At 51.1% G+C, this 55,637-nt stretch carries 57 protein-coding genes and 5 pseudogenes (1 of these 62 cut by a window edge); 26 read left to right on the top strand and 36 right to left on the bottom strand.

The annotated features are described in order from the left end of the window. The 4 genes in view from QZ280_RS14655 to QZ280_RS14640 are tightly spaced (each overlapping or abutting the next) and all read right to left on the bottom strand, a layout consistent with a single transcriptional unit that may run on beyond the window. Positions 1-62: the start of a CoA transferase gene (locus tag QZ280_RS14655; RefSeq protein ID WP_293445519.1), read on the bottom strand. The gene continues 1,285 nt to the left of window position 1, outside the view; the window shows 62 of its 1,347 coding nt (coding positions 1-62); its start codon is at positions 60-62; its stop codon lies beyond the left edge, outside the window. Beyond that, complete coding sequence (locus tag QZ280_RS14650; protein ID WP_293445517.1) at positions 55-822, bottom strand: 5-oxoprolinase subunit PxpA; 768 nt, start codon at positions 820-822, stop codon at positions 55-57. The genes QZ280_RS14655 and QZ280_RS14650 overlap by 8 nt, the downstream gene beginning before the upstream one ends. Beyond that, the gene (locus QZ280_RS14645; RefSeq protein ID WP_293445515.1) at positions 819-1,823 is read right to left on the bottom strand and encodes a biotin-dependent carboxyltransferase family protein; all 1,005 of its coding nucleotides are present in this window, start codon (positions 1,821-1,823) and stop codon (positions 819-821) included. Before QZ280_RS14645 ends, QZ280_RS14650 begins: the two co-directional genes overlap by 4 nt. Then, positions 1,820-2,548 (bottom strand): carboxyltransferase domain-containing protein, encoded by a 729-nt coding sequence (locus QZ280_RS14640; RefSeq protein ID WP_293445513.1) that lies wholly within the window; start codon positions 2,546-2,548, stop codon positions 1,820-1,822. The genes QZ280_RS14645 and QZ280_RS14640 overlap by 4 nt, the downstream gene beginning before the upstream one ends. 397 nt (positions 2,549-2,945) lie before the next feature. Between QZ280_RS14640 and QZ280_RS14635 the strand changes: the two genes are divergently transcribed. The 3 genes from QZ280_RS14635 (at position 2,946) to QZ280_RS14625 (ending at position 4,638) form a co-directional block, all read left to right on the top strand. After that, the gene (locus QZ280_RS14635; RefSeq protein WP_293445511.1) at positions 2,946-3,215 is read left to right on the top strand and encodes a hypothetical protein; all 270 of its coding nucleotides are present in this window, start codon (positions 2,946-2,948) and stop codon (positions 3,213-3,215) included. A gap of 45 nt (positions 3,216-3,260) precedes the next feature. Then, complete coding sequence (locus QZ280_RS14630) at positions 3,261-3,569, top strand: hypothetical protein (RefSeq protein WP_293445509.1); 309 nt, start codon at positions 3,261-3,263, stop codon at positions 3,567-3,569. Positions 3,570-3,687: 118 nt separating this feature from the next. After that, positions 3,688-4,638 carry an aldose epimerase family protein gene (locus QZ280_RS14625; protein ID WP_293445507.1) on the top strand — a complete coding sequence of 317 codons (951 nt, stop codon included), beginning with the start codon at positions 3,688-3,690 and terminating at the stop codon, positions 4,636-4,638. On the opposite strand, the gene QZ280_RS14620 is transcribed toward QZ280_RS14625, so the two are convergent. Then, positions 4,618-4,944, bottom strand: a complete 327-nt coding sequence (locus QZ280_RS14620; RefSeq protein ID WP_293445605.1) for a hypothetical protein — start codon at positions 4,942-4,944, stop codon at positions 4,618-4,620. The two genes, QZ280_RS14625 and QZ280_RS14620, sit on opposite strands and share 21 nt — an antisense overlap. Before the next feature lie 21 nt (positions 4,945-4,965). Between QZ280_RS14620 and QZ280_RS14615 the strand changes: the two are divergent. Next, positions 4,966-5,061, top strand: a pseudogene (locus tag QZ280_RS14615) (flagellar biosynthesis protein FlgI); the annotation flags it as partial. Between the two features lie 15 nt (positions 5,062-5,076). Here QZ280_RS14615 and QZ280_RS14610 read toward each other — a convergent pair. Then, positions 5,077-5,976 carry a rhodanese-related sulfurtransferase gene (locus tag QZ280_RS14610; RefSeq protein WP_293445506.1) on the bottom strand — a complete coding sequence of 300 codons (900 nt, stop codon included), beginning with the start codon at positions 5,974-5,976 and terminating at the stop codon, positions 5,077-5,079. A gap of 76 nt (positions 5,977-6,052) precedes the next feature. Between QZ280_RS14610 and pncA the strand changes: the two genes are divergently transcribed. From pncA to pncB, 5 genes and pseudogenes are all read left to right on the top strand, one after another. After that, the gene (pncA, locus tag QZ280_RS14605; protein ID WP_293445504.1) at positions 6,053-6,655 is read left to right on the top strand and encodes a bifunctional nicotinamidase/pyrazinamidase; all 603 of its coding nucleotides are present in this window, start codon (positions 6,053-6,055) and stop codon (positions 6,653-6,655) included. 844 nt (positions 6,656-7,499) lie between these two features. After that, positions 7,500-7,619: a PAS domain S-box protein gene (locus tag QZ280_RS14600; protein ID WP_293445502.1), complete on the top strand. Its 120-nt coding sequence runs from the start codon at positions 7,500-7,502 to the stop codon at positions 7,617-7,619. A gap of 671 nt (positions 7,620-8,290) precedes the next feature. Further along, positions 8,291-8,602: pseudogene (locus QZ280_RS16490) on the top strand (ATP-binding protein); the annotation flags it as partial. A gap of 18 nt (positions 8,603-8,620) precedes the next feature. Next, a pseudogene (locus tag QZ280_RS16485) lies at positions 8,621-8,710 on the top strand (response regulator); the annotation flags it as partial. A 216-nt stretch (positions 8,711-8,926) separates the two neighbouring features. Further along, entirely contained in the window at positions 8,927-10,219 is a 1,293-nt protein-coding gene (gene pncB / locus QZ280_RS14595; RefSeq protein WP_293445602.1) for a nicotinate phosphoribosyltransferase, read from the top strand. Here the strand turns inward: pncB and arfB are convergent. The 7 genes from arfB to QZ280_RS14560 form a co-directional block, all read right to left on the bottom strand. Next, positions 10,216-10,638: an alternative ribosome rescue aminoacyl-tRNA hydrolase ArfB gene (arfB, locus tag QZ280_RS14590; RefSeq protein WP_293445500.1), complete on the bottom strand. Its 423-nt coding sequence runs from the start codon at positions 10,636-10,638 to the stop codon at positions 10,216-10,218. The genes pncB and arfB overlap by 4 nt on opposite strands. A 261-nt stretch (positions 10,639-10,899) precedes the next feature. Then, positions 10,900-11,532: a queuosine precursor transporter gene (locus QZ280_RS14585; RefSeq protein ID WP_293445498.1), complete on the bottom strand. Its 633-nt coding sequence runs from the start codon at positions 11,530-11,532 to the stop codon at positions 10,900-10,902. A 90-nt stretch (positions 11,533-11,622) separates the two neighbouring features. After that, complete coding sequence (locus tag QZ280_RS16480) at positions 11,623-11,937, bottom strand: esterase-like activity of phytase family protein (protein WP_365734825.1); 315 nt, start codon at positions 11,935-11,937, stop codon at positions 11,623-11,625. A 214-nt stretch (positions 11,938-12,151) separates the two neighbouring features. Continuing rightward, complete coding sequence (locus QZ280_RS14575; protein WP_293445494.1) at positions 12,152-12,511, bottom strand: hypothetical protein; 360 nt, start codon at positions 12,509-12,511, stop codon at positions 12,152-12,154. Further along, positions 12,484-13,353, bottom strand: coding sequence for a penicillin-insensitive murein endopeptidase (mepA, locus tag QZ280_RS14570; RefSeq protein ID WP_293445599.1), 870 nt, complete (start codon positions 13,351-13,353; stop codon positions 12,484-12,486). Before mepA ends, QZ280_RS14575 begins: the two co-directional genes overlap by 28 nt. Beyond that, positions 13,353-14,726 (bottom strand): MFS transporter, encoded by a 1,374-nt coding sequence (locus QZ280_RS14565; protein ID WP_293445492.1) that lies wholly within the window; start codon positions 14,724-14,726, stop codon positions 13,353-13,355. The genes mepA and QZ280_RS14565 overlap by 1 nt, the downstream gene beginning before the upstream one ends. A gap of 58 nt (positions 14,727-14,784) precedes the next feature. After that, complete coding sequence (locus tag QZ280_RS14560) at positions 14,785-15,321, bottom strand: acyl-CoA thioesterase (RefSeq protein ID WP_293445490.1); 537 nt, start codon at positions 15,319-15,321, stop codon at positions 14,785-14,787. Positions 15,322-15,450: 129 nt separating this feature from the next. Between QZ280_RS14560 and QZ280_RS14555 the strand changes: the two genes are divergently transcribed. From QZ280_RS14555 to QZ280_RS14540, 4 genes are all read left to right on the top strand, one after another. Then, entirely contained in the window at positions 15,451-15,738 is a 288-nt protein-coding gene (locus QZ280_RS14555) for a YggT family protein (RefSeq protein ID WP_293445488.1), read from the top strand. Between the two features lie 76 nt (positions 15,739-15,814). Continuing rightward, positions 15,815-17,860, top strand: a complete 2,046-nt coding sequence (gene recQ, locus QZ280_RS14550) for a DNA helicase RecQ (protein ID WP_293445486.1) — start codon at positions 15,815-15,817, stop codon at positions 17,858-17,860. Between the two features lie 29 nt (positions 17,861-17,889). Next, positions 17,890-18,660, top strand: coding sequence for a peroxide stress protein YaaA (gene yaaA, locus QZ280_RS14545; protein ID WP_293445484.1), 771 nt, complete (start codon positions 17,890-17,892; stop codon positions 18,658-18,660). An 833-nt stretch (positions 18,661-19,493) separates the two neighbouring features. Next, the gene (locus QZ280_RS14540; RefSeq protein ID WP_293445482.1) at positions 19,494-19,838 is read left to right on the top strand and encodes a VanZ family protein; all 345 of its coding nucleotides are present in this window, start codon (positions 19,494-19,496) and stop codon (positions 19,836-19,838) included. Positions 19,839-19,865: 27 nt separating this feature from the next. On the opposite strand, the gene QZ280_RS14535 is transcribed toward QZ280_RS14540, so the two are convergent. The 10 genes from QZ280_RS14535 to QZ280_RS14490 form a co-directional block, all read right to left on the bottom strand. Then, entirely contained in the window at positions 19,866-20,447 is a 582-nt protein-coding gene (locus QZ280_RS14535) for a hypothetical protein (RefSeq protein WP_293445480.1), read from the bottom strand. 255 nt (positions 20,448-20,702) lie between these two features. Then, positions 20,703-21,764, bottom strand: coding sequence for a hypothetical protein (locus tag QZ280_RS14530; RefSeq protein ID WP_293445478.1), 1,062 nt, complete (start codon positions 21,762-21,764; stop codon positions 20,703-20,705). Position 21,765: 1 nt separating this feature from the next. Beyond that, entirely contained in the window at positions 21,766-22,776 is a 1,011-nt protein-coding gene (locus QZ280_RS14525) for a hypothetical protein (RefSeq protein ID WP_293445476.1), read from the bottom strand. Beyond that, positions 22,769-24,337 (bottom strand): ATP-binding cassette domain-containing protein, encoded by a 1,569-nt coding sequence (locus QZ280_RS14520; protein ID WP_293445474.1) that lies wholly within the window; start codon positions 24,335-24,337, stop codon positions 22,769-22,771. Before QZ280_RS14520 ends, QZ280_RS14525 begins: the two co-directional genes overlap by 8 nt. An 8-nt stretch (positions 24,338-24,345) precedes the next feature. Continuing rightward, entirely contained in the window at positions 24,346-25,173 is an 828-nt protein-coding gene (kdsA, locus tag QZ280_RS14515) for a 3-deoxy-8-phosphooctulonate synthase (protein WP_293445472.1), read from the bottom strand. Continuing rightward, positions 25,170-25,961: a manno-octulosonate cytidylyltransferase gene (locus QZ280_RS14510; protein ID WP_293445470.1), complete on the bottom strand. Its 792-nt coding sequence runs from the start codon at positions 25,959-25,961 to the stop codon at positions 25,170-25,172. Before QZ280_RS14510 ends, kdsA begins: the two co-directional genes overlap by 4 nt. Beyond that, on the bottom strand, positions 25,958-26,914 hold the full coding sequence (locus QZ280_RS14505; RefSeq protein ID WP_293445468.1) for a KpsF/GutQ family sugar-phosphate isomerase: 957 nt from the start codon (positions 26,912-26,914) through the stop codon (positions 25,958-25,960). The genes QZ280_RS14510 and QZ280_RS14505 overlap by 4 nt, the downstream gene beginning before the upstream one ends. A gap of 8 nt (positions 26,915-26,922) precedes the next feature. Next, positions 26,923-27,912: an NAD-dependent epimerase/dehydratase family protein gene (locus QZ280_RS14500; RefSeq protein WP_293445466.1), complete on the bottom strand. Its 990-nt coding sequence runs from the start codon at positions 27,910-27,912 to the stop codon at positions 26,923-26,925. Between the two features lie 77 nt (positions 27,913-27,989). Further along, positions 27,990-29,369 (bottom strand): phosphomannomutase, encoded by a 1,380-nt coding sequence (locus QZ280_RS14495; protein ID WP_293445464.1) that lies wholly within the window; start codon positions 29,367-29,369, stop codon positions 27,990-27,992. Next, positions 29,366-29,743, bottom strand: a complete 378-nt coding sequence (locus QZ280_RS14490) for a MarR family EPS-associated transcriptional regulator (protein ID WP_293445462.1) — start codon at positions 29,741-29,743, stop codon at positions 29,366-29,368. Before QZ280_RS14490 ends, QZ280_RS14495 begins: the two co-directional genes overlap by 4 nt. 339 nt (positions 29,744-30,082) lie before the next feature. Here QZ280_RS14490 and QZ280_RS14485 point away from each other — a divergent pair, with 339 nt between their 5' ends. Beyond that, the gene (locus QZ280_RS14485) at positions 30,083-30,580 is read left to right on the top strand and encodes a transcriptional activator RfaH (protein WP_293445460.1); all 498 of its coding nucleotides are present in this window, start codon (positions 30,083-30,085) and stop codon (positions 30,578-30,580) included. Positions 30,581-31,146: 566 nt separating this feature from the next. On the opposite strand, the gene QZ280_RS14480 is transcribed toward QZ280_RS14485, so the two are convergent. The 3 genes and pseudogenes from QZ280_RS14480 to QZ280_RS14470 all read right to left on the bottom strand — a co-directional run bounded on the left by QZ280_RS14480 (position 31,147) and on the right by QZ280_RS14470 (position 34,230). Then, on the bottom strand, positions 31,147-32,250 hold the full coding sequence (locus tag QZ280_RS14480) for a glycosyltransferase (protein WP_293445458.1): 1,104 nt from the start codon (positions 32,248-32,250) through the stop codon (positions 31,147-31,149). Between the two features lie 137 nt (positions 32,251-32,387). Then, positions 32,388-32,634 (bottom strand): annotated as a pseudogene (locus QZ280_RS14475) (hypothetical protein); the annotation flags it as partial. Between the two features lie 273 nt (positions 32,635-32,907). Continuing rightward, positions 32,908-34,230, bottom strand: a complete 1,323-nt coding sequence (locus QZ280_RS14470; RefSeq protein ID WP_293445456.1) for a UDP-glucose/GDP-mannose dehydrogenase family protein — start codon at positions 34,228-34,230, stop codon at positions 32,908-32,910. A 255-nt stretch (positions 34,231-34,485) separates the two neighbouring features. On the opposite strand from QZ280_RS14470, the gene QZ280_RS14465 reads away from it, so the two are divergent. From QZ280_RS14465 to QZ280_RS14455, 3 genes are all read left to right on the top strand, one after another. After that, a complete protein-coding gene (locus QZ280_RS14465) occupies positions 34,486-34,617 on the top strand; it encodes a hypothetical protein (RefSeq protein ID WP_293445454.1) in 132 nt (43 codons plus the stop codon). A gap of 118 nt (positions 34,618-34,735) precedes the next feature. Beyond that, the gene (locus QZ280_RS14460; RefSeq protein WP_293445452.1) at positions 34,736-35,914 is read left to right on the top strand and encodes a Wzz/FepE/Etk N-terminal domain-containing protein; all 1,179 of its coding nucleotides are present in this window, start codon (positions 34,736-34,738) and stop codon (positions 35,912-35,914) included. Positions 35,915-35,966: 52 nt separating this feature from the next. Continuing rightward, positions 35,967-36,491 (top strand): acyloxyacyl hydrolase, encoded by a 525-nt coding sequence (locus QZ280_RS14455; RefSeq protein ID WP_293445450.1) that lies wholly within the window; start codon positions 35,967-35,969, stop codon positions 36,489-36,491. Positions 36,492-36,675: 184 nt separating this feature from the next. Here QZ280_RS14455 and QZ280_RS14450 read toward each other — a convergent pair whose 3' ends face one another. From QZ280_RS14450 to deoC, 3 genes are all read right to left on the bottom strand, one after another. Beyond that, the gene (locus QZ280_RS14450) at positions 36,676-37,854 is read right to left on the bottom strand and encodes an acetyl-CoA C-acyltransferase family protein (protein ID WP_293445448.1); all 1,179 of its coding nucleotides are present in this window, start codon (positions 37,852-37,854) and stop codon (positions 36,676-36,678) included. 166 nt (positions 37,855-38,020) lie between these two features. Next, a complete protein-coding gene (locus QZ280_RS14445; RefSeq protein WP_293445446.1) occupies positions 38,021-40,345 on the bottom strand; it encodes an aldehyde dehydrogenase family protein in 2,325 nt (774 codons plus the stop codon). Positions 40,346-40,356: 11 nt separating this feature from the next. Beyond that, on the bottom strand, positions 40,357-41,346 hold the full coding sequence (gene deoC, locus QZ280_RS14440) for a deoxyribose-phosphate aldolase (RefSeq protein ID WP_293445444.1): 990 nt from the start codon (positions 41,344-41,346) through the stop codon (positions 40,357-40,359). A gap of 197 nt (positions 41,347-41,543) precedes the next feature. Here deoC and QZ280_RS14435 point away from each other — a divergent pair, with 197 nt between their 5' ends. The 4 genes from QZ280_RS14435 to QZ280_RS14420 are packed head-to-tail and all read left to right on the top strand — an operon-like array spanning position 41,544 to position 45,445. Continuing rightward, the gene (locus tag QZ280_RS14435; protein WP_293445442.1) at positions 41,544-42,503 is read left to right on the top strand and encodes a zinc ABC transporter substrate-binding protein; all 960 of its coding nucleotides are present in this window, start codon (positions 41,544-41,546) and stop codon (positions 42,501-42,503) included. Positions 42,504-42,545: 42 nt separating this feature from the next. Continuing rightward, complete coding sequence (locus QZ280_RS14430) at positions 42,546-43,310, top strand: metal ABC transporter ATP-binding protein (protein WP_293445596.1); 765 nt, start codon at positions 42,546-42,548, stop codon at positions 43,308-43,310. 3 nt (positions 43,311-43,313) lie between these two features. Continuing rightward, the gene (locus tag QZ280_RS14425) at positions 43,314-44,519 is read left to right on the top strand and encodes a metal ABC transporter permease (protein WP_293445440.1); all 1,206 of its coding nucleotides are present in this window, start codon (positions 43,314-43,316) and stop codon (positions 44,517-44,519) included. Beyond that, a complete protein-coding gene (locus QZ280_RS14420) occupies positions 44,516-45,445 on the top strand; it encodes a metal ABC transporter permease (RefSeq protein ID WP_293445438.1) in 930 nt (309 codons plus the stop codon). Before QZ280_RS14425 ends, QZ280_RS14420 begins: the two co-directional genes overlap by 4 nt. On the opposite strand, the gene QZ280_RS14415 is transcribed toward QZ280_RS14420, so the two are convergent. The 4 genes from QZ280_RS14415 to QZ280_RS14400 all read right to left on the bottom strand — a co-directional run bounded on the left by QZ280_RS14415 (position 45,446) and on the right by QZ280_RS14400 (position 47,537). Next, entirely contained in the window at positions 45,446-45,709 is a 264-nt protein-coding gene (locus QZ280_RS14415; RefSeq protein ID WP_293445436.1) for a hypothetical protein, read from the bottom strand. A gap of 39 nt (positions 45,710-45,748) precedes the next feature. Further along, entirely contained in the window at positions 45,749-45,871 is a 123-nt protein-coding gene (locus QZ280_RS14410; RefSeq protein WP_293445434.1) for a hypothetical protein, read from the bottom strand. A 65-nt stretch (positions 45,872-45,936) separates the two neighbouring features. Beyond that, a complete protein-coding gene (locus tag QZ280_RS14405) occupies positions 45,937-47,289 on the bottom strand; it encodes an aminotransferase class III-fold pyridoxal phosphate-dependent enzyme (RefSeq protein ID WP_293445432.1) in 1,353 nt (450 codons plus the stop codon). Next, on the bottom strand, positions 47,286-47,537 hold the full coding sequence (locus QZ280_RS14400; RefSeq protein ID WP_293445430.1) for a hypothetical protein: 252 nt from the start codon (positions 47,535-47,537) through the stop codon (positions 47,286-47,288). The genes QZ280_RS14405 and QZ280_RS14400 overlap by 4 nt, the downstream gene beginning before the upstream one ends. A 228-nt stretch (positions 47,538-47,765) precedes the next feature. Here QZ280_RS14400 and smpB point away from each other — a divergent pair, with 228 nt between their 5' ends. From smpB to QZ280_RS14380, 4 genes are all read left to right on the top strand, one after another. Then, positions 47,766-48,242 (top strand): SsrA-binding protein SmpB, encoded by a 477-nt coding sequence (smpB, locus tag QZ280_RS14395; protein WP_293445428.1) that lies wholly within the window; start codon positions 47,766-47,768, stop codon positions 48,240-48,242. 135 nt (positions 48,243-48,377) lie between these two features. Beyond that, complete coding sequence (locus QZ280_RS14390; RefSeq protein WP_293445426.1) at positions 48,378-48,557, top strand: hypothetical protein; 180 nt, start codon at positions 48,378-48,380, stop codon at positions 48,555-48,557. A 97-nt stretch (positions 48,558-48,654) separates the two neighbouring features. Continuing rightward, a complete protein-coding gene (sseA, locus tag QZ280_RS14385; protein WP_293445424.1) occupies positions 48,655-49,512 on the top strand; it encodes a 3-mercaptopyruvate sulfurtransferase in 858 nt (285 codons plus the stop codon). Further along, positions 49,512-50,696, top strand: coding sequence for an amino acid aminotransferase (locus QZ280_RS14380; protein WP_293445423.1), 1,185 nt, complete (start codon positions 49,512-49,514; stop codon positions 50,694-50,696). Before sseA ends, QZ280_RS14380 begins: the two co-directional genes overlap by 1 nt. Before the next feature lie 81 nt (positions 50,697-50,777). Here QZ280_RS14380 and QZ280_RS14375 read toward each other — a convergent pair whose 3' ends face one another. The 3 genes from QZ280_RS14375 to QZ280_RS14365 form a co-directional block, all read right to left on the bottom strand. Further along, complete coding sequence (locus QZ280_RS14375) at positions 50,778-51,506, bottom strand: metallophosphoesterase family protein (protein WP_293445422.1); 729 nt, start codon at positions 51,504-51,506, stop codon at positions 50,778-50,780. Positions 51,507-51,560: 54 nt separating this feature from the next. After that, positions 51,561-53,156 (bottom strand): phosphoglycerate dehydrogenase, encoded by a 1,596-nt coding sequence (gene serA, locus QZ280_RS14370; protein ID WP_293445421.1) that lies wholly within the window; start codon positions 53,154-53,156, stop codon positions 51,561-51,563. Positions 53,157-53,222: 66 nt separating this feature from the next. Then, entirely contained in the window at positions 53,223-54,365 is a 1,143-nt protein-coding gene (locus tag QZ280_RS14365; protein WP_293445420.1) for a phosphoserine transaminase, read from the bottom strand. A gap of 338 nt (positions 54,366-54,703) precedes the next feature. Here QZ280_RS14365 and QZ280_RS14360 point away from each other — a divergent pair. Further along, a pseudogene (locus tag QZ280_RS14360) lies at positions 54,704-55,504 on the top strand (DUF2330 domain-containing protein); the annotation flags it as partial. Between the last annotated feature and the right edge of the window lie 133 nt (positions 55,505-55,637).

Here is a 55,637-nt window from a genome sequence, read left to right as displayed (position 1 = left end):
GCGATCTGTTCGCCAAACACGGCACCGTTCAAGTCTTGCCAAAACGGGTTCTGCTCACTCATGCGGAAAAGCTTTCGCGGCGATGCCTGCCGCCTCTAACGCGGCTTTCACTGCACGTGCGATCTCAACCGCTTCGGGGGTGTCTCCATGCATGCAAATCGTATCGATCCGCGTTGGAATACGCTTGCCACTTTCCGCAATCATCGCACCCGCTTGCACCATCTCAACCATGCGCATAGCCGCAAGATCCGCATCATGAATAACAGCCCCCGGCAAAGCGCGATCCACCAAAGTAGCATCATCATTATAGGCGCGATCCGCAAAAATCTCGGCCGCATAGGCACAGCCAAGTGCTTCAACCGCCTTTTGCTGCTGCGTGCCAGCCAAGACCATGATGATGATCTCTGAATCAACTTCCAAAGCCGCGCGATAACAGGCTTCTGCCATTTCGTAGTTCTCGGAACACATATTCGCCAAAGCCCCATGTAGCTTCAAATGACGCACGTGCCCGCCTGCGACCTTGGCCATAGCTTGCGCCGCGCCCAATTGATAGCGCACCGCATTTGCCAATTGCGGCAAAGGCAAATGCATACGGTAACGCCCAAACCCTCTCAAGTCTGGAAAGCCAGGATGCGCGCCAATACCGACGCCCATTTCGACGGCCAATTTCATCGTCTGCGCCATCACATCAGGGTCCCCCGCATGAAAGCCACAGGCAATATTAGCAGAGGTCACGATATCCAAAAGTGCGCTATCGTTGCCAAGTGTCCAAGCCCCGAAGCTCTCGCCCATATCTGCATTCAAATCGACAGTCTGTGTCATTCATTTTCTCCTGATATTGCGCCGCTGATCAACTGATAGGACAACAGGTCATTTATGTCTGCTGGGTTGCGTAAAATTGGCGTACAGGCTTTCACTAATGCTGCACGCGCTTTGCGATCCGCGCGTTCGAACGCGATACCCTCTTCGCGGCTCACGAATGAGAACCGCAAAGTCTCGCCCACATCCGCCTGCGCCACCCTCGGTAAATCACACGGCAAGATCGCAGCAATCCTAGGGTAGCCCCCTGTCGTTTGACTATCCGCCAAAAGCGCAAACGGCGCCCCCTGCCCCGGAACTTGAATATCACCGGGAATCACAGTTTCAGACGGTATAGATTGACCGCCCTTAAGCGCAAAACTCACATCCGTCTCCAGCGCGATTCCTTGCCGATTGCCACGCGCCCCACGTGTGAAAGCCGTTCTCTCAAACGCCTCGCGCTGATCCTTTGAAAAGAGCAAGGTATGGGCTGTTGGCACCATGCGAATGGCACCACTCTTGGCATTCATCTGCGGCAGCTTAAGCCCAACACGATCTGGCGTAGCATCTGCCCCACAGGCGAGCGTTTGTCCGGCCTCGATCACTTGCCCCAGCCCCGCCCCACGATGCGTACTCGCAGAGCCCAAGAAGCGCGGTGTTTCAAGTCCGCCGCCAACTCCAAGATATCCATAGGTTCCGGCGCGCGCTGCACCAATGTCAAGAACCTGCCCGACCTCAACGCGGTGCACTGCATGATCCAGCAACGCTTCGCCATCCAACCGCAGATCCATATTCGCCCCCGCGAAAGCGATGCGCGTAGCTGAGAGAGCTTCGAATCGTCCTCCAAGACCCGCCAGCTCCAGAACGGCGGAGCCCTCTTGCCCGAGCAAAGCCCAAACCTGTGCCAAAGCCAATGTGTCTGCCGCCCCGCCCCGCGACAAACCGCTCGCCAACGTTCCGCGCCAGCCCGCGTCTTGAACAGTCACCGCAGGGCCGCAGTGTTCGACATAAAACGAGGAGGTCATGTCAAAGTCTCCAATCGCGCCCCGCCAAAAGTATCCCGGCGTAGATCCTCAATCTCTCCTGCGCTCGCTTGCGCGAACCGGACCACATCCCCAGCTTCAAACGCAAACGGCGTTGTGCGGTTCTTGTCAAAACATCGAAATGCAGTTTGGCCAATATGGCGCCAACCTGTCGGTGCCTCGAAACTAAAAATAATAAGCTGACGCACGGCGACAACCAGAGCACCGGCAGGTACTTTCGGCGCGACTCCGCCCATGCGCGGAATGTTCCAATGTGGCTCTAAACTGCCTAAATACGGCTGCCCCGGCGCAAACCCAAGTGTAAGAACACGTAGCCGTGAATCAGTAATTTGCGCAATCGTACTGGCTTCGCTTACACCAGCCAATCCCGCCGCTTCGCTAAGCTGTGGGCCATCAAAGCTACACGGAATGGTCCATCGCCTGCCTGGCTTAAAAGGCAGGCCAAGCCAGTCCTTGGCCCGCATCTCCGCCTCAATGAGTTGCACGGTGGCATCAAGATCGCCTGCAAGATCAAGTCGCAAAAAAACAGCGCTCAGAGACGGTGCGCTTTCAAGAATGCTTTGCAGTCTGAGCGAGTCAATATGTTGATGAAACGAGAAGGCCGCAACATTCGCCTGCTCTGTCACATCCGCCCCGAAACGTACAAGTACGCCATCCACACCGACAAACCTCAGTTCGGGGAAACGCTCTTGGGTGTGCACTATCATTTTTGCATCTTTTCAATCAATCTCTTCCACTGCATCACGCGATCTGAACAAGCAAACGTCACCATAGCGAAGTTGATTCGGTGAAAAAGCATTAAGCTGTCAGGTTTCACTCTAAAATTCTTAACGGGCAGCGTTTCTATATTTTTGTTTAATTTTAATTGGCTCTATGTCTAGTCCATAAGGACACCCCAAACTCATCAAAGCGCTACCCATTCTTAGACATAGTATCTCTTGCCTTAAACATGGTTTTCGCTCCTTACCCTGTCATAATAAAACGTCTAAGGGATCAGAATCGGTCCTAAGCCTGCGATGGGGGGCATGTAGGTCGGTTCTGCGATGAACTTGCTAAAGCATCGTATCGAAGAAACGTATGGCGCACTTGTGTTCGGCATCCTGAATGGCGATGTTGCTTGATGTGACGCAGATTAATGATCCTGCAGGCAGTGATTGGTTGTCTGATGAAGCGTTTGAAGCATTGAAAGGCAATATTGCGCGCCTTGGTCAAACCCAGCCCATTCGTGTGAGTCCCGTCGATTCTGATTGGCGGCCCAATGAAGGAAGTCCACTTCAAACAGATAGTGCGGTTGTCGTGCAACCTGGATGCCGTCGAATTGAGGTCTACTGTCTACTGGGTCTTCCTGTTTTAGCGATCCTTTCAACGGATTAAGGCGATGCCGCGCTCGCAAATTTGGAAGAGCGCTTTCACGAAAACATGATGCGAAAAGACCTGAACGGGATTGAAGAATTACTATCCATCGGATCGTTCACCGAAAGCCTATCAGACCTGAGCCAAGAAGAAATCGCAGCACGGCTGTCAGTGCTACAAGGTGACGTGTCTTTGGGCCTTGCCTGCGTGTCACTGCGCGAAAAAATCATGGATGAGGTTGATGTTGAAACCGCCCCAAAGCGAGAGTATCATATCATTGTTCCAAAGTTAAAGCGTGGGCCAAAACCAAATAAGAAAAACCTACCTAGGCCACTGACAATAAAATCTAAACGCGCAGTATACCCTTGGATATAATTGCAGGTAAAGCCGGCGTCAGGATAAACGCGAAGGGTAAAGGTCTGTCGAAACTTGAGCTGCAAAAAATTGCCGAGGACGTTTCAACCTACCTCGCATCGCGCGTGTAAGAGAACCGATGATTACCCATTTTAATTCCCTCCTAAGCGGGCAGGACGTGTCTAAGCTTACATTGGAAAACGATGACCTCACAGTTGGGATTTTGACCTATGGGGCGAGTGTTCAAAGCCTAATTTTCAGGGGTCAACCCGTCGTCTTGAGCAGTGACAATATTACCGATTACTTAGACCGTTACATCTACTGCGGGGCCATTGTTGGACGTGTTGCCAATCGGATTGCTCACGCGCGTGCGACGGTTAATGGTAATGAACATTCGTTCGACGAAAACGAAACCACTGGCAATTGCCTCCATGGCGGGGACGAGGGATCTAGCCAGCAGGTTTGGAGCGTGCTGGAACATGGGCCGCAACATGCGGTTCTGACGCTTGAGATGGTAGATGGACACATGGGCTTTCCTGGTCATTTGAAGGTGCAGGTGCGCTATCAGCTTTTTGAGTCAACACTGTGTGTGGAAATTACGGCAACGACAGATCGCGAGACCCTGTGCACATTCGCGCCGCACATCTATTGGAACCTTTCAAGGCAGGACACAATTAACGCGCATGTGATGCAGATTAATGCGGAGCACTATCTTCCAACTAATGAAAATAACGTGCCTACGGGTCAGATTGCACCCATGTCTGGCACGCGGTTTGATTTCAGAGAGACCCGAGCTTTGGGAGCGACGGCCCTGGATCATAATTTTTGTGTTTCGCATGAGCGCGAAACGTTGCGGCCTGTGCTACGCTTAGTTTCTGAACACAGTGGAATTTCATTGGAGGTTGCGAGTACGGAAAGTGGCGTGCAGGTCTACGATGGGCGCCACATAGATCGATCCGGTCTCGCGATTGAACCGCAGGTTTGGCCGGATGCTATCAATCACATAGGCTTTCCCAATATGGTTTTGAAGCCAGAAGATACTTACAAAGCTGTGACTGAATTCAAACTGTCACAACGCGCGCGTACCTAGCCGCACAGCGCGGTTCGGGTTCTGCTTCAGGATATATTCCCCCATGGAGCGCGGCAAATCTTTGTGACCCTTATCGACGGGTTTCTTGAATGCTTCCCGCTGATAACGCGGCGAAATTTTGCGGGTGCGCAAGAGCTTGTAATACTCTTCGCTGGTCAAGGGCCCATCCAGTGCGCCGCGGATAATGAGCGACAGAATCCCCATCTCATTAAGTGATGATCCAAGGCGATGCCTTAGGAAAGGTGCGCGCAAATGTTCCGCATTTTTGCCCGTAAAGCGCGGCGTGTTGGGTGTCCAAAAATTCATAAAGATCATAGAGGATTGAGACTTTATTCGCTTGGTGTCGCGTCGCTCGATATGCTTGATGTTTTAAAGAGCATTAAGGCGGTGGGCGCCTCGCATGCTGAATTTGTGGTGCGCTAAACACGTTAGACTAGATCAATCTTCGATACGAATTTTTCGGCGCTTCTCGAGATTAATCTGTTTTTGACGCTCACGAAATCTATCTTTGTCCTGCTCGGACGTTTCACTGAAGCATTGCTGACAAGACACGCCAAGCTCAAAATTTCCGTGTTTCACATCTTCCGGCATGATCGGACGTCGACATCCATAACAAAGTTGATGCGGCCCGATTTCCAAACCATGGCCAACGGAGACACGTCGATCAAAAACAAAACAATCGCCGTTCCACAAAGATTTTTCTTCAGGCATCTCTTCCAAGTACTTTAAAATCCCACCTTTTAGGTGAAACACCTCTTCAACCCCTTGGCTTCGCAGATAACTCGTAGATTTTTCGCAACGGATGCCCCCCGTGCAGAACATCGCAACCTTCTGGTTTGCAAAGCGCTGCTTATTGTCTTCCCACCAAGCTGGAAATTCACGAAAATTCTTTGTTTTGGGATCGATTGCACCATCAAAAGTACCAATCGACACCTCATAGTCGTTTCGGGTATCAATCACGACGACATCTTCAGCACTTATGAAATCGTTCCAATCTTCTGGTTCAATATACTGGCCGACCGCGCCCCTTGGATCAACGTCGGGCTGACCCATCGTTACAATCTCGCGCTTCAACCTGACTTTGAGACGCGCAAAAGGTTGCTCTGGACTGGTGCTCAATTTCCAAACCAAATCTGCAAATCCCGGGATGCTACTCAGAAAACCCAAAATGGAATCTATATTTGCTGCTGCACCAGAAATTGTTCCATTGATGCCCTCATTGGCGATCAATAAAGTGCCTTTGATTTCCAGTTCTTCGCAATGCATTTTTACCGTGCTTTGCATTTGAACGGGATCAGCGACTGGCGCGAAGTGATAGAGAGCGGCGATTGTAAACATGCGCGGGTCAGTAGCGGATTTTGACCCTTCAATGCAAGTGACCTATTACAAGTCAACTACCGCGAAGGAGAAAATTATGCCCAAAAATGACGCGCTGCTCGTCATCGACGTTCAAAACGACTTTTGCGAAGGCGGAGCATTAGCTGTGCCGCGGGGATCAGAGGTTATCGCACCGATAAATGAAATGCTGAAACATTCTCATATTAACGTATTCTCGCAGGATTGGCACCCAAGTGATCATAGTTCTTTCGCGGATGTTCATCCTAATAAAAACCCATTTGAAGTAATTTCCATGGCTTACGGTTCGCAAGTTCTGTGGCCGCGCCACTGTGTACAGGGCAGTGAAGGCGCAGAATTTCATAAGACTCTAAATGTGAACACTGCTCAGCTTGTCGTGCGCAAAGGATTTCGCGCAGAAATCGATAGTTACTCCACATTCTTTGAGAACGATCATACAACGGTAACAGGCCTTCACGGATACCTCACATCCAGAAGTGTCAGATCGGTAACGCTTGTTGGCTTGGCGTTGGACTTTTGCGTTTATTATTCAGCTATGGATGCGCGAAAACTCGGGTATGACGTTACAGTTGAAAGCCATGCGTGCCGCGCCATCGATCTTGATGGAAGTTTGGATACCGCTCTAACACAGATGAAAAATGCAGGGGTCGCCCTGAAATAGCGGCCCCATTGCCCGATTCGTTAATATTCTTGCATCACAGAGGAGGGTGAGCAGAGACCCGAGTAATAGGGGATTCCCCAGCCTAGCAAACACTAGGCCACCATTTTGAGTCGCGATGACGTCATTGTCGAGGGGTTCCAAAGATATGTGCGTCGACGGATTGCACATTTTGGAAAACGGCAGATCTTAACGGTTGTCGGTTCCTGTTTCGTAGCGCTTCTAACGACACCATTTTTTAGCTTGCTTGCTTTTGCCATCGCGCTCTGTGGCGAGTTATTGGATTGCTATAATCTCAAGTGGCAATTTTTAGCGCTTGATCAGGGCAAAAAATATAAGACTGTGAACATCGCGGCTATGACGACCGCTGCTTTTCAAGACTTATGAACTTCGATTTGCATCCTGTTGGCCGATCTTCTGCCACAGGGCGGAGCAGGTGTAAATTTCGCGCTCGTTTTTTTGATGTTTGCGGCGCTCAATGCTGGCTTGATTTGGCTCTATCACAAGTCTAGTTCTTTGATCCGGTTTGCCCCTTTATTCGCTTACATTTTAGGTCATAATTATCGATCAGTTGGGGCGATCAAACGCGCAGCTGAAACCCTTTACGGCCGACGCTCTAACGATGCTGATGATGACCTATATCGTCTATGTAATTTTGCAATATGTCGTGTTGAGTGATGCGAAACACCAAAAGAACAACCGACAAATTTTGGTGAAATCGCAAGCATTAGAAGCATCCGACAAACTGAAAAAGAATCGGAAGTGCAAGCGAGAAAGCTGTCACTCGCGGCACGAAAATTCTAAACATAGTATCATAATTTCAGACTCTTATGGGTGAATTTCTTGGGTGAACAAAGCATTTTCAAAAATCACAGGCTACATGCGCTCCGAAGCGATTGGCCGAACGCCTCCCGATTTTTTGAATGATGAGGCGATTGATTTAGAGGTCTCAAAAAAGATTGCGTAACACATTCAAACAGGTGACCCAATTCGCGCTGAGGTTTTGAATAAATGAAAAGATGGTGAAAAGGTCCGGGTTGAAACTAATATTGCGCCGGTCAAATTGGATAACAGATCTATTGAAACGATTGGTGTGATTGAGCGCAGATATTACTGCGATCAAAACGCATGAACAAGAGCTCGCCCATGCGGAGGTTCTCGCTGAGAAAGGGGAGCGCGCAAAAAAGCGAATTTCTTGCCACTATGGGCCATAAAATTATAACATCAATGAACGGGATCATCGGCCTGACTGATCGTTTTGCCGACCTTGATCTTTCTTAGGACGCGCAAGCTTACGCGTGAACCATTAACGTATCTGCCGATGCCCTTCTGGCAATTATCAATGATATTTTGGACATCTCAAAACTTGATGTGAGGCACCCTACGATGGAACCACGGCAATTCGATTTCAATAGTTGTTTTCACAGTTCCGTCGAATTGTTTAGCCCCCAAGCAGCGAGCAAGGGCATCTACCTGGACGTCATTCAGGATGAAGTTTTTCCGAAGTAGGTGATTGGCGACAGCGGACGTATTCGGTAAATTTTGCTCAATGTGATTGGGAATGCGGCCTAATGCTACATCGCAAGGCAACGTTCCTAGAGATTGCAACGCTCAGAGCTTTGAAAATTCCAAAAAGCAGATAGCAAAACAACCCGAAAAGCCGCTGGAATCGAGCTTGGCCTCTCGATTTCGCGCCAACTTGCGCGGCTCATGGATAGCGATATCGTAGTTCACTCTGAACCGGGTAATGGACCAACATTTCAAATCACTTTGATGCTCGGTCGGGCGCAAAACACTCAGAGCAAAAAGGTTGCGTCAGCATTAGCTGCAAAGGACATTTCATCGATGTTGGTCCTGGTTGCGGAGGATAACAAAACAAACAGGTTCCTGATTTCGAAGTACCTAAGGGACTTACCCATTGATGTTCATTTTGTGCATAATGATCAATAAGCTTCTGAAAACGCGAAAGAGTTATCGCCTAATTTGATTTTCATGGATATATCTATGCCCCAAATGGACGGACTTGAGGCTACGAAACATATTCGCGCTCAACAATAAGTACAGCCGCGTATAATAGCGCTTACAGCAAACGCTTTTGCCAATGATCGAAAAGCTCGTTTCGACGCAGGTATGGATGATTTTTTTGCAAAACCTGTGAAGAAGGCGGATTTTCTTTTGAAGCTTTCCGAACTCAGTGCTGAAATGGCAGCAAATCAGCTTTGATCCGATCAAACCTTTGGCGTATCAAGGCGTAACATTTGCAGGTGAGGGTCGATTTTGGATATTGCAACACGCGTGTGGAACCACAAATGGAAGATTGACCCAATCATTCGCTCCCTCATTGACGATGATTTTTATAAACTTTTGATGTGCCAATCGGTCTTTCAGAGCCACCCAAACACGCACGTCAAATTTAGTCTGATCAACAGAACTAAGTCGGTTCGTCTTGGTGACCTGATTGACGAAGGTGAGCTGCGCGAACAACTGGATCATATCCGTTCGCTATCGCTGAGCCGCGGTGAAAGTACGTGGCTGCGCGGCAATACTTTCTACGGCAAACGCCAAATGTTTCGATCCGACTTTATGGAGTGGTTCGAAAATATGCGTCTCCCCGAGTATCACTTGGAAAAATGCGATGGCCAGTACGAGCTGACGTTTGAAGGCAAATGGTGCGAAGTCATGTTGTGGGAAATTCCCGCGCTCGCGGTGTTGATGGAGCTGCGCAGCCGAGCGGTCCTAGACAATATGGGCAAATTCGAGCTTCAGGTTTTATATGCCCGCGCAATGACCCGGGTTTGGGAAAAAGTCGAACGTTTGTGCGCTGTTGATGGCCTCCGCATTGCTGATTTTGGAACGCGGCGTCGGCATTCTTTTCTATGGCAGGATTGGTGTGTGCAAGCGATGCAAGAAGGGCTCGGCGAGAAGTTCGTAGGGACGTCCAATTGCAAGATCGCAATGAAACGCGACATCGAAGCGATTGGAACCAACGCGCATGAATTGCCGATGGTCTATTCTGCGCTGGCACAGACCGATGATGCGTTGCGTCAGGCCCCCTACCAGGTTTTGGAAGATTGGCAGGAAGAGCACGATGGAAATCTCCGCATCATCTTGCCCGATACCTATGGCACCCAAGGCTTCCTTGAACATGCGCCTGATTGGCTAGCGGGTTGGACGGGTATTCGCATCGATTCTGGTGATCCTGCGACGGGCGCTGAAATAGCGATCAAATGGTGGAAAGAGCGCGGAGAAGATCCGCGCGATAAACTGGTCATTTTTTCGGACGGTTTGGATGTTGAGAAGATTATCGAGCTGCACAAACAGTTTGAAGGTCGCGTGCGTGTGAGCTTTGGTTGGGGGACACTTTTGACCAACGATTTCCGCGAATTGGTGCCGGATGGTGGCCTCGATCCGTTTTCAATCGTGTGCAAAGCGGTCGAAGCGGATAAAAAACCGACGGTTAAACTGTCGGACAATCCCGGCAAGGCAATGGGTCCTGCGGCTCAGATAGAACGATACAAACGCGTGTTTGAATTGGGCCAACAGACCCACCAAGAGATGATCGTTTAATCGTCGTCGGTTATGCGACCACGGAGCGCTTTCACTTCGCCGCGTTCCTTCTTGGATTTCAAGCGGCGTTTTTTGCTGCCCAATGTGGGGCGCGTTGCAATGCGTTGTTTCGGCGCGACCAACGCTTTGCGGATCAAGTCGGCCAGTCGTTCGCGTGCGATTGCCCGGTTTCGGGCTTGGCTACGTTCCTCTTCTGCACGGATGATTAAGGCACCGTCTAATGTCCAACGTCGGCCAGCCAAACGCTTCAAGCGGGACTTGACGGGTCCTGTGAGGCTTGGTGAACGATCTGCTTCAAAGCGTAATTCCACAGCAGTTGAGACTTTGTTCACATTCTGCCCACCTGGACCGGAGGCGCGCGTGAACGTTTCCGTCAGCTCCCAATCGGCAATCTCTAAGGTGGGTGTGATTTGTAACATGCGCCTTACATGCCACGCCGCGCCGCCAGACGCAAAAAGGGCCACCCGATGAGCGGCCCTTAATCTGAGTTTCGGAGGCGTGCTAGTTAGGCAGTCGCCAATTTGCGGGCGCAAGGCCGGCTAGGGGTTGCCGCTAGCGGCGCACCTCGCAAATTGTCCCAACACCATTCTCCAATACCTTTTTAGACACAGGATCACCTCCTCTCATTTGTTTCAATCAAAGAAAGGATGGCATGGATATCGGTGAACACCAAATGTTTTTTAGGCGGAATGCTCTCTATTTTTGTACCAACGCGTGGTGATTGCTTTGAACGGCATCAATGCGATCAAGGCGAGGGTCAATTTCACGCCCCAATCAGCGACGGCCCAGGACGTCCAGAGCGGGGCAATGGGTCCGAACCCTAGAACTGGCAACGTTTCATTTGCCCAGCTCACATCATTAGACGGCTCAAGGAAAATGAGGCTAGCCGAGAATGCGATGGTGAAGAAGAGCGCAGTATCAACCGTAGAGCCGATAATCGAAGACGCCAAAGGCGCGCGCCACCACTTGTCGTTTTTTAACGCTGAGAAGATCGAGACGTCGATCAACTGTGCCACAAGGAACGCCGTTCCGGAGCCAATTGCGATACGAAGTGTGACCAGCGGGCCGAATTCGCCTGGCATCTGTGTACCGATTAGCGAGCAAATAACGCCAATCACGAAACCCACGAAAATTACGCGGCGCGCGGCGTTCGCACCATAGATGCGGTTCATCAGGTCCGTCACAAGGAACGCGAAGGGGTAGGTAAATGCGCCCCACGTCAGCCATTGACCAAACAGAAACTGTACGAGGATATTAGAGGCAACAACGATGGTTGCCATGGCAAGGATGCCAGGAAGATAAGTGCGTGTCATATTGAGTGCCCGTTTTTTACAAGGTTGCGGCTACTTCCTCTCTTAAGTGAGAGTCGATGCCGTTTAGGCCTTGTAACGGTGTATGGCAAGTTATTCCTGCAGCTCAAACTCAACGATGATGGTGGATTGGAAGCGACTAAATTTTTCGTCAGAGGTCGCCATGAGACGAATTTTTCCCTGTTGATCACGCCAAACAGAAATACCCTCAAGATTATCGAATTGTCCGAATTCACTGGCGAATATACGCCCTTGCCCAACGGGTTTGCCGTTACTAAGCTGGACACGCTCTATCTGCGTGGCAAACGCGAAACCGTTGAAACCACGCGTTAGCACGTAAAGATGACCATCTGGCTCAAAATCTGCGCCAACTGGACGAAAGCTACCAACACGGGGAAGGTTGTAGATGGTGCTCCATGTGCCATCAGTAGCTCTTTGGTAAATTCAAAATTGTGTTTGAATGCTGGCAGATTTTTCGCGCATGACGATTAAATGTCCTTCTGGCGAAATCGCGAAGGCTTCGTACCCGACGTTCTTGGGCGTGTTTGTTTTGACGAAAGGAAGCTGCTGTGTGTCGGGTGTGCCCTTTGCGTCTGCATAGCTTAGAGTGCGTGAATTATGTTCAGCAGAGATGTGGATCACACCGTTGGACGCCAGTGAGACCCTCCATATCGCGGTAGCGTTTTGGGTCAGTTCGCGTTCCGTCTTCGATAACTAAAGGAATGGTTTCGACTAGGGTCGCACTTTCCAATAAGCCATCCTGATCGCGCGTAAGGTTGCCACGATATAGCGTGTCATCGTCGCTGACAGAAACAAAACGCAACCCATCGGCGTTGACTTCTAGTTCAGAAACTCCACTGGAATATTTGTATTCTGGATGCCATGAGAAATGTGCAACCGGTTCTGCGCGTGGCTCAGCAAAAAGCGGCGACGCACAGAGAGCGGCGCAAATCGCTAGCGCGAGCGAAGAACGTCGGCGCATTGCTGAGGCAGGTCAGAAAGAACATATTTGCGGCGCACCCGAGGCTTGGGCTTAGGTGCATTCGGATCGCGCGGCTTGGCCTTTGGCGGGTTCAAAATGTCATTCACCCATTTTTGTGCATCTGCACAGCCATCGCCAGCAGGTGGCGGGTTCTGATCTTTACATTCGCGCGCATCTTTGGGGCAGGCAAGGCGCACGTGAAAATGATAGTGATGCCCATACCAAGGTCGAATTTTACGTAACCACCGACGATTGCCTTTCTCCGCGTTGCACATCGCAACTTTTGCACCGGGGAACACAAAAATGCGTGCGGTACGTTTGTCTTTTGCTGCCGCTTTCATGATTTCCATGTGCTGGACCGTGAACTTGCTGTTAATATACGCACCCTTCGCGCGACGCAGCGAGATAGAGCTGACCTTCTCGCGTTCACGACGCGAAAGTTTGAGATTATTCGCAGGCAACATCCAGATATCGATGTCGAGACCAATCTGATGGCTGCGATGGCCAGAAAGCATAGGGCCGCCGCGTGGTTGGCTGATGTCGCCAATATAAAGCCCATTCCAGCCAGGCAATTGCGCGGCCTTGGCAGAGAGTTTTTGAATGAAATCGATTGTCGTCGGATGACCCCAATTGCGATTGCGCGACAGGCGCATGGCTTGCCACGTTGGTCCCGTTTCGGGCAATGCGACCGAGCCGGCAGCGCAGCCTTTCGTGTAAGATCCCAAAGGTGCGGCGCGCTGGGTGGAGCCATTTTTTGCAGCACCAAAAAGCTGTTTTGCTTCTGGTGCTGCGGACAAAGGGAGGGCGACAACCAAACTCAGAACAACGGCAACAACGCGCATCATTTTTCAAAATCGCCATTTTTATGGACGTAGGCTAGCAGGATTAGGCCGATCAAGAAAAGGAAGATCACAGGCGATACGCCTAGACGGGCACTTTGCGTAACGGTTGTGACGATCCCGATGAGAAGCGGCGCAAGGAACGCGGTAGCGCGACCAGACAGACCATAAAGCCCGAAATATTCGGTCGCGTTGTCAGCGTCCGTGTGGCGCACCATCAAAGAGCGGCTTGAGGATTGTAGCATACCACCCATACCACCGATTAAAACGCCACAAATGATGAAGAGAAGGTCAGGTGTGCCTGCTGCGACACCTATGCCATAGACCGTGTCAGGGGTTATGTTGATCACCGTAAGGCTGACGCACATCAGAATGATAATCGTAAAGGTGATCACAGGTTTTGGACCAAATCGGCGATCTGCAAAGCCACCAAGATAGCTAAACACCGCCGCGCCGATTGCAGCAACAACACCGAAGACGCCGATTTGAGTGACTTCCCAATCGAGCACCAGTTTCGCGTATACCCCACCAAACGCGTAAAGCCCGTTCAGCGCATCGCGGTAGAACATTGAGCCAACAAGAAAGTACCCAAGAGAGCGGCGGGATTTGAGACCTTTAAGCGAAGCGATGACCTGTGAAAAGGCCTCTGAAAAGCTGGATCTGACTTGATCGGTGCGCACTTCGCGTACCCAGAGAAAATAAGGGATCATGAACACAATGAACCAAATGGCCGCGAAGGGACCCGTCGCGCGCGTTCCTTCGTGTGCCGCAGGATTAAGACCGAACAAAGGATCAAGGCCCGCGACTGTCTTCCCGTTGCCCTGTTCCACCAGTAACAAAAGCGCGATGGCCAGTGCGATTACACCACCAAGATAGCCAAATGCAAAGCCGGAGCCGGAGATTTTACCAATCTGTTCCCGTGCACCCAAACCCGGCAATTGCGCGTTGGTGAAAATAAGCGCGTATTCAGCACCGATAAAGCCGACGCCGAAGGCAGCGAGCATCCAGAATAAATTGCTCGCATCCGGCGCGGTATACCAAAGGGCTGCGCATCCCAGCACATACATAATACTGAACGACATGACCCACGGCATTTTGCGCCCTGTGCTATCCGCCATCGCGCCGAAAATGGGGGCAGAAAAAGCGATGATCAGCCCGATCAGCGCAGTTGTCCACGCCCAAATGGATTGCGCATTGGCGTCGGCGATCCCTTTCTCAAGCCCTTGGCCAAGGTAGTAAGTCGCAGCAATCGCCACAAAGAAGGGACCGAAGATAAATGTGTTGAGAACCGTATGATAGGGTTGGCTCGCGAAGTCGAAAAAGTACCAACCCCAGACGCGTTTCCGCAAGTTTTTGTTAGCGTTTGCGCTTGTCATTTTTCTGTCCCCTGTGCTTGGAACAGTTAGACAGATACAAACTCATCCGCGCAAGCGTTTAGTCCTGCATCGGCGGCCAAGGGCGGCTTGCATCCGCTTCGATCCAGTTGGCGACCCACGCGGGAATGGGCGGCGATACTGTATCGCGCCCCATTGCTTCCGCTACGCGCGCGGGCGTCAGGATACCGGATTTATCGGTCACCGCCGCTCGGTAGAGGGCGTGATTAGCGACCTCGCCGTCGCTTTTGATCATGCATTGTTCGAGATAGAAGAACCGTTCATCCCAACACACTGCGCGTGATTTCATCGTGAAGGCTTCAAACGTGCGAATGCGCCTGCGATACCGCACAGATACTCCAGCCATCGTCAGACCCCAACGGTTGCCTTTAAGCACATCGATCAAACCCGCGCGCTTCGCCAAGGGAATACGCCCGAGATCGAGCAGAGTTAGCGTGCGCCCATTGTTCAGCTCCATCCACATATCGATGTCCCAAGGCCAACACCGGTGATGCGACACGTGGGTTTCGTCAAACCCGATCGCAGGTAGGTTTCGGCTTTGCCACAAAGCTTTGGTCATACGAATGAAAGGGTACATGTGCGCGCTCCTATTGCGCCCCTCACTTGCGATAGTTTGCATTCGCGTCAAGTCGCGACCCCACGGCACTTGCCGCCGACCCTTTGCGCGACTACCTAGGGAACGAATAGAAATTCCGGAGCCTGCCCCATGTTGTCGCTTTTCCAAATCCTGATGCTGATCCTTGATATCGCGTGGTTCTTCATCGTGGCTCATGTAATCATGAGCTGGCTGATCAATTTTCAGGTCCTCAATCTCAACCAACAATTAATTGCGCAGATTTGGTATGGTTTGAATCGTATATTAGAGCCTGTGTATTCAAAAATTCGCAGCTTTTTACCGAATATGGCGGGCATTGACCTTGCGCCTTTGATCGCGCTGGTCGGCGTATACGCGTTGCGCATCGTTATCGCGAATAATATCCAGGCCTTTTACTAATACACCATCTTGTGTGAGTTGCTAACCTATGAGACATATCCAGTAAGAGCATAGCAATGCCATTACAGGACATCCCATGGACCGCGCCGCATCGCTGTTAAGCGACGTTTTCGGATTTGACGCCTTTCGCCCTGGCCAGCGCGATATTGTTGATGCTGTGGCGGGCGATCAAAACGTGCTCGCGATCATGCCGACAGGCGGTGGTAAATCGCTTTGCTATCAGCTGCCTGCCTTGATGGATGACAGTGGATTAACGGTTGTCATCTCTCCTTTAATCGCGTTGATGCGCGATCAGGTTCAAGCGCTGAAAGCAAGTGGTGTTGTCGCGGGTGCGCTGACCTCTGGCAACACGGACGAAGAAACAAATGCGGTGTTCGAGGCGATTGACGCAGGCACTTTGCGACTTTTGTATATGGCACCGGAGCGGCTTGCTTCTGGTGGTGCCGTCAATCTGCTGCGCCGCGCGGGTGTGCGCCGAATTGCTGTAGACGAGGCGCATTGCGTTAGCCAATGGGGTCACGATTTTCGCCCCGACTATCTGCGTATCGGTGATCTGCGTCGCACGTTGAACGTGCCAATTGCTGCCTTCACCGCCACCGCCGATGCAGAAACGCGCGTCGAGATCGCAGAGCGTTTATTCGATGGCCAGACCCCGCAAACTTTTCTGCATGGCTTTGATCGCCCTAACATCCACCTAGCTTTCGCTGCCAAAGATGGCCCGCGCCAGCAGATCCTCAGCTTTGCAGCTGCGCGTAAAGGTCAATCGGGGATAGTCTATTGCGGCACGCGCGCGAAAACTGAAGGTCTGTCTGGCGCGCTAAATCAAGCGGGACATAGTGCGTGTTTCTATCATGGTGGCATGGACCCCGATGCACGTCGCAAGGTTGAAGCGCGCTTTCAACGTGAAGATGGGTTGATTGTCGTGGCCACCGTTGCCTTTGGGATGGGCGTTGATAAGCCTGATATTCGCTGGGTCGCCCACGCGGATTTGCCCAAATCCATTGAGGCCTATTACCAAGAAATCGGTCGCGGCGGTCGTGATGGTGCGCCGGCTGAAACGCTCACCCTTTATGGGCCTGACGATATTCGCCTGCGCCGTAGCCAGATTGACGAAGGCCTCGCGCCCCCCGAACGACGCACGGCGGATCATGCGCGTTTGAACGCACTTCTTGGTCTGGCTGAAGCGCTTGATTGTCGCCGCGCGAGCTTGCTCGCGTATTTTGGTGAAACTAATGTGACGTGCAAAAACTGCGATCTGTGTGACACGCCTGTGGATGTGTTTGATGGCACGATTGCTGTGCGAAAAGCGTTGTCCGCTATTCTGCGCACCAATGAATACTTCGGTGCGGGCCACTTGATCGACATTCTTTTGGGCAATGAAACCGACAAAGTTCTTACGCGTGGGCATGAAGATTTGCCGACCTACGGCGTTGGCAAAGAATACAGCAAACGTGAATGGCAGGCGGTGTTTCGTCAGATGATGGGTCACGATTTGGTGCGCCCTGATCCAGAACGCCATGGCGCTTTGCGCATGACGGATGAGGCAATGCCGATCCTAAGGGGTGAAGCCTCGATCCGGTTGCGCCGCGATAGCATCAAAGCCGCCTCGAAGTTTTCACCGTCTGTCAAAGCCCTCGTAAGCGAGGAAGATGCGCCTTTGCTGTCGGCGCTAAAAGCGAAGCGACGTGGCCTTGCGGAAACCGCGCGCGTGCCAGCCTACATCGTTTTCAACGACAAAACGCTGATCGAAATGGCGCAAGTGCGCCCCAAAACGCTGGATGATATGGCGCGGATTGGTGGGGTGGGCGCGAAGAAGCTCGACACTTATGGCGCGGCTTTTATCGAAGTGATCAATGGCGAGGTCGAAACGCTTCATCCTGCGCGTCGCAAACTTGCGGGGCGTGACAGTGGTACACTTTTTGATCGTTTGCTTGAAGTCCAGGCCGATCTTGCGCGTGGCGGGGAGGGTCATGACAAGCCACTCAGCTGTTCCGCTTCACTCCTTGCTAAGGTCGCAGCGCAAAAACCACAGAATGAAATGGCGCTTGAACGTATCCTTGGGGAACGGCGCAGTGAAAGATTTGGCCGCGCTTTTCTGGACGTCCTCAGGGAAGCGAGCTAGATCTAAGCAAAGCAAACAAGGGGGCGAGTATGTTAGTTGTGATTTCACCGGCCAAGCGATTGGATTGGGCAGAGCGTGACGTCGAGATGAGTGCGCCTGACCTGCAAGCCGATGCGGTTCGTTTGTCAAAAACAGCGAAGAACCTGACCCTTGGCGAATTGCGCAAGCTGATGCACCTCAGTGAGGATTTGGCACGGCTTAATCGCGACCGGTTTCAAGCGTTTGAAGCGGAACCGAGTGATGATTTGGTGCGTCCCGCTGCCTTGGCGTTTGCGGGCGATACGTATCAAGGCTTGGAAGCCACAAGCTTGGACGGCGACGAGATGCGCTGGGCGCAAGATCATTTGCGGATTTTGTCGGGGCTTTACGGGGTTTTGCGACCTCTAGATGCGATTCAGCCGTATCGTTTGGAAATGGGATCGCGTTTGAAAACCCGTCGTGGCACTTCGCTTTATGATTATTGGCGCACGGATTTATCGAAAATGCTCAACACTCAAGCAGAGGTCATAGGCACTGACACGTTGGTCAATTGCGCGAGTCAGGAGTACTTTGGCGCTGTCGCTCCAAAGGCGTTGAAATTGCGTGTGATCACGCCTGTGTTCATGGAATTAAAAGACGGAAAAGCCAAGATCGTTAGCTTCTTCGCCAAAAAAGCACGCGGCGCGATGGCACGCTATATTATCCAAAACCGCGTGGAGAACGCGGAAGAGATCAAAGCATTCAATTCAGGTGGTTACGCGTTCCAACAGGATATGAGCGAAGGCGACTGTTGGGTGTTTTTGCGCGATTATCCAGCCTGATCTGCGCGAATAGGTTGAGTGCCTTAGACTTGAACCTGCTCGATCTGTTCAATGACAAGCGCCTTTTTAACGGTTTAGTTAGATAGCGATCCAAGCCTGCATCTAAAATGGCCTCTTGGTCACCTGGCATCGCATGTGCGATTATGGCGAAGATCGGGATATAAGTGCGCTTCGTTTTTTCTTTAACGCAAATTTCTTGCGCGCGTCCGCATTGCTTTTGGTTTTGTACGTCAAGGATGTCGCTAGCAGGTTAGTGTCTGTGGCAGGCGCTGTGAAGAGATTGGTGGCAGTGTCAAACCAGATTTGATCATTGTATTCAGTGGTGTTGGTGCCCAGCTAAGCCCATGTTTCGACACCGACGTAGTTGTTGTAATTCGTACGGGTTTTGAAGCGGGGCCGCCTTGGTTGATTTGCAATGCTAGTCGCTGAACCGATTGCTAAAGCATCGTGGAACGTGCTGCCATCCGGGGCCATTGTAATACGCATGCGTGTCCCCAAACTAACTAATAAGGGTGCGAAAATTCATTGTAGCCATAGAGATGTCTCCGACTGGTACTTAAAATTTAATAGCAGATTATGTTAAATATTTTGGCAATGTTTGTGTAGAAAGTGCGCTGTACCCATTCACGCTAGCGCAGTAAAACGTTAGCATCCAGCGCAATTATGATGCGCTTTCAATTGCTTCTTGGGTAACACGAACGACTGCAATCACTTACCCAGAATTTTAGCTTATCGGAACCTCCAACCCCCTGATTTAAAGCCTATTTCTACTTAACCGCAAAACTCCCAAATGATAGCTTTCCCTTGTGTTCTTTGCCTAGCGCCTTTAGGCGGTGACTATTCGCAAGTACCTCGACATCCCCCTGACGCTCGCCGTGACGCTCACCCTGTGTGTCGCGATGCTCTGGCCCCTGCAGGCGCCGCCCCCAGCGCCGGAGGGAAGCGACAAGCTCGTGCACTTCTTAGCCTTCGCGGCGCTCGCTTTCCCGCTTGCGCGCACCGGACGCTTCGGGCTGCTGCCCGTCTTCATCGGCGCGAGCTCCTTCGGCGGCATCATTGAACTCATTCAGCCCAGCTTCAACCGCAGCGCCGACGTCAACGACTGGATAGCGGACGTCGTGGGAGTGGCCTTGGGCATTAGCTTGGGCCTGCTCTACCGCCGCCTACGCAGGCGCTAACGATCTAAGTTCGGCCCAGTATTCTCCCTATAATTGTGATTTGAGTTCGTTTCGGGAATTTAGGTGTTCGTGACGGTTAAAGGCACACCAAGCCCTCAATGCTTTCCGGCGCTGCGCCCGCGCCTCGCCGAGGTAACGGCGGTATAGGCGACGCTCTCGGCCGATCTGCGCAAACAATTCCTCGAGTTGCTTGATGGCAAAATTTGCGTAGGCTAGCGCGTGTGGATCAGGTGGCCCGTCGGCTATTTTCTTTGGCATACCGGCAAGAACATCCCAAATCTCTTGGCGCAACTTGATCGCAAGCTGCTGCGCGGAACCCGGCTCGCGCTCGTGGGTGTCAACTTTGTGGAGCGCCCGGTGGTAGCGCGCCTCGGCAATTGCCAGCCTCAGCGCCGCCTCCCGGCGCGGATCGGCTGCGCTTGGCTCCTCCTGGTCGTCTCCTCTGTTATTCAGAATGACATTAAACCACTTCGTGACGATCGCTTTACCGGGCGGCGCGTTTAGGCCGTGCTTACGCGCGTTCTGAGACGAGACAGCCTTGCCAGCATCCGTGACGGGCCCAGTAGCGCCACGCGAACCCCTACTAAGACTGCGAGACTGGAACGACATCGATCGGCCTCGCCTTCTGAACTTCTCGGTACTCCGCAGACAGCTGGCGGGCGCGTTTCTCCAAGTTGGGAAGGGTGTCCGAGTGGCGTCGGTAGTTGAAGTTTTCGAAGTATTGCTTGCTTAGTATGAGCCGGGGATCGACACCGATTGCAATAGCCTCAGCCGTCGCTTTCCCGCGGCTTGACGGATCCAAGGACTTTAGCTCAGCTACGATCATAGTTCGACTATTATCCGCGATCAGGTGACAGAAGGGTACTAAAACTTTCTCAAAATTTCCGTTGCATAAAACGCTACATTTTCTGCAGTCCAGCCCTCGTAAAACGCTGATCCAAAGCAGGTTACTTTTGCACCCAAAAGTAAAGCATGTGCACCACCCGTCGAATTAACCGTGTAAATATTACGCTCCTCTTGAACTACCTGTAAAAGAGAACCCTTATTACAAATTTCAACGTTATTTAATTTGCAAAATTTAATTAGATCTTTAAGAGGCCTATAGTCTTTTTCGCCTGGGTGCAATCTAACGACTAAAGGGCGGCCGTCCGCTTTACTTAACGCAATAGATTTTTTTAGCGCACTTAGTTGAGTTTCACAGGATTGGTAAATCGTTTGACTATCGTTTTCAACTTGCGCAATAAATAAATTATAATCCCCTGTCGGAGAATTCTTTTGGTACGTTCTTACAAACGCCCGAGCTTTATTTATACGATAAGCACGCATAATAATATCCGAAAAAGAAGCTCGGAATGCAATAGTTCTTAATATTCTCGAGCTAATTAAATTGACAGAAGTTTCAAGTAAACGATTAATTACTCTCTTATTCACGTGGGGCGGAATAAAATCAAGCAACTCGTTCCTTAATTTAAGAACTATTTCTTCGTCACTAGTTCCAACTTCAATTTGGCGATCAGAATTCACTCCAAAAGTATTTTCCTGGAATGTCGCCGGAAAATTACCAATCTCAAAAAATCGTTTTTTTTGGTTATATTGGCCAACAACTTTTGCAGCAAATTGAAACCCGGAATATATCCATAATTCTGTAACCTGTTGAACAGCTTTAGCCGATTTACGATCCAAATCAACAGATGGTGGCAATCGATCGTATATGTGAGCTTCAATACAATCCTTGAAATCACAGATTTCGACATGTTTTGCTTTAAGAAGTAGGTGCTGATTTCCATCTGATACATTTCGAATGTAACTATAGTACTTGGTGTGTAAAAATAACACGCCACCGATATTTTTAGCGAATGATGATTTCAGAACCTTGAGGAAAAAATTATATCTATCATTATCATCTATTAAAATTCCAATTGTCATTTTATATCTCTCCTCGCTTTGGAGCTTTTTGCTCGGGACGACCAGTTTCTTGTAAAAACATTTTCTTGCTGATAATGGCATATATTAAATACGCACTAAAGGATTTTGCTTTCACTAAGAGTATTAATGGCGTTCCATAAAAAATAGACATTATGAATAACAAAAGTAACATCGCAGGACCCTGATTTATCTGAAGATCAAACCATAGCCCAACATCCGCAAGAAGAATATCTTCAGTATACCATATTGGATCATTAAATTTTATTACGTTTTCATTAAACGCATTAAACCGCATCTGAAAGGAAGAATCATTTAAAATATTAAACAGTCGGCCATTTACCAAATAATTTAGAACGAAAATCACTGGCGCACTAATTAAACTCATAACTAAAACGAATACTGCGGGGGACTCAAGTTTATACAAGTACCTGACTATGATAACACCGAACGCTAAGAACGCATATGGACTGAGTAAAAGCATTACACAAACCGTCACTTTAATGCACGACATAAAATCGCGGTGACAGGTTAAAGCACCAATTATCAACGCTACAGCCGCAGTGCCTGGCTCGGCCCATATCCCTGTAGCTCTAAAATAAGGTTTAGCGACAGTAATATACCTACTTTCTACTCCAAGAAAAAGCTGTGTCATGTCAACGGAAGCGCTGATCAGTAGATAGTCAGTAATGATGGCGGCGAAAACAAAGTTTAATGCAAAATTATTGCATTTTGCCATTTCAACCCGACTTAAAATAACAATTCCACTAGTGACAACTAGGCTCGTAAGCGATAAAATTTCGGCGTTTAGGTCGGGCGCCTGTAGCAAAATAAATAAGAGATAGCACAACAGCCCAATCGAAAAGTATAAATCTTTTAGCTTAAAAGCACCCCTTCGGTATAGCAAAAATAAAGACAAGGGAATGATTAAAATGGTAATCTTATACCCCCCATATTCGAAAGTGAATATTGCCAATAGAAACAAAACATAAATACATTTTGAAACACTAAGCATGACTTACAATTTCTAACGCTCGCCATTCTTGTTTCAATAATAATTCATCGTGGGAGACAATTAGAACCAACTTTGTGTTCGCTAGTCGTTCGACCTTTTCAACAAATTTTCTGCTCATACTTTGATCGAGTGCGGAAGTCGGTTCGTCAAACAGTATGATGTCAGCGTCACAGCACAGTGCTCTAATCAATCCAACACGCTGAGCCTGCCCTCCTGACAGCACATCCACATCTAGTTGCTGTCTATCTAATAGAGAATTCAACTTCATTTCTTGTATCAAACTGTTTATCTGTACATCTGTGGCATTTTTCGAAATAAACCTAATATTTTCTATCAGAGCTGCTGATAATATAAGCGGGTCCTGGGTTTGATAGTGAATATCTTTATCCCAACCGTGAATATTATGAATGTTTTCTTCGATTACCCCTGCGATCTGGTCTAAAATTGTGGTTTTTCCAATCCCCGACGCACCAAATATTACTGTGGGACGGCCAACGCTAAACTTTAATGTTTGGACTTTTTTTCCATTTTCTACAGCCGAAATTCCCTGCGCTAGCGTTATACTGTTTTGATTTTCAACTTGGTCCGAAATCTTTCGCAAAGCATCGCTTTTTGATATAGTAGAGCGATTCAGTTCTATATCTTTTATGATTTCTAAACCTATATACAATCTATTTATTAATCGTAATATTTTTTGGACTTCAGGAATTGATTTCAAGAACAAACCAGCAAGTACTATTGAATTTGCCAGAGTAAATCCCACAATATTCACTAATAAAAACATTACTGGTACTGAAAACAGTAACGCTTCCATGCTATATCGTTGCAGCAATGAACGTTGAACAACGTTTATTTCAGAATTCGCAAACTTTTGCTCAGCTTCTAAATTCAGATTTATGATTCGATTGGTCAAATTATTTGCAAGTATGTATTTTAAATTCACTAAACTATTATTAAGTAAGTTTGCTCGTTCAAGAGAGCTATTTTGTCGTATTTTAGCGTCTACTTTACTTTTTTTTGTCGTACGTAGCGCTGCAAATAAAATGAAGCTTATAATACCAAGCGCAATCGTACCAAATTTTAACCCCGCAAATAAAAATGTTGCAAATAACAAGAGAACTAAAATAATAACAGAAAAAAATGCTTCTAACAACGGAGTGTAAAAATAATTGATTAGACTTGGTGCATCCTGAAGTAGTATTTTTCTATGATTTTCTCTCCGCTCAAAATCTCCACGTTTTATTTTTTGATTAAAATAATCTTTTTCAAGTGAACTTATTAAATTTGTATAGCTTCCGATCAATGAATTCCGTAATACTTTAATACGAAGTAGGTTTATACCGATGTAAAGGAAGGTAGATATAATAAAGACGGCTATAAAGGTATATTTATCTAAAAATACGCGGTCAAGTAATGCAACTGGATAACTTGGTTGGACTAGGTTTGCGACCATGTATCCAAACAATGTAAACTGAACTAAAGTTAATACACCACTCAGCACGGTAAAAAATATTAAAGGTAATATGTTTTCAAAGTAATTGTTTATAGTAGCAAGGCGCATTTGTATTATTACCCTTTTCGCAGCGCATCGAAACCACGCAGTTGTGCAATCAATGCGGGCATGTTGTCGATCTGGATCATGTTGGGTCCATCACAGGGCGCATTATCGGGGTCCTGATGGGTTTCAATGAACAAACCCGCCACACCAACCGCACAGGCCGCGCGTGCGAGGGCGGCCACGAATTTACGCTCGCCCCCCGATGAATTGCCCCGCCCACCCGGTTGTTGCACCGAATGTGTTGCATCAAAAATCACCGGGTATCCCGTTTCACCCATGGTTTCCAACCCACGGAAATCATTCACTAATGTGTTGTATCCGAAGGATGTTCCGCGTTCGCACAACATGATCTGGGTATTTCCCGTGCTGGCGATTTTTTCGGCGACATTGTGCATTTCCCATGGGGCCAAAAACTGACCCTTTTTCACATTGATGGGTTTGCCCGTGTTCCCCGCCGCCAGTAACAGATCCGTCTGACGCGATAGGAAGGCTGGAATTTGGATCACGTCCACCACCTCGGCCGCGGGGGCGCAATGGCTGATCTCATGAACGTCTGTGATGACTGGACAGCCAAATGTGTCGCGCACCTCTGCCAGAATACGCAGGCCTTCGTCCATGCCGATGCCACGCGCCGATGTGATTGAGGATCTGTTCGCCTTATCGTAGCTGGTTTTAAAGACAAAGTTTGATCCCGTAGGCGCACAGGCATTGGCAACCCGTTCGGCCATCATCATGGCGTGATCGCGATTTTCTAACTGACACGGCCCCATGATAAAAGCGATCGGGTTGTCCCCGCCAAAGGGAACATCCCCAACCATCACTGTTTTTTGCGTGCTCATTGCTCAATCACTCCTTCGATACGGGCCACATCTTCGGGATTATTTAATTCCCAAAAGACACGGCCGCGCCCCTCAACCTCGACACATTTGACGGTTTCGCCGTTTTCCAAAAACCGCAACTGCTCTAACCCTTCTATGCGTTCGAGCGTCCCCTCGGGCCAGGACATATAGGCGCTTAGCGCTGTGGGGCGATAGGCGTAGACCCCAACATGGTGGAACACAGGCAATTCCGCATCCGCAGGCCATTTTTCGAGATCCATGAACGGCACCACCTCTTTGGAAAAATAAAGGGCGTGGTTGTTTTTATCAAAAATCGCTGTGGTGCCCCCAACCCGACCTTCGCGGCGGTCAGTGGTAAAGTGGCCGTATGTCAACCGATCAAGGCGCAGCACTGGAGTTGCCATTTGCGCAGCCTCATCCTGTTTTATAGCGGCGATCAAATCCTCAACAAACCAATGGGGTGTCAGAGGGGCATCGCCCTGTAAATTCACAATCAAATCCGCGTCTAGGGTCGCATTTGCCAGCGCCTCGGCGCAACGTTCGGTGCCATTGCGGCAGGTTTCAGATGTCATGATCACATCCGCCCCAAACGCATTTGAAGCGTCGCGAATGCGCACATCATCGGTAGCCACATAAACTCCATCGATACCCGTCACGCGACAGGCCGCCTCCCAGCTAAGCTGGATCAGGGATTTGCGCGCCCCATCTGGCAGGGTTAATTCCACCAGTGGCTTTCCTGGATATCTGGTTGAGGCATAGCGGGCAGGAATAATAATAACGGTTTTCATACAACACCTGCGCGCAATAGATCGTGGATATGAAGGATGCCAATGGGCATATTGTTTTGATCCACCGCCAATAACACACTGATTTTTTTCGTGTTCATAATGTTCAACGCCTCGGCTGCGAACATATCGGGGGTGACTGTCACGGGATTTTGCCCCGCAATATCCCCCGCCGTTGCCTGCATCAACGTATCCATATGGCGGCGCAAATCGCCATCGGTGATCACCCCTAATAATGCACCCTCTTGGATCACAACGGCAATGCCAAATCCCTTGGACGTCATGGTAATGAGGGCGTCTTGCATCGGGGTTTTATGATCAACGATAGGCAGCGCATCGCCGTGGTGCATCAGTTGCGCAACCGTTGCCATTTGCGCCCCAAGTTTGCCGCCCGGGTGGAACACCTTGAAATCTTCGGGTTGAAAATCGCGCCGTTCCATAAGCGCCACGGCCAATGCATCACCCAACGCCAGCGTCAGTGTGGTGGATGTGGTCGGCGCCATGCCGATGGAACAGGCCTCAGGCGCCTGCGTCAGGGTTAATTTGTAATCGGCCGCCTGCATCAGCGTGCTGTTCGACTTTGAGGAAATCGCAGCCATGGGAATGCCAAAGCGCCGCGTATGTGCAACAATGTCACGAAGTTCGGATGTTTCCCCCGAATTGGAAATCAGCAAACAAAAATCTGCCGCTGTCACCATTCCTAAATCCCCATGGCTCGCCTCAGTCGCATGAACGAAACTGGCGGGCGTGCCCGTGCTGGCCAAAGTTGCGGCAATCTTTTTACCAATATGCCCCGATTTCCCGACACCTGAGACAATCACGCGGCCCTTGGTTTGCAAAATCGCCTCAACCGCACCTGCAAAATCAGTGGGCAAATCCCCCGCCATTTTATACAGCGCATCCGCCTCAATCGAAATCACACGTGCAGCGATTGCATTTATATCATCTTGGGTCATATCTGCGCCTATTCTGTATAAAAAATTTCTCTGGACGGATCCGGCGCTACAAACTCACTTTGCAATGTTCGCACAATTCCATCAGCCAATTGGAACGGGGGCTGAAAGCCCTCCAGTTTGTTTTTTGCGCTGCGAAACTCGGTCGAAGAAACAAACTTTTTAACCCTGATGGAACTAACTGGCAAATTTTTGCCCGTGAGCTGTGCCACACCATCAGCCACATATCCTAAAATCATTCCCAACCAGAATGGCAGTCTAGGACCAACGCCAGTCTTGCCTTTCAATGTCTGTCGCACCTGCGATACCAACTCATTCATAGTAAAGTCTGGAGTGTCCACGTAATTAAAGACGCCATACTTACAGTCCGATGCAATACAGGCCTCCAAGAACGCCACAATGTTCCCGATATACGCCATGGACTTCTTATTCTCGCCACGCCCGACCATCAGAAATTTCCCAGACGCGATTTGGTTCAGCAAGTTGTAAACGTTCCCGCGGTTTCCCTCGCCAAATATGACCGTAGGACGCACAATCAGAAGCGAATTATCCGACACCACCTGCCAACTCCTGAGCTTCTCTTCCGCTTCGAATTTAGTGCGACCGTATTCGTTGAATGGGTTAATAGCCCCGCTCTCGTCTGTCCCAGGTTCCGAAAAGCCGTAAACCGCAACGGTACTCGTGAAGACAATCTTATCGATGCCCTTTTCTTCACCAACCAAGGCAACATTTTCCGCGCCATCCACATTAGTCCGCTGATACTCTGACTTATCACGGACGTCGTCGCGATGAACCGCCGCCAAATTCACCACCACATCACCCGTGATGGTATTTCGCAAAGTCTCTGCCTCGCGGACGTCAGCAATCTTACACTTCTCCGGAAATTGATTGCTCATCTTTAGGTCGATAATTTCAAAATCCTGCTGCTTTAATGAAAGCTGTCGGCACAGGTTTGTCCCAACAAAACCAGATCCACCAATTACTGTAATTTTCTTTGCCATTACTGAATGAAATCTTCTTTTTTACGGGGTCCAGAAACTCTCACCCACCTACCCATAACACCCCATTATCGGCAGGCTTAAGCGCGCACCCCACCAAGCAAATCCGCAATTTTGTTCACTTGAGCATCAAGCCTGTCCGCTCCACCTTTGCTTTCAACATTCAACCGGACGAGTGGCTCGGTGTTCGAGCGACGAAGGTTGAAACGCCAATCATAAAACGCCAGGCTCACCCCGTCGGTCTCATCGAGTGAGAGCGCCTTCGCGCGGTAAGCTGACAGTACATTCTCAATAGCTTTGCCCGCGTCAGTCACTGTGAAATTGATTTCACCTGAGCTTGGGAAGACAGCAAATCGATCCTTCACCCACTCACCCAGTGAGCGTCCCGAGCCCGACACGAGCTCTGCAACCAAAAGCCACGGGATCAAGCCACTATCGCAATAGGCAAAATCACGGAAGTAATGGTGCGCCGACATCTCGCCGCCGTAGACGGCTTCCTGAGAACGCATTACCTGCTTGATGAAGGCGTGGCCGGTCTTTGATTGCACCGCGACACCGCCCTTTTGCGCAACAATATCTTGCGTGTTCCAAACTACTCGTGGATCGTGAACGATATTTGCGCCCACCTCTTTTTCTAAGAAGATGGATGCGAGTAGCCCGACGACATATTCGCCGGGTACGAATTGACCCGTTTCATCGAAGAAAAAGCAGCGATCAAAATCACCGTCGAATGCTACGCCAAAGTCGGCATTTTTCGCTTTGACCACGTCTGCCGTCGCAGGATGGTTTTCAGGCAGAAGTGGATTGGGGATGCCATTTGGGAATGTCGCATTTGGTGTGTGATGCACACGAATAAACTCTAGCGGCGCACCAAGCTCCATCAACCGCTTAGCAAGTGCATCAAAGGTCGGACCGGCCGCACCATTTCCAGAATTCACAACAATTTTCAAAGGCCGCAGTGCTGTGACATCAACAAAACTCAGCACACGATCCACATAGGCCTTTCGCGCCTCTGCTGAGCGATCAAGCTCTTTGCCTACCTCGCTATTGCCCGCCCACTCCTGAGAAACCGCCAGCGCCTTGATCACTTGAAAATCACTCGTGTCATCCAAAGGACGCGAGTGTGATTTTACGATTTTCATTCCGTTGTAATTGATCGGATTGTGCGAAGCCGTTACTTCAATCCCGGCGCAAGCATCAAATTCAGTTACTGACCAGTACATTTCTTCGGTGCCCGCCATGCCAATGTTTATGACATCTGCGCCCGCATCGCGCGCCCCCTGTGATGCCCTAGCTGCAAAAGTCGGGCTGGTTTCACGCGCGTCAAATCCGATCACAATAGATTTGGCACCAAAATGCTGCGCAACAGCCCGACCAATACGGTAGGCAACATCTTCATCAATGTTGACACCAATTTCACCGCGCACGTCGTAGGCCTTAAAGCAGGTCAGTTCAGTCACCGCTTGCCGTCCTTTGGTGCGGGCGTCGCTTCAACGGCAAGGCCAGCCTCTTCTTCAAGGGCTGTGATTTCGATTTTCAACGCCTCAAACTCTTCGCGCTTGTGCTCAATGAAGCTGTGCGTGAGGAGAGACTTCTCGCGGATCCCTTTTGGCGTCAATAAATAAGCGTATTGACCCTTGCGCGGATTCTTCTTGAAATTGCCCAGTTTCACAAAGCCTTTTTCAACGAGAGCGGTCAGCACGTAGTAGGCCGAGCCGTTTGAAATCCCAACTTCATCCGCCACCTGCCGCGTGGACATCTCAGGGTTCTGCGAAATCAACCTTATCACTTTTAAGCGGATCTCAGACTGTTGTTTTTTACGGCTACTAGCCAAAATAGCACCCCAAAACGGCTACCGCACCGAGCCTCGCGTTCTGCGCAAGCTCAGTTGAAAAAGAATAGTGATTTAGGTCAGAAAGGTTCATAACCGTTCAACTTTGAAGGATATCATAACCGCCAAATTAAGGCAATCGCACAAGTATCTTTTTAGAACTAACTTAAAAATAAGGGATAGTTATCATACAATAAAATCAATAATCTACACAAATTAATAAATTTAAGGATTGATTTTAAGTAACAAATTTTGAAATTTCTGGTGGTGTGTAGTGGTCTTGCAGCATACTATCGAATGCTAATATTGTTCAAGTATGAGCGAAATTCGTGAGGCACGCAAGTGAAGCAGTGGCATCTCATCCAATTTAAACCAAACGCACACCGGTTAGCAGAGCGTAATTTAAAGCGCCAAGACTTCGAAGTTTTTCTTCCTATGCAGGAAATTACTCGAAGAAAAGCATCACGTTTTGTGTCAGACTTAAGGCCACTATTCCCAGGCTACATGTTTGTTGGCGTTGATAGTAGTGCAGCGCCGTGGCGCACAATCAACAGCACGATTGGAGTTTCCCGTCTGGTGAGCTTTGATGGCACCGTTAAACCTCTACCACTCCCGCTGATTTCGAGCCTGATGTTGCGCTGTGATACATCGGGAACGCTCTTACCACCAAAAACATTGAATGTTGGTGATACCGTAGATGTCCTGTCGGGGCCGTTTGCAAACTTGGTAGCGACTGTTGAGAAAGTAGATGCACAACAGCGCGTTTGGCTTTTGATGGAGTTCATGGGGCATGATGCAAGAGTTAACGTTACCGCAGATCAAGTGCAGGTTTCGAAATAGCTTGTGCGTAGTATTTACCCAGTCTTTTCAATTTGTTTAAATCTTTCCGGTCGTCCAGGTGGCTGTATGACTATATGCTTTTGATGTAGTTATATCGGGAGCAACATATTGCACCCCTTTCTATACAGATGAAAAGCCCGAGGAATATGAAACAGGTTAAGATTGATTGAGCATCTTAGACCCTATTTCGGGCAAAGAGGGTCACAGTCGTTTTGGCGGCTCCGATAGGGCTTGCTGCCTTAATACTAGCTCAGGAGCTGCCTGAAGCGGTTGGCACAGACAAATTATACCACGTGTTTGTATTTGCTGTTCTTATGCTCTTGTTGAGTTTTGCTACGCCGAATTAGTATCGGAAATACGTGGTATACGGGATCATGTTCGGCATCTTTATCGAGCTCGCGCAACCTTTTGTGAACAGAAGTGGCGAGGTAGGCGATGTGTTGGCAGATGCTTGTGCGATTGCGCTTGGATGTGCGGTGGGCTTTGTACCTGGATGAGTAGATTTTACTGCTAATTGGTAGGGTCAAAAGAGCTCTTTACGTCTTTTTCAAAGTTTCATTCTGCGGTTATTCGCTCAGTTTTCGGGTAAGAGGGCGGCGCAGTTTAGGAGCGAGCCACATGCCTGTCTTGTAAGTCGCAATAAAAATCATTGCAAAAAGACCCCAGGCCATTGCTGCGTTTCCATGATCAAGAGCACACATCACGCCTGAGATCATAGGTGCAACAACAAAAGGAAGCGTAATCAGTGTTGCCAACGGATTTGCGATCCATCGCTTCTTTCTGCCTAAAAGAACAATTTCCACACTGCGGATCACAAGCTGGTGAAAATGCAACCTGTCAGGCTGTGCGATTGGTTTACCGAGAGACAAACGCCGCATGATTGCTAGTAATGTGTCCGCAATTGGCCAGAAGAAGATGAGCAGCATTGCAAATGGGCTCACATTTGGAGCGTTCCACAAAATAGATACGGACACCCAGACGAGTAGATGACCAATTACGTAAGCTCCAGCATCCCCCAAAAAGATTTTGCCAAATGGAAAGTTGAAAATCAAAAAGCCTGTAATCGCAGCTGCAATTGTAAGAAGCATGTCGCGCTGCTCTGTGAGCCCTGATTGCTGTGCAATTGTTGCCAGCGCAAGAGCGGCTGCAAACGCTGTGAACCCTGCTAGCCCGTTGAGGCCATCGATAAGATTAAAGGCATGGCTAATGCCAACTGCTAGGAACAATGAAAATGCTACAGCAAAGGGTGACCACTGAAGTGCGATATCTAGACCTGGAATGCCAGTGTGCAGCACCCATTGTCCCATTAGTGCAATAAACACTGCGCCTGAGACTGTTGCGGCAAGCAGCCTTCTAAGTGGACTTGCTAGGTAACCAAGATCTTCAGCTAATCCGACAATAAATACAGGCATTGCACTGACTAGCAAAAGAAGGAATGGTTTCCAACTGTCTGCGCTGTGCGACAACGCTGCAGACACGACTAAAGCGATAACAATCGCAAGGCCACCAATGCGTGCAGTTGGATTTATGTGTAAGGCTTGTACGGCAGAAGTATCATTGCGTTTCAGATGCTGTTTTAGGGTGCGCGCAAACCAAACAATGATCAAAAAATTCGTGAGAGCTGATACGCCAAAACTCAAAGTTATCCATTCAAAAGGTACATTCAGCATTGAGAGGTCGCTCAGTTTTATCGATGATTAACCAGGCATATCCTGATATTATTGTGATACTAAATAGCCGAGACATGCTCAATGGCTTTGTTGCACCAATCCGATGATTGGCAGTCTTTACCTTATTCCGGACGGGTTTAGCTTACAGTCTCAGTGATAGGTATGCAAAGAGTAGTATAGCGATTGAGTAAGGCGATATGGATTTGGATCTCGGCAACCTGCCTGTCGAAGCCACTCGTCATGAGAGATCGCCCATCAGTTTCAGGCAGTGCATCCACTGATCGGCAGGGTTATGCGTAGCATGATCCCGAGAGGTTTGATCTCGACGCGGCACTTGCGGTGATATCCACTCCATTGTCTTCACAGCGTCCGGCCAAGATACCGCTGCGTAAGGGCGATGGTTCCAGTGCTCGTTGGCTTCCAAGGCGGTTGGTCGCCACATTGACGGCGTCGCGGAGGGTGCGAAGAAATGTGGTTGTGCGCAATCCAAACTCTTGCCACGACTACTTTGATCTGGGTTTTAGCCGTAGAGTTCACCCTTCAAGTCGATGAATAGCCTGGAACCTGTTATGTTGTTAAAACGAGCGCCCCACCAAACTCTTGCATGCACTTGCCCTTGGCTAGTGGGGGCAAGTGCAGATAATAGGTCTCTGAGTGTTAGTTCTTCATAAAACCTATACGTCCGATGCTGTCATAGGCCTCAAATCCTGCGCGCTTGGCGTCCTTGACGGAGTATACGTTGCGTAGGTCGGCCATATGCGGGACAGCCATTTTATTGGCCAACTTTTTCAGGTTCAGCCCGCGGAACTCGTTCCATTCGGTCAGCACTACTACAAGATCGGCGTTTTGGGCGGCTTTGTAGGGGTCTTCGATCCAGTGCACGCCAGGTAGGAGTGCTTCGCCTTCGTGTTTGCCTTGAGGATCGCACACGCGCACTTTGGCACCGCCGCCCACAAGCGCAGGCACGATCATCAAAGCAGGGGCGTCGCGCATATCGTCCGTGTCAGGCTTGAAAGTCACACCCAGTATCGCGATTACCTTGCCGTTGAAAGAACCACCGCAGAGGTCCTCGAGCTTGGTGATCATGCGGCGCTTGATCTCTTCGTTGACGGTGATGACCGTCTCGGTGATTTGCATAGGAACCGAGTGTTCCTGACCGATACGCGCGAGGGCTTTGGTGTCTTTCGGGAAGCACGATCCGCCATAGCCGGGGCCTGCGCGCAGGAATTTATCACCGATGCGTCCGTCCATGCCCATGCCTTTGGATACTTGCTTGACGTCCGCGCCAACCTTTTCGCAGAGCGCTGCGATTTCATTGATGAAAGTGATCTTGGTCGCCAAAAACGCGTTGGCCGCGTATTTGATCATTTCGGCGGATTCCAGGTCGGTGACAACAACGGGGAAGTCACGCAAAGATAGTGGGCGATAAAGTTCGTTCATCACCTCTGCGGCTTTGTCTGATTGCACGCCGATAACCACGCGGTCAGGGCGCATGAAATCGTCAATCGCTGCGCCTTCGCGCAGAAATTCAGGATTAGAGGCTACATCGAACTCAAGGCCTGGGTTGGCCTTGCGAATTGTCTGTTTGACAATGCGATTAGTGCCCACTGGTACGGTAGATTTGGTCACAACAACTAGGTAGTCTTTGGACATTTCTGCGATTTCCGTCGCGGCTGCCATCACATAAGTCAGGTCAGCATGGCCGTCGCCGCGCCGCATGGGCGTGCCAACGGCGATGAACACCACTTCTGCGCCCTCGATGGCGTCCGCAAGATCAAGCGTAAAGGACAAACGTCCCGCTTCCACGTTCTTGGCCATGAGCGCATCAAGGCTCGGCTCGTAGATTGGTACTTCGCCGCGCTCTAGCATTTTAATTTTCTGCGGGTCTTTATCTACACAAACGACGTTGTGACCGAAGTCCGAAAAACATACGCCAGAGACGAGACCTACATAGCCTGTCCCGATCATTGCGATTTTCATGGGGTATCCCCTCACTGCTTTGCTTCGGGGTTGGTATGACGCATTTGAGCGCAGCAGGTCAACGAGAAGACATGTGTCTGCGGTAATCCTGAATGCACTCGCAGGCAATGATATCTCTGTCTACGGCAAGGTCGGAAACGAGGTTAAGAATATCGACCTAGTCCGCATGATCTGCACGCACCTCGATGTGATGCCCCCCAAGGACACTTTTTACTCGATTAGATCACCTTCGTCACCGACTGCCCCGGCCATGACATGCGCAATGCGATTGATCCGACACGCATCTGCGATGAACTCGATTGGCACTCTCCTGTGACGTTGGAGCAAGGCCCAGAGAAAACTGTGTGCTGGCAACGCGACAACAAGGACTGGTGGCGTACTTTTTAAGATTGGTTCGGCATTGAAGCGTGGCTTGGATCAAGTTAAGTCTTAAAATGATGCCACATGACAGGGCAAGGGATGTTGGTTAAAAGACCACTTAAGTAACTTATTGGGCGTAAACTTTATGAACTCTTCTTTAGAGCAGCTTCAAGCAAGCGATGAAATTAATTTATTCGAATTGTTTTCCAACCTTTGGAAAAACAAGATAACCATATTACTAGTATCTTTTCTGTGCGGATGCTTGGCATTTGGTTTCCTCCTTCTGAAACCAGAAAAATATAGTGGAGAGTTTGTTCTTCGTGAGCCCACGGGACGTCAGGTAGCGGCATACGCGCCTTTGAATGATGGCATAAAAGCGTCTTATGCTGAGGTTCTTCAAAATGAAAAGCAAGATGGTGAAGTAACCGTTCAGTTTGAGATTACAACAGATGGTCTTTTTACTGAAATGGTGCGCGAACTTCAGGATTTCGAAGAGTTTGAAGCGGCATTAAAGCAGTATAATAGTGAATACAGAGACATGTCTGACGAAGAATTTTTTGAGGCCAGGAGCGGACTTATCTCCAACATCTCAATAGTTCCGGCAACAGAACTTGATCCTAATGCGCGCATAAGTTTTGAATGGGGCAATAAAAACCAGCTTTTAGATATTTTTGTGATGGCTCTTTTGAAGGCAGAGGAGAACGTGAATATCGGCCAGCTTAGAATGGTGAGTGATCTCGCTGACAATATCGAACGCAGAGCGCTTAATGAGCGCGCAAATCTAGATAGTAATTTGGATTCCGTAGAGGAGGCAGTTGATCTAGCAACGGCAGGTCGATTGCTATTTCTTAAAGAACAGGCCTCTATCGCCCGCGAGCTTGGCCTAGCGGAAAATAGTTTGACGAATAGCTATCAAGAAAATCTGTTTGCTACAGTATTAGACGACGGCACCATACTGCGTGACCGCCCTGAAACCTTATTTCTAAGAGGATTTAAGTCTTTGGAGAAGGAAATATACTTGATTGAGACCAGAGTGGGCGACGAAAAATACCTGCAAAATTCAGAATTTTTGAATGCTAAACGCAAAATATTAGTTCTCAAAAACGATGTGACTGTGAAGTCGTTCCGCTCATCAATTAAAGGCTCACCTTTTGCTTCAGGGGCAAAGATTTTTAATATAAGAAAAGAAGCCATCAGTGTCACAAAGGCGCGGAGCGACTCTCTCATTCTAGCGCTTTCGTTGATGTTGGGTTTTTTTGGAAGCTGTGTCTATGTGTTGATGCGTGACGCTTTTCAGCGCTATACCGCAAACGAGGCAGCGTAATGCGAATTTCGGCGTTTTTGAGCTGTATGGTTTAATGATTTAGGATTTTAACATGGACGGACGGCTTGCTGTACTCTTCTTCGCTGTTGGTTTGTTTGATATGAAGGCCAATGATTGCGATACGGGCTGCCTTACGCGCACGCCTGCGGAAGAGGCGCTATCTCTCTCTTTTGGCAATGTGATCTTCCAGGAAAAGAACATCGGGAGTGAAGTGTATTTGCGCTACGATATGGGTATCTCCTTCGGGCCGTTTCAGCCTGCGATGGGGCTGTCGGTGAGTGATAGTAACGACATTTGGCTCGGCCTTGGTGCCACTCATACGACCCGCTTTTGGCAACGTCCTTCTGGGGCCGGTGGCTATGCGCAGTTGCACTTTATGCCAGGTGTTTATGCGCAAGGAAACGGGCCTGATCTGGGTTATCCGATTGAATTCCGCTCTGGTGCCGAGATTGGCTATCAGGCGAAGAACGGTCTGCGTATGGGGGTGTCGTTCGATCACCGCTCGAATGGGGATATTTCATCGCTGAACCCGGGGCTTGAGACCTTTCAGCTCCGTGTGAGCGTACCGCTAAACTGATGTGGGGCTGGTTGTGAAGGTTTGCGACGGGCGATCGCCTTTCACTTGGTTGGCCAGTGGTGCGCAGATCTTGCTCAGAGTGCAGACGCGTCACGCGCAATTGCCTTTTTTCGAGTGGGGGGGTCGTTCAGCTCTCCGTCATCGATAGCGACGGCCGCGCTGTGCGCGCTACCATCAGGATTGACTAGAGTGCCTCGAGTGCAATCGCGATGCCTTGACCACCGCCGATGCACATGGTGATGAGTGCGCGTTTGCCGCCGATGCGTTCCAGCTCATAAAGGGCTTTTACGGTGATCAACGCGCCCGTTGCACCGACCGGATGACCCAGCGCGATCGCACCGCCATTCGGGTTCACTTTTGCAGGATCAAGGCCAAGACCTTTGTTCACTGCGAGTGCCTGTGCGGCGAAGGCTTCGTTGCTTTCGATTACATCGAAATCCGTGATGCTGAGACCTGTTCGCGCCAATAGGTTTTCTACCGCAGGAACAGGACCGATACCCATGACTTCGGGTCGCACGCCTGCATGCGCATAGCCTAAAACGCGCGCACGTGGTTTGAGACCAGCTTTGCTAGCAGCGGAAGCGGTTGCCATGACAATCGCAGCAGCACCATCATTGATGCCAGAAGCATTGCCTGCAGTGACTGTGCCGTCTTTTTGAAACACTGTGCGCAACCCTGCGAGCGCTTCTTCAGAGGTTGCCTTGGGGTGCTCATCAACAGCGAAATCGACCATGTCGCGTTTCACTTTGATTTTGACCGGGGTGATCTGGCTTTTGAAATAGCCTTGCTCAATCGCGTTGGCCGCGCGGGCTTGGCTAGTCATTGCGAAAGCGTCTTGTGCAGCGCGCGAAATATCGTGTTCCGCAGCCACGTTTTCAGCGGTGACACCCATATGACCGGTACCAAATGGACAGTTCAAAGCACCGAGCATCATGTCGAGCGTGCGCGTATCGCCCATCTTTGCGCCCCAGCGTTGATCGGGGATCACAAAGGGAGAGCGTGACATATTTTCAGCGCCACCCGCGAGTGCGAAGTCCGCATCGCCCAGCATCAGGGATTGAACCGCAGATACAATCGCTTGCGCGCCGGAGCCGCACAGGCGGTTGACGTTCATCGCAGGGGTTGTGTCGGGGATGCCCGCATCAATAGCGGCGACACGGGAGAGGTACATGTCGCGCGGTTCTGTGTTGATGACATGGCCGAAGACCACATGGCCGATCTGCGCGGGGTTGACGTTAGCGCGGCTGAGTGCGGCTTTGCTGGCGATCGTTGCCAACTCAATAGGCGGTGTCTTGGCGAGTGCGCCGCCAAATGTGCCGATTGCCGTTCGCGCGCCGTCGAGAATAACGATATCGTCTGACATGAGGGATCTCCTTGGCGTGATTTCGGGTGAGTATGCTTTTCGGCCGAGGGTTTGTCAGTTGGAACGGTACGTCAAATTGAGCTGCGCACAGGTTTAACCCGCCTTAACGGCGGGCAGGTTGGGGCGCTGCCCCAAACCCCGAGGTATTTTTGGACCAAAGAAGGAACTATTCGCCGTAGGGCACCCAAATTGTTTTCGTCTCGCTTGCAGCGCTTAGGAACTCGTGGGTGTTTGGTGTCGAGGTTTGCGCGTTGTTGACCCAAGTGCGTTTAAGATTGCCTGTTGAGTTGCGTTCGATCACTGCGGAAAGATCGCTAGAGGAGAAGCTCCAAACAGCGTCGATGTCATTATGTGCCGCAAGGTGGGGCGCGAGGTCTGTATGGCTGCCGGTTAGGATATTGACGACACCCGCGGGGACGTCGGATGTTTCCAGCACCTGGATCAGGTCCGTTGCCGCAAGAGGGTAGGGATCGCTGGCCACTAGAACGCAGCGGTCGCCCATTGCCATGGAAGCTCCAAGTGTATGGATCGCACCGAGGAGTGGGGTGTCGTCACTGCACAGCGCGCCGATAACACCGACGGGTTCATTCATCGCTAGCGCGATGCCTTTTATTGGAACGCCGCGCGCTGAACCGTCCCATTTGTCTGCCCATGCGGCGTATGTGAAGAGTGTGTTGAGGCTGTCTTCGACCTCGGCTTTGCCAGTGCGATTGCCCGTCATTGCATCGATGCGTTTTGCAAATTCATCTGCGCGAGCGGAGAGGTTTTCCGCCATGTAATAGAGGATCTGTGCGCGTAAGTGGCCTGTGGTTTTGGACCAGTTTTTCGCGGCTTGCGCAGCTTCGACTGCGTTGCGGATGTCTTTGCGATTGGCGAGGGAGATATCGCCGAGTTTTGCACCCTTTTTGGAAAAGACGGCTTTGGAATAGCCGCTATCAGGGCGTGCTTGTTTACCATTGATATAAAGCTTGGCCGTTCGATCAATTGGGTCCGTACCAGAGTCATTGCCTGTAAAAGGTTCGATCTTTGCCAGCGCTTTGCGCTTTGCTTTAGGCTTGGAGTAGGCGGTGAGGCCTTCCCAACCACCTTCGCGTCCGAACCCGCTTTCGCGCACGCCGCCAAAGGGGGCAGCAGCGTCAAACAGGTTCGTCGCATTCACCCAAACCACGCCAGCCACAAGTTTTGGCGCAACATCGAGCGCGAGATTGACGTTCTCGCTCCACACCGTCGCAGCCAACCCATAGCGCGTGTTGTTGGCAAGTTGTACCGCTTCCGCTGGAGTGCGGAAGGTGGTGGCGCAGAGCACGGGGCCGAAGATTTCTTCCTGCATCAGCGTTGCGGAGGGAGAAAGACCTGTGATCAACGTTGGTGGGTAGAAGCAGCCACCTTCCGGCATTTCGCAGGCGGCGTGATATGTGTTGCCCTCAGTATTTTCGCTGACCATCTTAGTGATCTGCGCCAGCTGCACCGGATCAACAATCGCGCCAACGTCGATGCATTTGTCCAAAGGATCGCCAATGCGCAAGCCATCCATGCGGCGTTTGAGTTTCGCATAAAACCGCTCAGCAACGCTTTCCTGTACCAGCAAACGAGACCCAGCACAGCAGACCTGACCTTGATTGAACCAGATCGCATCAACGAGACCTTCAACAGCACTATCCAGATCAGCATCATCAAACACGATATAGGGCGACTTCCCGCCCAGCTCTAAAGTCAGAGCCTTGCCGGAGCCAGCGGTCGCTTCGCGTATGCGGCGACCTACAGCGGTGGAGCCGGTAAAGGCGATTTTATCCACGTCAGCGTCAACGATGTGCTGGCCTGTTTCCCCATCCCCTGTGACAATGTTCACAACGCCCGCAGGCACGCCGGCCTCGACGCAGATCTCAGCAAAGATCATCGCTGTCAGCGTCGTATATTCTGCAGGTTTCAGCACAACGGTGTTGCCCATCGCTAGTGCAGGCGCGATTTTCCAAGCGAGCATCAAAAGCGGGAAGTTCCAAGGGATGATTTGCCCGCACACGCCTAGTGCTTCGCGCTCAGGCATTTCCTCGTCCATCAACTGCGCCATGCCAGCGTGATAGTAGAAGTGACGGATCGCCAAGGGGATATCGATGTCGCGGCTCTCGCGGATGGGTTTGCCGTTGTCGAGCGTTTCCATCACCGCAAGCAAACGCGCATGTTTCTGTATCAAACGCGCAATCGCATAAAGTACACGCGCCCGTGCAGGTGCATCTTTGGCCCATTTGCTTTGTGCGCGGCGCGCGGCTTTCACAGCGCTTGCAACCTCATCAGCGGTGCCTTTGGTCAGACCCGCGAGGCGCGCGCCTGTGGCAGGGTTGCGCAGCTCCAGATCATCGCGAAGGATGCCGAATGTGCCGTCAATGAAATGCCCTGCAAGGCCGCCGCGACTTTCGATCCACGCTAGCGCCTCAGCTGAGCTTTCAGGGGCAGGGCCGTAGTCCATTTTGTTCAGGCGCTCAGAAATTGTCATGGTAGTCTCCTTCAAGCCAGCGCGTGGCGGTAGCCGGCGGAATATGCGCCTGTGACGTAGTGTTCTAATTGGCGTTCGATATCATTGAGGAGTGACGACGCGCCAAAGCGGAAGAGATCGGGTTGCAGCCAGCGATCGCCCAATTCGTCTTTCATCAAAGCGAGATAGACGAGAGCGTCTTTGGCCTTGGAAATGCCACCCGCCGGTTTGTAGCCAACGCGAAAGCCCGTGCGTTCATGATAGTCGCGGATTGCGCGGATCATCACGAGCGAGACAGGAAGGGTCGCATTCACACTTTCTTTTCCAGTAGACGTTTTGATGAAATCAGCGCCTGCCATCATGCAAATCAGCGAGGCACGCGTAACATTGCGCAATGTACCCAACTCGCCTGTAGCGAGGATCGCCTTCACATGGGCATCGCCACAGGCGGCACGAAAGGCGCGCATCTCATCGTAGAGAGCTTGCCAATCACCTGCCAAAACATGGCGGCGGGAAATGACGATGTCGATCTCTGCCGCTCCTACTTTCACGCTTTCCTCAATCTCGGCCACACGCAGATGGAACGGTGACAGACCCGCAGGGAAACCAGTCGAAACAGCAGCGACGGGAATGCCGGAGCCAGCGAGCGCATCTACGGCCGTTTCGATCATATCGTGATACACGCAGATCGCACCCGTGTGCAGGCCGCTGATCCCAAGCGCGTCCTTTAGGTCATTGCGCAAAGGTGCGCGCGCTTTGGCGCATAGGCGGCGCACACGTTCAGCCGTGTCATCGCCAGAGAGCGTTGTCAGATCAATGCACTCGATAGCGCGCAGCAACCAGGCTGCTTGGTAGTCTTTCTTAACACTGCGCCGCCCCGGTAACGTTTTGGCGCGCCGCTCAATTGACGAGGTGTTGGCCTGCACAGAGCGCACCCAGCTCAGGTCCAGATCCATACCCGGATTTCTGGGTTCAATCGTGAGGGGCAAGTGGGACGTGGGTTGAACAGTGTGTGTGGACATATCGGGTCACTCCAAAGGAGAGGGGTTTTGCTTATCCTGTCACATGCACGGGGGGGCTTGGCAAGTATTCCCATTGGTTGAGAAGAACTATTTTGACCATTTGATCAGAAATTTATCGGCTTTATTGCGAGTAATTCGCAATTGCATTGACTTCTTGCGAACGACTCTCATATTCATAGTAAATGTCCAGAGATTCCATGACCTACAATCGCCGCTATTTTCTTACGATCCTTGCCAGCACGAGCGTCGCGCCACAATTTTCGTTGGCATCTGGCGCATTGGATATTATTGCGACAACAGGAATGATCGCTGACACTGCGCGTCGCATTGGGGGCAGCCATGTAAATGTGCGTGCTTTGATGGGTTCGGGTGTGGATCCGCATGCGTATCGTCAGACACGTACGGATATCACGTCAATGACGCGTGCGGATTTGGTGTTGTGGCACGGTCTTTATCTTGAGGCTCAGATGGAAGAGTTTCTAAAGAAACTCGCGCGTCGCCAGCCCTCTATTCCTGTTGCAGATGCGATGCCGCGTGAATTGCTTATCTCGCATGCAGATTATGACGGTCGTTTTGACCCGCACGTGTGGATGGTGCCAAAGCTATGGAGCAGTGTCGCGCAAAAGATTGCCCGCGTTTTGAGTGATGCGCGCCCTGATTTTGAGTATGAATTTGGTGCTAATTTGGTTGAATTCGAAGCTGAATTACGTGATCTTCAAACTTATGCTGAAACCGCACTTGCGACGGTTCCTGAAAGCGCGCGTGTATTGCTGACGGCGCATGACGCCTTTAGCTATTTTGGCAGCGCCTTCGGATATGAGGTGATTGGCATCCAAGGTATCTCTACCGAGAGCGAAGCAGGATTGAACCGGATTTCGACCCTCGTGGATATGCTGGTAGAACGCAAGATTGGCGCGGCATTCGTCGAAAGCTCCGTCTCGGATCGCAACATTCGTGCGTTGATCGAGGGCGCAGCAGCGCAGGATCACATAGTCGCAATTGGTGGCGAATTGTTCTCCGATGCGATGGGCGCTGATGGCACTTATGAGGCCACATATATCGGCATGATTGATCACAATATTACGACTATTGTCCAAGCGCTGGGCGGCACCGTGCCGAAGCGTGGCATGAACGGCAAATTGGTGGCGGGAAGCTAGATCATGACAGCAATTGAACTGGCGACATCTAACGGAACACTCATGGACGATCACGGCGCGGATGCAGCGCTTGCCATTCGTTCGATGACCGTAAGTTACGGCCAAAAGCCTGCGGTGTTTTCTGTCGATATGACGGTACCCAGGGGTTCTATGACAGCGATCATCGGACCTAATGGCGCGGGAAAATCCACGCTTTTGAAGGCTGCTTTGGGTGTGATCAAACCGCTTGCTGGGTCTGCGACTGTCTTTGGTCAACCTGTTGAAAACGCCCGTGCGCGCATCGCTTATGTGCCCCAGCGGGCAAGCGTGGATTGGGATTTCCCAACGCGTGTTTTGGATGTGGTTCTGATGGGTCTTTATCGTGAGCTGGGTCTGCTTGGCCGTCTGCGCGGAACGCACAAAACGCGCGCGATGGAGTGCCTAGAGCGCGTCGATATGCAGGACTTTGCCAAGCGTCAAATCGGCCAGCTCTCTGGTGGTCAACAGCAACGCGTTTTCTTAGCGCGTGCGCTTGCGCAGAACGCGGATCTTTACTTTCTCGATGAACCCTTTTCGGGTGTTGATGCAGCAACGGAGAAAGCCATCATCAACGTTCTGCAAGGTCTTCGCGCAGATGGCAAAACTGTCGTCGCCGTGCATCATGATTTGAGTACTGTGCCCGACTATTTCGACCGCGTTTTCCTGATCAACACGACCCGGGTTGCCGAAGGTACGGTGGAAGAGGCGTTCACGCCCCAGACCTTGCAAGAGGCTTACGGCGGTCGTCTCGCAATGGGTCAACTTGGTCAAACGGCGCTTGGCACGTAACCCATGCTTTGGCAGGCCCTAACGCTTCAGCTTGGCTATAACGCTACGCTCGTAACCCTTGGTGCGACTCTGTTGGGTGTTGCAGCGGGCGTCACAGGTACCTTTCTTTTCTTGCGCAAACGCGCTTTGGTTAGTGATGCGATCAGCCATGCAACATTGCCGGGTGTCGGCCTTGCCTTTATTCTGATGGTTGCGATGGGTGGTGACGGGCGCAGCCTGCTTGGCCTCATGCTTGGCTCTGCCGCGTCTGCGTGGATCGGCTTGTTGTGCATCAGTGCTTTGACCCGGCGCACACGGCTAGCAGAAGATGCAGCGATTGGCGCAGTGTTGTCTGTTTTCTTTGGTATTGGCATCGTTTTCTTGACGTTTATTCAAACGATGAGCGAGGGTCGTCAGGCGGGGCTTGAGGGCTTCTTGCTCGGCTCCACCGCCGGCATGCTTTATTCCGACGCGGTAATCATCGCCGTTGGCGGTGCCACTGTTTTGCTGGCGGTTACCGCTTTTCGCAGACCTTTAAGTGCTGTTGCGTTTGATCCTGAATTCGCGGCGTCAAGTGGTTTGAACGTGCCGCGTCTTGATCTGATCATGATGGGTCTAGTCATGGCGATCACGGTTGTGGGCCTCAAGATTGTCGGACTTATCCTAATCGTGGCCTTGCTGATCATCCCCCCCGTCACTGCACGCTTTTGGAGCGAACGAGTCACGGGTGTGCTCTGGGTCGCGGGCATCTTTGGCGGTGTCTCAGGCTACCTCGGTGCGGCCTTGTCGGCGATTGCGCCAGCGCTGCCGACGGGTCCTGTGATCGTTCTTGTTTCCTTCGCGATGTTCGCTTTGTCGCTCCTGTTTGCGCCCGCGCGCGGTGTTCTTGCAGCAGTGCTAAAGCACCTCTCTTTTCAAAGGCGTGTCCATGTGCGTCAAGGGTTGCTTGCCCTCGCGCAAGGCCAACCGATCTACGAAAAACTCACGCTTCGCCTATTGCGTCGCGCTGGACTTGTACGCGCCGATGGCGTTGCGACCAGTGACGGCAAAGCGCGCGCGGCCAAGGCGTTGCGTGATGAAACCCGTTGGCAAATGGCGCGCTCGCGGGAAGAGTTCGCATTGGCCGCAACATTCTACGATGGGCTGACAGAGATCGAAACGGTCCTCACAGGTGATCAGATCAACGAATTGGATCGCTTGATTGGTGCGCCAAAGGGGGTGCGGCCATGATGGGTGAAGAATTCGTAGCGCTGTCTTTGACGCCTATGTTGATCGGCACATTGGCTGCGATTGCCTGTGCGCTTCCAGGAAACTTCTTGCTGTTGCGGCGTCAAGCCTTGATTGGGGATGCGATCAGCCATGTGGTTTTGCCGGGCATCGTTGTGGCGTTCTTGATCACAGGCGTCATTGCCGCAGTGCCAATGATGCTTGGTGCGGCAAGTGCCGCGGTGGTGGCTGTGGTGATGATCGAAGCGATCCGTCGCCTTGGCCGGATCGAGCCGGGTGCAGCGATGGGCGTGACCTTTACTGCGATGTTTGCAGGCGGTGTTTTGCTGCTAGAGCAATCAGATACAAGCGCTGTGCATTTGGACGTTGAACATGCGCTATTTGGGAATTTGGAAAGCCTGATCTGGCTAGATGCAACAGGGTGGGCGTCGCTGCTTGATGTCGAGGCGCTTGCCTATCTTCCCGTTGAATTGCCCCGCTTACTGATCGTTTTAAGCGTCGTAGTGCTGTTCATATGGGTGTTCTGGCGTCCCTTGAAGCTCTCGACGTTCGATGAGAGTTTCGCGCAAAGCATGGGTATTCGCACTGGGCCACTTGGCTTTGCTTTGGTCATTGTCGCAGCGCTCGCCGCGGTTGCAGCTTTTGATGCAGTCGGGTCAATTATCGTGATTGCGATGTTCATTTGTCCACCAGCAGCTGCGCGGCTAATGACCAATCATCTTGGCACACAGGTCGCGTGGAGCGTTTTGTTCGCGACGTTGTCAGCCGTGATTGGATATGTGTTGGCAGGTTACGGCCCGCTCTGGCTTGGTGCGGATAATGCGGTCAGCGCTGCAGGCATGATCGCAGCGGTGTCGGGCGCAATCCTTGCGCTCACAGCAATTGTAGGTCCGCACAGATCAAGAAGCGGTGCGCCTGCCGAAGAGTAATTACTGCTTTCGGATCTTGATTTCGATACGTGCTTTATCAACGTCTGCTTGGCCTTCGTTTAAACGATCAAGACCGCGCACTTCGAGCACAACGAGGTCCTTTTTGGGCTTACACTTGGGTGTGTACATGATCTGATATCCACTGACGAGCGTGCCTGCGCAATCGCCTGATGGAAGTACTTTGGAGACCCAGAACCACTGAACTGTGCCCTTTTTGGGCTTTTTCTTTGCTTTGATGGAAAAGGATGTGTCTTGGCGGCACACGCCATCTGGCTCACGTTGGGTCCAATAAAAGAATGTTTCTTAATCGAACGTGCCGGACGAAATTGTCCGCTTCCAATTGAACTTATATTCTTTGGAGGCTGCAAATTGTGGGGCAACAGATGCGATTGTGGCGATCAACGCGTCGATGACAAATGGCTTCATACAAAAAACTCCCAGGCTGGTGTCAGCCTAGAAGTCTGTGTCATCTAAGTTCAAGCCGATAGAATTTAAGCGGCGGAAAGCCCCGAATCGAGCGCTGTGAGGATTGTTTGCACTTCGCTCTCAGAAATCGTCAGCGGCGGCGACATCAGAATGTTTGGTGGTCCCATACGTACCATTGCACCTGCCTCATAGGTGGCTTGCTGGATGCGTTTGACTGTGGCTGGATCTATCGGAGTTTTAGCCGATTTGTCAGAGACCAGTTCCATCCCTGTCATCAAGCCTTGCCCACCGCGCACATTACCTATGATGTCGTGCTTGGACGCGAGTGCTTGCAGGCCTTCATAAAGTTGCGTGCCGCGCGCAGCCGCATTGGCGCGCAGATCAAGACGCACGGTTTCAGCAAGACAGGCTGCGACCGCAGCGGCGCCAACAGGATGTGCAGAGTAGGTGTAACCATGATAAATACCGCCTTCCGCTGGATCGCTGTTCTCAAACACATCCGCGACTTTTTCGTTGAACAGCGCAGCACCAACAGGGAAGTAGCCAGAGGTGATGCCCTTGGCGGTGCTCATCATATCTGGTTTTACATCGTAGTGGCTTGAGCCAGACCAAGAGCCGGTGCGCCCGAAACCCGTAATGACCTCATCGGCGATCATCAAAATACCATGACGATCACAGACGTCACGCATAAGACCCATGAAACTCTCGTGTGGAACAATCACGCCGCCCGCGCCTTGTATCGGCTCCATGATAAAGGCGGCGATGGTGTTCGCGCCTTGGAACTGAACCTCATCCTCAAACGCGGCTGCGATGTTTTGCGCCAGTTGCGCAGGATCGGTCTCGTTGAAGGGATTGCGATAGGGATAGGGGCTGGGCAGGTGGAAACAGCCGGGCAGCATAGGTTCATAGCCGATGCGGAAACGGTTGTTGCCGTTAACGGATGCACCGCCGAAGTGTGTGCCGTGATAGCCCTTCTTGAGGGAGATAAACTTGGTCCGCGTTGGTTCGCCCCGCAGTCGGTGGTACTGACGTGACAGGCGCAGGCAGGTTTCGACCGAGTCAGAGCCGCCAGAGGTGAAGAACGTGCGCACCATGCCGTCGGGTTCAAAGAACTCGCGTACTGCGTATGAGGCCTCAATCGCAGGCGGGTTGGATGTTCCAGAGAAGGCCGAATAATAGGGCAGATCATAGAGCTGCTTGGCAATTGCATCTTTAATGACGTTGTTGGAATAGCCGAGGTTCACGCACCAAAGACCGCCAACAGCATCGACTGTTTTGTGACCGTCGAGATCTTCGATAACGACGCCTTCAGCCTTGGTGATAATTGCGGGCATGTTTTCATCAGAATTGTTCTGATGCCCCATCGGGTGCCAAATATGACGGGCATTGTTTTCGCGTAGGAAATTGTCGTCTTTCATAGCTGTTCCTCACCTTTTGAGTTGTGCTGAAGGATTTTAAGTGTCTGCTTGTTCACCGCCGCCTCATAACGGGGCATCATTTTGCGGATAGTGTCTATAAATTCTGTGTTTTCAAGCAAAGGTGTGTCCATTTCATGGAGAGGCGCGACCTCGACCATCACTTTACGATCCATTTCATCTAAGACAGCGACCATGTCAGCGGCTCTAGCTCTATCAAACCCCATGGCTTCAAATGCAGAGCGCGCCATGCGCAGGGAACTGTCTTAGGTATCGTGAATGATATCTTGGCAGCGCAGAGAAAGAAGAAGGCAAGGAGAAGTAAGTCGGTCAAATTGGTGACTTACAAAAAAGCAAATTTTATAAGGAAGTCTGAGCAGTTGTGTAGTCCAAGTCCAGAGGCATTTCTCAAAGGCACTTGGAGCGCGCAGGTATAGCGCCTATGTAGTGCACCTAGACTTCAGAAAGACACGTGCGCGATGGCCAAGCCCAAGGACAATCCAAACTACAAAGTGATCGCCGAAAACCGGCGTGCACGTTATGATTATGCGATACAGGATGACATTGAATGCGGGATCATTCTGCAAGGGTCTGAGGTCAAATCCCTGCGTGTGAATTCTGCCAATGTTGCTGAAAGCTACGCGGAAGTAAAAGATGGCGAGCTGTGGTTAGTGAACAGCTACATCGCGCCTTACGAGGCCGCGAAGACATGGGGCCACGAAGAACGCCGTCGGCGTAAACTGCTTGCTTCCAAGAAAGAGCTGGTGGGCATGTGGTCGGATACGCAGCGCAAAGGCATGACGCTTGTGCCGCTTGTGCTCTATTTCAATCACAAAGGGTTTGTGAAGTTGAAGATCGGCATCGCCAAGGGAAAACAAAATCACGACAAACGCGCCAGTGATGCCAAGCGTGATTGGGGTCGTCAAAAACAACGTTTGCTGCGTCACGCAGATTAAACTGCGTCTAAAACGTACAAGTTTTCCTTTGCTTTACCCATGACCTCCTGTGCAAGTAGTAATACTCAACAGGCGCGCATGGTACGGGCAGTACGTGCGTTGCTGAATATAACGGCCCGACGGGCAGGAATTATTATGGAACCTTTGATTGGTCTTACTTCAGGCGCAATCGGCGGCAACGTTGCTGGTGGTGTATTAAAGAACCTGAACCAAGGTACACTCATCGACTCAATCTCTGGCATCCTCGGAGGTGGTATCAGCGACGGCACAGTTCTTGCGGCCGTTGGGGTAGTCAAGAACATGATGGCGAAGTAATCGCGCCATTTGAGGAATCGCGGTTTCGCGGTGCCTGCACTTGCTACTGCGGTCCCTCGGCAGTAAGCAAGTTTTTAGACAAAAGAGGGCTTTTCACATGGCATTGGACGACCCGAAGACATTGGTTTCCACCGATTGGCTGGCAGCGCATATGCGCGACCCCGATCTGAGAATTATTGATGCGTCTTGGTATATGGCCTCTGAGGGCCGAGACGCGAAAGCGGAGTATGACGCAAGCCACATCCCCGGTGCGCGTTTTTTTAACATTGACGAAATAAGCGACGCGCGGTCTTCGCTTACCCATATGGCCCCCAGCGCAGAGAAATTCATGTCGCGCATGCGTGCGTTGGGCATCGGCGACGGGCATCAGATTGTTGTTTACGACGGCTCTGGCATTTTCTCCGCACCGCGCGTGTGGTGGCTGTTTCGCTTGATGGGTCAAATGGACATTGCGGTCTTGGATGGCGGAATGGTGAAATGGGTCGCAGAAGGGCGTGAGGTTGAAGATCTGGCCCCTGTTATTCGCGATCGCCACATGATGGTGCGGTTTCAGAACCAAATGGTGAAGGACGCAACGCAAGTTGCTGGTGCAGCAAAGCTTGGTGCACCTCAGATCGTTGACGCGCGTTCACCCGGACGCTTTTCTGGCGCAGAGGCAGAGCCCAGATCGGGTATGCGCGCTGGTCATATTCCGGGCTCTCTGAACGTGTTTTACAAAGATCTGCTTAACGCTGACAACACTATGAAAGAACCTGCTGCGTTGAAAGCAACCTTTGAAGCAGGTGGCGTTGATCTAAGCAAGCCTGTGATCAACACATGCGGTTCGGGCATTACTGCTTGCGTTCTTGCCCTTGCACTTGAGCGGATTGGGAAGAGCGACCATTCCGTTTATGATGGATCTTGGAATGAATGGGGCGCGGCCCCAACGATGCCTATTGCAACCGGAGAAGCCTGATGTTTGCTAACCTTAAAGAGCAACCTGTTGACAAAATTCTGTCCCTCGTCAAAGCCTACCGTGAAGATCCGCGGGATAGCAAAATCGACCTTGGTGTTGGTGTTTATAAGAACGCTGAAGGTGTCACGCCGATCATGGGTGCTGTGAAGCGTGCAGAGCAGCAGCTTTGGGAACTGGAAAGCAGCAAGTCCTATGTGGCTTTGGCGGGCGATCCTGCTTTCTCAACTGCAATGATCAATCTCGTTCTTGGGAATTCTGTTGCGCATGACAATATCGCGTCGATTGCGACACCCGGTGGCACTGGCGCGATCCGTCAAGCGTTCGAGCTGATCCAGATGGCCAATCCTGACGCGCGTGTTTTCGTCTCAAACCCGACGTGGCCGAACCATGTCTCGATGTTGAACTATCTTGGTATGACGCACGTGGCGTATCGCTACTTTGATAATGAAATGCGCGGCGTTGATTTTGACGGGATGATGGAAGATCTTAAGGACGTGAAGGCAGGCGACATCGTGTTGCTGCATGGCTGCTGTCACAATCCGACGGGCGCGAACCTGAATTTGACCGAATGGCAGATCGTTTTGGATCTGTTGAACAATATGGGTGCCATTCCAACGATTGACATCGCTTACCAAGGCTTTGGTGATGGCTTGGAAGAAGATGCCGCCGCCGTGCGTTTGATCGCCTCCTCTGTACCTGAATGCCTGGTGGCTGCGAGTTGCTCCAAGAACTTTGGGATCTACCGTGAGCGGACGGGTATTTTGATGGCTGTCTCGGCAGATGGTTCACAACGCGGTCGCAATCAGGAGACCTTGGCGTTTTTAAACCGTCAGAACTTTTCCTTTCCGCCCGACCACGGCGCGCGTTTGGTAACCATGGTTCTAAGCGATCCTGATCTGTATGCAGATTGGGTGAAAGAGTTGGAAGATGTGCGTCTAGGCATGCTTGGTTTGCGTGAACAGCTTGCAGGTGAATTGCAGCGTTTGAGCGGGTCTGATCGCTTTGGCTTTTTGGCGCAGCACCGTGGGATGTTTTCACGCCTTGGGACTACTCCTGAGATGGTGGAACGTCTGCGTGCAGAGCATGGGATTTATATGGTTGGCGACAGCCGTATGAATATCGCTGGCTTGAACGCGCAGTCTGTGCCGATCTTGGCGCAAGCGATTATCGACGTGGGTGTGTAGTCGTTTTTGAATGGGCATTGCCTATCCGACAGGCTGGGTGCTAGCCCCCAGACCCCCAGGACATTTTTGGAAATAGGAAGACTAAGGCACGAGTTTTTGGCGGCCTTGGTCTGTGAGTACGTGGACTTGCGTGTCTTTAAACACGGCAGTCGTTAGAGGTTTTCCATACCCTGCGCCAGTGTCGAGGTTAACGTGATTGCCTGCGTGCAAAGGAGCGGCGACGGGCGTGTGCCCGTGGACCACGAGCGCGCCGTGGTCGCGTCGGTTACTTGAAAACTCGTTTCTGATCCACACGAGATCGTCTTCGGCTTGGTCGTGAAGTGCGACACCGGGGCGCACACCGGCATGTGTGAAGAACAACGGGCCTGCAAAGATCGAAATTTCGCAATCTTGCAAAAAGCGGAGATGATGATGTGGGACTGCCTTGAGCGCGTCGGCGTGAACGTTGAACAGCCTGCGTTCCTCGCTTGCATCGACGCCGTAAGACGCGAGGGTTGTCGTGCCACCAAGTTTTTCGTGCAACCAATGGTAACCAATGAGTAAATAGGGATCATGACGTGGGATCGGTTCCATGAACCATTCGAACATGCGGTCGTGATTACCTTTGAGAAAGCGCCAAGGTTTGCCCGCTGCTTTGCCAGTTGCGAGACGCTCGATCACCCCTTTAGAATGCATACCGCGATCCACATAATCACCAAGGAAAATGATGTGTGCGTCCGTGCCGCCGTCGGCTTCTATCAGAGCAAGTGCGTTTTCCAGCATCTCGAGCTGGCCGTGAATGTCGCCAATGGCGTAAATGGGCTGTGTCATGTTGATAGCCCTAATGCAGAAAGGCCGCCCTGAGAAGAGCGGCCTCTACATTGCTTAAGCGATGTCAAACTCTAGCGGTTTGACTTGTGAGAACCTGCCTGTGCCATCAAGTGTTTTCAACACATCAGCAGGGATCGGATTGTCCACGTATAGGAGTGCGATCGCTTCACCGCCAACATCAGCGCGGCCAAGCGTGAAGTTCGCGATGTTCACGCCATTCTTGCCCATTGTGTTACCAAGGAGACCAATGATGCCCGGCACATCTTCGTTGGTTGTGTAGAGCATATGCGCGCCAATTTCCGCATCGATATTGATGCCTTTGATCTGGATAAAGCGCGGTTTGCCATCGCTGAAGACAGTGCCTGCGACAGACCGCTCGCGCTTCTCTGTGACGACGGTGACCTTGATATAACCATCGAACGTGCCGGATTTTTCCTGATTTGTTGTGCTGATTTTGATGCCACGCTCGGTGGCAATCACAGGGGCGGACACCATGTTCACATCGGGGTTCACCCGTTTCATTATCCCTGCGATGGATGCACAGTTTAGTGCATCAAGGTTCATCTGCGCAACAGAACCATCATAGAGGATGTTGATCGCTTTGATCGGTTCATCCGTCATTTGGCCAATGAACGCACCTAGATGACCTGCGAGAGATACCCATGGTCCCATGATTTTTGCTTCTTCAGCGGTGACGGATGGCATGTTGAGGGCGTTCTCGACAGCACCTGTGTTGAGGTAATTCGACATTTGTTGCGCGACTTGCAAAGCGACGTTTTCCTGCGCCTCCGTCGTGGCCGCTCCCAAATGCGGGGTGCACACAACGTTAGGCAAATTAAAGAGTGCATTTTCTGTCGCAGGCTCTTCCTTGAACACATCAAAAGCCGCGCCAGCGATGTGGCCGGACTTTAACATATCAGCGAGCGCTTTCTCATCAACAAGACCACCGCGTGCGCAATTGATGATGCGGACACCTTTCTTGGTCTTGGCGAGGTTCTCACGGCTGAGGATATTGGCGGTCGCATCAGTGAATGGCACATGCAAGCTGATGAAATCGGCGCGGGCGAGAAGTTCATCCAGCTCGACCTTTTCGACGGCCATCTTCTCGGCTTTCTCTTCACCAAGAAATGGATCGTAAGCGACGACCTTCATCTTCAAGCCACGTGCGCGGTCACAGACAATGCCGCCAATGTTGCCTGCTCCAATGACGCCAAGCGTTTTGTTGGTCAGCTCAACACCCATGAATTTAGATTTTTCCCATTTGCCTGCGTGTGTCGATGAACTTGCTTCTGGGATTTGACGTGCGACAGCGAACATCATTGCGATTGCGTGCTCGGCGGTGGTGATCATGTTGCCAAACGGTGTGTTCATCACGATCACACCTTTTTTGGAGGCGGCGACCTTGTCGATGTTATCGGTGCCGATGCCTGCGCGCGCGATGACCTTGAGATTGGTTGCTGCGTTCAGGATTTTTTCGGTCACCTTTGTAGCGGAGCGAATCGCAAGGCCATCGTATTGACCGATCACTTCGGCCAGCTTGGCTTTGTCTTTACCCAGCTCGGGTTGGAAATCGACATCAATGCCAGCATCGCGGAAAATTTGAACAGCGGATTCGCTGAGTTTGTCAGAAACGAGTACTTTGGGAGCCATGGCGTTGGTCCTTTTATCAATCTTTTGGGGGAATGGTGCGTGGATCGTCCACGCACCTTATGTGTTTTACGCGGCTGTGATTTCGGTCTCGAATGCGAACGCCAACCAAGGCAGCATCGCTTCGATATCCGATGTTTCGACCGTACCGCCGCACCAGATGCGTAAACCCGCAGGGGCATCACGATAGCCACCTATGTCGAGCGCTACGTTCTCAGCTTCCAAGCGTTTAGCGATGGCTTTTGCGAAAGCCACGCCTTTTGTGATGCGATCATCCGTGAACTTCAAGCACACGGACGTATTTGAACGCGTCGCAGGATCTACAGCGAGGAAATCAATCCAATCATTCTCCGCGACAAAGTTGGTCACGGCAGCCGTATTTGCGTCTGCGCGGGCAATGAGGCCCTGCAAACCGCCGACTGAACGCGCCCATGTTAGCGCTTGCAGGTAGTCTTCAACCGCTAACATGGAGGGCGTGTTGATTGTCGCACCTGAGAAGATACCGTCGATGAGTTTGCCACCTTTAGTCAGTCGGAAGATTTTGGGGAGTGGCCATGCTGGTGTGTAGCTCTCAAGGCGAGCAACAGCGCGTGGGCTTAGAATGATCATGCCATGTGCGGCTTCGCCGCCGAGGACCTTCTGCCAAGAGAAGGTCGTCACATCGAGCTTGTCCCAAGGCAAATCCATCGCAAAGGCGGCGGATGTTGCATCGCAAAGCGTTAAACCATCACGATCAGCGGGAATAACGTCGCCGTTGACGAGGCGCACACCGGAGGTGGTGCCGTTCCAAGTGAAACAAACATCATTGTTGAAATCGACCGTGCTGAAATCAACAATCTCACCGTAGTCCGCAGTTTTCACAGTCGCGTCCAGCTTGAGCTGTTTGACCGCATCAGTCACCCAACCCGCACCGAAGCTTTCCCATGCGAGCATTTCAACGTGACGCTCGCCTAGAAGGTTCCACATGGCCATCTCATAGGCACCAGTGTCAGAGGCGGGCACGATGCCGATTTTGTAGTCAGCCGGTACGCCCAAAATCTCACGGGTCTCTTCGATCGCGGCCTTAAGCTTGTCCTTGCCAACAGCAGCGCGGTGCGAACGGCCAAGGGCAGCGTCAGAAAGCGTGTCGAGCGTGAATGTGGGGGGTTTGGCACAGGGGCCAGAAGAAAAACGCGGATTCGACGGTCGCGCGACCGGTACTTGAATAGCCATAGCTGGTATCCTCACAGATATATGCCCTTCGTTGGGGAAGGGTGTCCCGCCGCCGGGCTTATGGGGCGCGACGGTCGAATGCAACGCGAAAATTAATCAAATGCGAAGAATCTGCGTTTGTTTGCCTCATGGGCGTCGATAGGGGGAACACCACCTGTCACATTTCGTGAGGTAACGTCAGCCTGAGTTACGCTTTAGGCTGGCCTTATTTTCAAAGGTATTGGTTGGTTCAAAACGCGATTTTTCTCTCTTCTTTTAATTGCTCTATTTTTAGCAAACAGCGCCCAAGCCTTTTGTGGGTTCTACGTCGCTAAGGCAGTGGGTCGCTCTACAATCATTCCTCCAAGGTCTTCTTTGTACGGAATGGGTGCAATTCTATGATCACCATGTCTTCGGGTTATCGCGGTGCTCCGTCTGACTTTGCGATGATCGTGCCAACGCGCAAAGTCTTGCATCGAGATCAAGTGCGCGCGGATGATGCCAAGATCATCACGCATCTTGATTCGTACACAGCACCACGTTTGGTTGAATATTTTAACGAGGATCCTTGCGCGCCAATAAAACTGGAAACACCTATCATTGTAGAAGAAGCCACGCAGCGGCGTGGTGCGAAAAAGCAGCCTACAATCTGTAGTTGCGCGTGTGCGCAGGGTGTCGCGATCAAAGCGCAGTACGCGGTTGGACAACATGACATTTTGATTCTCAAAGCGAAGCAGTCAGATGGCTTGACGACGTTTTTAAAGGGTGAAGGATACAAGTTGCCGCAAGGCGCGGAGCCGGTGCATGCAGACTATATCGACAATGGCATGAAGTTCTTTGTGGCCAATGTGAACCTCGCGCGCCATGCAGCGGGTGACTCGCGAGAGTTGCCACCTTTGCAAATCTCTTTTTGCTCAAAGCCTTTCATGTTGGCGATTCAATTGGGCAAACTCAATGCTGACAAAGTGCAGGATGCTTTATTTTTCATGCTGTCCCGCGAGGGCAGGATCGAGGTTGCGAATTACAAAGCGAAGGCGCTGCCGACCGACACGGATTTGCCTGTATTTATCGAAAAGTATTCTCGCGGTTTTACCGTGACATGTTTGGAAAAACTGTTGGCCGCACCGGTGGTATTGTCATGGAATACGCGTGGGACATGAGCCGGTGCGACCCTTGCGCCGCCGATCCTTTTAAGCAACAAAGAGCTGCGCGCGTTGGGTGTTCGCTGGCCGCGGGGTGAAGGTACGCCGCAGAACGTTTATGTGACGCGCCTTCATGCGCAGTATTCCAAGG

The organism is Planktotalea sp. (assembly GCF_018607995.1).
In the GTDB taxonomy this organism is placed as follows: Bacteria; Pseudomonadota; Alphaproteobacteria; order Rhodobacterales; family Rhodobacteraceae; genus Planktotalea.
Note: the sequence above shows the minus strand (reverse complement) of the source record. Positions and strands in the feature narration are given on the sequence as shown.

What these genes read in the sequence shown, in the direction of transcription:
- QZ280_RS14445 (WP_293445446.1), bottom strand. Translation starts at nt 40,345, where the DNA reads ATGACAATTTCTGAGCGCCTGAACAAAATGGACTACGGCCCTGCCCCT.
- QZ280_RS14375 (WP_293445422.1), bottom strand. Translation starts at nt 51,506, where the DNA reads ATGACACAGCCCATTTACGCCATTGGCGACATTCACGGCCAGCTCGAG.
- QZ280_RS14555 (WP_293445488.1), top strand. Translation starts at nt 15,451, where the DNA reads ATGTTGTCGCTTTTCCAAATCCTGATGCTGATCCTTGATATCGCGTGG.
- QZ280_RS14465 (WP_293445454.1), top strand. Translation starts at nt 34,486, where the DNA reads ATGCGCAATGCGATTGATCCGACACGCATCTGCGATGAACTCGATTGG.
- QZ280_RS14380 (WP_293445423.1), top strand. Translation starts at nt 49,512, where the DNA reads ATGTTTGCTAACCTTAAAGAGCAACCTGTTGACAAAATTCTGTCCCTC.
- QZ280_RS14500 (WP_293445466.1), bottom strand. Translation starts at nt 27,912, where the DNA reads ATGGCAAAGAAAATTACAGTAATTGGTGGATCTGGTTTTGTTGGGACA.
- QZ280_RS14630 (WP_293445509.1), top strand. Translation starts at nt 3,261, where the DNA reads ATGATGCGAAAAGACCTGAACGGGATTGAAGAATTACTATCCATCGGA.
- QZ280_RS14455 (WP_293445450.1), top strand. Translation starts at nt 35,967, where the DNA reads ATGGACGGACGGCTTGCTGTACTCTTCTTCGCTGTTGGTTTGTTTGAT.
- QZ280_RS14505 (WP_293445468.1), bottom strand. Translation starts at nt 26,914, where the DNA reads ATGACCCAAGATGATATAAATGCAATCGCTGCACGTGTGATTTCGATT.
- QZ280_RS14585 (WP_293445498.1), bottom strand. Translation starts at nt 11,532, where the DNA reads ATGACACGCACTTATCTTCCTGGCATCCTTGCCATGGCAACCATCGTT.
- QZ280_RS14405 (WP_293445432.1), bottom strand. Translation starts at nt 47,289, where the DNA reads ATGAAAGACGACAATTTCCTACGCGAAAACAATGCCCGTCATATTTGG.
- QZ280_RS14365 (WP_293445420.1), bottom strand. Translation starts at nt 54,365, where the DNA reads ATGGCTATTCAAGTACCGGTCGCGCGACCGTCGAATCCGCGTTTTTCT.
- serA (WP_293445421.1), bottom strand. Translation starts at nt 53,156, where the DNA reads ATGGCTCCCAAAGTACTCGTTTCTGACAAACTCAGCGAATCCGCTGTT.
- mepA (WP_293445599.1), bottom strand. Translation starts at nt 13,353, where the DNA reads ATGCGCGTTGTTGCCGTTGTTCTGAGTTTGGTTGTCGCCCTCCCTTTG.
- QZ280_RS14620 (WP_293445605.1), bottom strand. Translation starts at nt 4,944, where the DNA reads ATGAATTTTTGGACACCCAACACGCCGCGCTTTACGGGCAAAAATGCG.
- QZ280_RS14640 (WP_293445513.1), bottom strand. Translation starts at nt 2,548, where the DNA reads ATGATAGTGCACACCCAAGAGCGTTTCCCCGAACTGAGGTTTGTCGGT.
- QZ280_RS14410 (WP_293445434.1), bottom strand. Translation starts at nt 45,871, where the DNA reads ATGAAGCCATTTGTCATCGACGCGTTGATCGCCACAATCGCATCTGTT.
- deoC (WP_293445444.1), bottom strand. Translation starts at nt 41,346, where the DNA reads ATGTCCACACACACTGTTCAACCCACGTCCCACTTGCCCCTCACGATT.
- arfB (WP_293445500.1), bottom strand. Translation starts at nt 10,638, where the DNA reads ATGTTACAAATCACACCCACCTTAGAGATTGCCGATTGGGAGCTGACG.
- QZ280_RS14480 (WP_293445458.1), bottom strand. Translation starts at nt 32,250, where the DNA reads ATGCTGAATGTACCTTTTGAATGGATAACTTTGAGTTTTGGCGTATCA.
- QZ280_RS14460 (WP_293445452.1), top strand. Translation starts at nt 34,736, where the DNA reads ATGAACTCTTCTTTAGAGCAGCTTCAAGCAAGCGATGAAATTAATTTA.
- sseA (WP_293445424.1), top strand. Translation starts at nt 48,655, where the DNA reads ATGGCATTGGACGACCCGAAGACATTGGTTTCCACCGATTGGCTGGCA.
- QZ280_RS14560 (WP_293445490.1), bottom strand. Translation starts at nt 15,321, where the DNA reads ATGTACCCTTTCATTCGTATGACCAAAGCTTTGTGGCAAAGCCGAAAC.
- QZ280_RS14645 (WP_293445515.1), bottom strand. Translation starts at nt 1,823, where the DNA reads ATGACCTCCTCGTTTTATGTCGAACACTGCGGCCCTGCGGTGACTGTT.
- QZ280_RS14575 (WP_293445494.1), bottom strand. Translation starts at nt 12,511, where the DNA reads ATGCGCCGACGTTCTTCGCTCGCGCTAGCGATTTGCGCCGCTCTCTGT.
- QZ280_RS14400 (WP_293445430.1), bottom strand. Translation starts at nt 47,537, where the DNA reads ATGGCGCGCTCTGCATTTGAAGCCATGGGGTTTGATAGAGCTAGAGCC.
- QZ280_RS14470 (WP_293445456.1), bottom strand. Translation starts at nt 34,230, where the DNA reads ATGAAAATCGCAATGATCGGGACAGGCTATGTAGGTCTCGTCTCTGGC.
- QZ280_RS14625 (WP_293445507.1), top strand. Translation starts at nt 3,688, where the DNA reads ATGATTACCCATTTTAATTCCCTCCTAAGCGGGCAGGACGTGTCTAAG.
- QZ280_RS14565 (WP_293445492.1), bottom strand. Translation starts at nt 14,726, where the DNA reads ATGACAAGCGCAAACGCTAACAAAAACTTGCGGAAACGCGTCTGGGGT.
- QZ280_RS14635 (WP_293445511.1), top strand. Translation starts at nt 2,946, where the DNA reads ATGGCGATGTTGCTTGATGTGACGCAGATTAATGATCCTGCAGGCAGT.
- QZ280_RS14420 (WP_293445438.1), top strand. Translation starts at nt 44,516, where the DNA reads ATGATGGGTGAAGAATTCGTAGCGCTGTCTTTGACGCCTATGTTGATC.
- pncA (WP_293445504.1), top strand. Translation starts at nt 6,053, where the DNA reads ATGCCCAAAAATGACGCGCTGCTCGTCATCGACGTTCAAAACGACTTT.
- QZ280_RS14430 (WP_293445596.1), top strand. Translation starts at nt 42,546, where the DNA reads ATGGACGATCACGGCGCGGATGCAGCGCTTGCCATTCGTTCGATGACC.
- QZ280_RS14535 (WP_293445480.1), bottom strand. Translation starts at nt 20,447, where the DNA reads ATGTCGTTCCAGTCTCGCAGTCTTAGTAGGGGTTCGCGTGGCGCTACT.
- QZ280_RS14520 (WP_293445474.1), bottom strand. Translation starts at nt 24,337, where the DNA reads ATGCGCCTTGCTACTATAAACAATTACTTTGAAAACATATTACCTTTA.
- QZ280_RS14525 (WP_293445476.1), bottom strand. Translation starts at nt 22,776, where the DNA reads ATGCTTAGTGTTTCAAAATGTATTTATGTTTTGTTTCTATTGGCAATA.
- QZ280_RS14450 (WP_293445448.1), bottom strand. Translation starts at nt 37,854, where the DNA reads ATGTCAGACGATATCGTTATTCTCGACGGCGCGCGAACGGCAATCGGC.
- QZ280_RS14530 (WP_293445478.1), bottom strand. Translation starts at nt 21,764, where the DNA reads ATGACAATTGGAATTTTAATAGATGATAATGATAGATATAATTTTTTC.
- QZ280_RS14390 (WP_293445426.1), top strand. Translation starts at nt 48,378, where the DNA reads ATGGAACCTTTGATTGGTCTTACTTCAGGCGCAATCGGCGGCAACGTT.
- QZ280_RS14650 (WP_293445517.1), bottom strand. Translation starts at nt 822, where the DNA reads ATGACACAGACTGTCGATTTGAATGCAGATATGGGCGAGAGCTTCGGG.
- QZ280_RS14435 (WP_293445442.1), top strand. Translation starts at nt 41,544, where the DNA reads ATGACCTACAATCGCCGCTATTTTCTTACGATCCTTGCCAGCACGAGC.
- yaaA (WP_293445484.1), top strand. Translation starts at nt 17,890, where the DNA reads ATGTTAGTTGTGATTTCACCGGCCAAGCGATTGGATTGGGCAGAGCGT.
- QZ280_RS14610 (WP_293445506.1), bottom strand. Translation starts at nt 5,976, where the DNA reads ATGTTTACAATCGCCGCTCTCTATCACTTCGCGCCAGTCGCTGATCCC.
- QZ280_RS14425 (WP_293445440.1), top strand. Translation starts at nt 43,314, where the DNA reads ATGCTTTGGCAGGCCCTAACGCTTCAGCTTGGCTATAACGCTACGCTC.
- QZ280_RS14510 (WP_293445470.1), bottom strand. Translation starts at nt 25,961, where the DNA reads ATGAAAACCGTTATTATTATTCCTGCCCGCTATGCCTCAACCAGATAT.
- recQ (WP_293445486.1), top strand. Translation starts at nt 15,815, where the DNA reads ATGGACCGCGCCGCATCGCTGTTAAGCGACGTTTTCGGATTTGACGCC.
- kdsA (WP_293445472.1), bottom strand. Translation starts at nt 25,173, where the DNA reads ATGAGCACGCAAAAAACAGTGATGGTTGGGGATGTTCCCTTTGGCGGG.
- smpB (WP_293445428.1), top strand. Translation starts at nt 47,766, where the DNA reads ATGGCCAAGCCCAAGGACAATCCAAACTACAAAGTGATCGCCGAAAAC.